41 protein-coding genes and 1 other RNA gene are annotated in these 40,650 nt (G+C 38.0%); 24 read left to right on the forward strand and 18 right to left on the reverse strand.

Annotated features, from left to right (window positions below):
* Positions 1-135 precede the first annotated feature (135 nt).
* Genes MNY27_RS07535 through MNY27_RS07545 form a run of 3 tightly spaced genes read right to left on the reverse strand, consistent with a single transcriptional unit; the run spans position 136 to position 2,718 of the window.
* Positions 136-1,140, reverse strand: a complete 1,005-nt coding sequence (locus tag MNY27_RS07535) for an efflux RND transporter periplasmic adaptor subunit (protein ID WP_152184064.1) — start codon at positions 1,138-1,140, stop codon at positions 136-138.
* A complete protein-coding gene (locus MNY27_RS07540) occupies positions 1,137-2,318 on the reverse strand; it encodes a TolC family protein (protein ID WP_152184063.1) in 1,182 nt (393 codons plus the stop codon). The genes MNY27_RS07535 and MNY27_RS07540 overlap by 4 nt, the downstream gene beginning before the upstream one ends.
* Before the next feature lie 13 nt (positions 2,319-2,331).
* The gene (locus MNY27_RS07545; protein WP_152184062.1) at positions 2,332-2,718 is read right to left on the reverse strand and encodes a FixH family protein; all 387 of its coding nucleotides are present in this window, start codon (positions 2,716-2,718) and stop codon (positions 2,332-2,334) included.
* A gap of 95 nt (positions 2,719-2,813) precedes the next feature.
* Here MNY27_RS07545 and MNY27_RS07550 point away from each other — a divergent pair, with 95 nt between their 5' ends.
* The gene (locus MNY27_RS07550; RefSeq protein WP_152184061.1) at positions 2,814-3,308 is read left to right on the forward strand and encodes a hypothetical protein; all 495 of its coding nucleotides are present in this window, start codon (positions 2,814-2,816) and stop codon (positions 3,306-3,308) included.
* A 98-nt stretch (positions 3,309-3,406) separates the two neighbouring features.
* Here MNY27_RS07550 and MNY27_RS07555 read toward each other — a convergent pair whose 3' ends face one another.
* On the reverse strand, positions 3,407-4,534 hold the full coding sequence (locus tag MNY27_RS07555; protein WP_346392062.1) for an HNH endonuclease domain-containing protein: 1,128 nt from the start codon (positions 4,532-4,534) through the stop codon (positions 3,407-3,409).
* Positions 4,527-5,120, reverse strand: coding sequence for a class I SAM-dependent methyltransferase (locus MNY27_RS07560; protein WP_346392063.1), 594 nt, complete (start codon positions 5,118-5,120; stop codon positions 4,527-4,529). The genes MNY27_RS07555 and MNY27_RS07560 overlap by 8 nt, the downstream gene beginning before the upstream one ends.
* A 95-nt stretch (positions 5,121-5,215) precedes the next feature.
* On the opposite strand from MNY27_RS07560, the gene MNY27_RS07565 reads away from it, so the two are divergent.
* A complete protein-coding gene (locus MNY27_RS07565) occupies positions 5,216-5,863 on the forward strand; it encodes a response regulator transcription factor (RefSeq protein WP_346392064.1) in 648 nt (215 codons plus the stop codon).
* Positions 5,856-6,968 carry a HAMP domain-containing sensor histidine kinase gene (locus MNY27_RS07570; RefSeq protein WP_152184055.1) on the forward strand — a complete coding sequence of 371 codons (1,113 nt, stop codon included), beginning with the start codon at positions 5,856-5,858 and terminating at the stop codon, positions 6,966-6,968. The genes MNY27_RS07565 and MNY27_RS07570 overlap by 8 nt, the downstream gene beginning before the upstream one ends.
* On the opposite strand, the gene MNY27_RS07575 is transcribed toward MNY27_RS07570, so the two are convergent.
* Positions 6,952-7,887 carry an A/G-specific adenine glycosylase gene (locus tag MNY27_RS07575; protein ID WP_346392065.1) on the reverse strand — a complete coding sequence of 312 codons (936 nt, stop codon included), beginning with the start codon at positions 7,885-7,887 and terminating at the stop codon, positions 6,952-6,954. The two genes, MNY27_RS07570 and MNY27_RS07575, sit on opposite strands and share 17 nt — an antisense overlap.
* Positions 7,887-9,659, reverse strand: coding sequence for an ABC transporter ATP-binding protein (locus MNY27_RS07580; RefSeq protein ID WP_152184053.1), 1,773 nt, complete (start codon positions 9,657-9,659; stop codon positions 7,887-7,889). Before MNY27_RS07580 ends, MNY27_RS07575 begins: the two co-directional genes overlap by 1 nt.
* 95 nt (positions 9,660-9,754) lie before the next feature.
* Between MNY27_RS07580 and MNY27_RS07585 the strand changes: the two genes are divergently transcribed.
* On the forward strand, positions 9,755-10,033 hold the full coding sequence (locus tag MNY27_RS07585) for a hypothetical protein (protein ID WP_152184052.1): 279 nt from the start codon (positions 9,755-9,757) through the stop codon (positions 10,031-10,033).
* Here the strand turns inward: MNY27_RS07585 and gltX are convergent.
* Positions 10,030-11,427, reverse strand: a complete 1,398-nt coding sequence (gene gltX, locus MNY27_RS07590) for a glutamate--tRNA ligase (protein ID WP_152184051.1) — start codon at positions 11,425-11,427, stop codon at positions 10,030-10,032. The two genes, MNY27_RS07585 and gltX, sit on opposite strands and share 4 nt — an antisense overlap.
* 89 nt (positions 11,428-11,516) lie before the next feature.
* Here gltX and MNY27_RS07595 point away from each other — a divergent pair, with 89 nt between their 5' ends.
* Both MNY27_RS07595 and MNY27_RS07600 read left to right on the forward strand, forming a co-directional pair.
* Complete coding sequence (locus MNY27_RS07595; protein WP_152184050.1) at positions 11,517-12,356, forward strand: peptidylprolyl isomerase; 840 nt, start codon at positions 11,517-11,519, stop codon at positions 12,354-12,356.
* Positions 12,356-12,793, forward strand: coding sequence for a deaminase (locus MNY27_RS07600; protein WP_152184049.1), 438 nt, complete (start codon positions 12,356-12,358; stop codon positions 12,791-12,793). Before MNY27_RS07595 ends, MNY27_RS07600 begins: the two co-directional genes overlap by 1 nt.
* On the opposite strand, the gene arsC is transcribed toward MNY27_RS07600, so the two are convergent.
* The gene (arsC, locus tag MNY27_RS07605) at positions 12,790-13,146 is read right to left on the reverse strand and encodes an arsenate reductase (glutaredoxin) (protein ID WP_152184048.1); all 357 of its coding nucleotides are present in this window, start codon (positions 13,144-13,146) and stop codon (positions 12,790-12,792) included. The two genes, MNY27_RS07600 and arsC, sit on opposite strands and share 4 nt — an antisense overlap.
* Positions 13,147-13,212: 66 nt before the next feature.
* Here arsC and MNY27_RS07610 point away from each other — a divergent pair, with 66 nt between their 5' ends.
* Together MNY27_RS07610 and MNY27_RS07615 are read left to right on the forward strand one after the other, a co-directional pair.
* Positions 13,213-13,722: a GAF domain-containing protein gene (locus MNY27_RS07610; protein ID WP_152184047.1), complete on the forward strand. Its 510-nt coding sequence runs from the start codon at positions 13,213-13,215 to the stop codon at positions 13,720-13,722.
* Positions 13,709-14,197, forward strand: a complete 489-nt coding sequence (locus MNY27_RS07615; protein WP_152184046.1) for a GAF domain-containing protein — start codon at positions 13,709-13,711, stop codon at positions 14,195-14,197. The genes MNY27_RS07610 and MNY27_RS07615 overlap by 14 nt, the downstream gene beginning before the upstream one ends.
* A 1-nt stretch (position 14,198) precedes the next feature.
* On the opposite strand, the gene MNY27_RS07620 is transcribed toward MNY27_RS07615, so the two are convergent.
* The 7 genes from MNY27_RS07620 to MNY27_RS07650 are packed head-to-tail and all read right to left on the reverse strand — an operon-like array spanning position 14,199 to position 21,528.
* The gene (locus tag MNY27_RS07620) at positions 14,199-15,182 is read right to left on the reverse strand and encodes a lytic murein transglycosylase (RefSeq protein ID WP_346392066.1); all 984 of its coding nucleotides are present in this window, start codon (positions 15,180-15,182) and stop codon (positions 14,199-14,201) included.
* A complete protein-coding gene (gene murU / locus MNY27_RS07625) occupies positions 15,169-15,828 on the reverse strand; it encodes an N-acetylmuramate alpha-1-phosphate uridylyltransferase MurU (protein WP_152184044.1) in 660 nt (219 codons plus the stop codon). Before murU ends, MNY27_RS07620 begins: the two co-directional genes overlap by 14 nt.
* The gene (locus MNY27_RS07630) at positions 15,825-16,766 is read right to left on the reverse strand and encodes a phosphotransferase (RefSeq protein ID WP_152184043.1); all 942 of its coding nucleotides are present in this window, start codon (positions 16,764-16,766) and stop codon (positions 15,825-15,827) included. Before MNY27_RS07630 ends, murU begins: the two co-directional genes overlap by 4 nt.
* Complete coding sequence (locus tag MNY27_RS07635) at positions 16,759-17,841, reverse strand: anhydro-N-acetylmuramic acid kinase (RefSeq protein WP_152184042.1); 1,083 nt, start codon at positions 17,839-17,841, stop codon at positions 16,759-16,761. Before MNY27_RS07635 ends, MNY27_RS07630 begins: the two co-directional genes overlap by 8 nt.
* A complete protein-coding gene (locus tag MNY27_RS07640) occupies positions 17,834-19,306 on the reverse strand; it encodes a sodium:solute symporter (protein WP_152184041.1) in 1,473 nt (490 codons plus the stop codon). The genes MNY27_RS07635 and MNY27_RS07640 overlap by 8 nt, the downstream gene beginning before the upstream one ends.
* Complete coding sequence (locus MNY27_RS07645) at positions 19,299-20,981, reverse strand: glycoside hydrolase family 3 N-terminal domain-containing protein (RefSeq protein WP_152184040.1); 1,683 nt, start codon at positions 20,979-20,981, stop codon at positions 19,299-19,301. The genes MNY27_RS07640 and MNY27_RS07645 overlap by 8 nt, the downstream gene beginning before the upstream one ends.
* Positions 20,982-20,988: 7 nt before the next feature.
* Positions 20,989-21,528, reverse strand: a complete 540-nt coding sequence (locus MNY27_RS07650; RefSeq protein WP_152184039.1) for a hypothetical protein — start codon at positions 21,526-21,528, stop codon at positions 20,989-20,991.
* A gap of 51 nt (positions 21,529-21,579) precedes the next feature.
* On the opposite strand from MNY27_RS07650, the gene ffs reads away from it, so the two are divergent.
* The 14 genes from ffs (at position 21,580) to MNY27_RS07720 (ending at position 38,860) form a co-directional block, all read left to right on the forward strand.
* Positions 21,580-21,677, forward strand: an RNA gene (ffs, locus tag MNY27_RS07655) — signal recognition particle sRNA small type.
* 244 nt (positions 21,678-21,921) lie between these two features.
* On the forward strand, positions 21,922-28,902 hold the full coding sequence (locus MNY27_RS07660; protein ID WP_346392067.1) for a tandem-95 repeat protein: 6,981 nt from the start codon (positions 21,922-21,924) through the stop codon (positions 28,900-28,902).
* A gap of 93 nt (positions 28,903-28,995) precedes the next feature.
* Positions 28,996-29,385: a type II secretion system major pseudopilin GspG gene (gene gspG / locus MNY27_RS07665; protein ID WP_152184037.1), complete on the forward strand. Its 390-nt coding sequence runs from the start codon at positions 28,996-28,998 to the stop codon at positions 29,383-29,385.
* Positions 29,386-29,390: 5 nt separating this feature from the next.
* Entirely contained in the window at positions 29,391-29,879 is a 489-nt protein-coding gene (locus tag MNY27_RS07670; RefSeq protein WP_152184036.1) for a prepilin-type N-terminal cleavage/methylation domain-containing protein, read from the forward strand.
* Positions 29,876-31,090, forward strand: a complete 1,215-nt coding sequence (locus MNY27_RS07675; RefSeq protein WP_152184035.1) for a type II secretion system F family protein — start codon at positions 29,876-29,878, stop codon at positions 31,088-31,090. Before MNY27_RS07670 ends, MNY27_RS07675 begins: the two co-directional genes overlap by 4 nt.
* Positions 31,091-31,996, forward strand: a complete 906-nt coding sequence (locus MNY27_RS07680; protein ID WP_152184034.1) for a hypothetical protein — start codon at positions 31,091-31,093, stop codon at positions 31,994-31,996.
* On the forward strand, positions 31,974-32,912 hold the full coding sequence (locus MNY27_RS07685; RefSeq protein WP_346392068.1) for a hypothetical protein: 939 nt from the start codon (positions 31,974-31,976) through the stop codon (positions 32,910-32,912). The genes MNY27_RS07680 and MNY27_RS07685 overlap by 23 nt, the downstream gene beginning before the upstream one ends.
* Entirely contained in the window at positions 32,909-33,298 is a 390-nt protein-coding gene (locus MNY27_RS07690) for a hypothetical protein (protein WP_152184032.1), read from the forward strand. The genes MNY27_RS07685 and MNY27_RS07690 overlap by 4 nt, the downstream gene beginning before the upstream one ends.
* Positions 33,292-33,822: a hypothetical protein gene (locus tag MNY27_RS07695; RefSeq protein ID WP_152184031.1), complete on the forward strand. Its 531-nt coding sequence runs from the start codon at positions 33,292-33,294 to the stop codon at positions 33,820-33,822. The genes MNY27_RS07690 and MNY27_RS07695 overlap by 7 nt, the downstream gene beginning before the upstream one ends.
* Positions 33,806-34,612: a PDZ domain-containing protein gene (locus MNY27_RS07700; protein ID WP_188109465.1), complete on the forward strand. Its 807-nt coding sequence runs from the start codon at positions 33,806-33,808 to the stop codon at positions 34,610-34,612. The genes MNY27_RS07695 and MNY27_RS07700 overlap by 17 nt, the downstream gene beginning before the upstream one ends.
* The gene (gspD, locus tag MNY27_RS07705) at positions 34,599-36,470 is read left to right on the forward strand and encodes a type II secretion system secretin GspD (protein ID WP_152184029.1); all 1,872 of its coding nucleotides are present in this window, start codon (positions 34,599-34,601) and stop codon (positions 36,468-36,470) included. Before MNY27_RS07700 ends, gspD begins: the two co-directional genes overlap by 14 nt.
* Positions 36,471-36,472: 2 nt before the next feature.
* Positions 36,473-37,972 carry a GspE/PulE family protein gene (locus MNY27_RS07710; protein ID WP_152184028.1) on the forward strand — a complete coding sequence of 500 codons (1,500 nt, stop codon included), beginning with the start codon at positions 36,473-36,475 and terminating at the stop codon, positions 37,970-37,972.
* Positions 37,947-38,354, forward strand: coding sequence for a type II secretion system protein (locus MNY27_RS07715; RefSeq protein ID WP_152184027.1), 408 nt, complete (start codon positions 37,947-37,949; stop codon positions 38,352-38,354). The genes MNY27_RS07710 and MNY27_RS07715 overlap by 26 nt, the downstream gene beginning before the upstream one ends.
* Positions 38,351-38,860 (forward strand): prepilin-type N-terminal cleavage/methylation domain-containing protein, encoded by a 510-nt coding sequence (locus MNY27_RS07720; RefSeq protein WP_152184026.1) that lies wholly within the window; start codon positions 38,351-38,353, stop codon positions 38,858-38,860. The genes MNY27_RS07715 and MNY27_RS07720 overlap by 4 nt, the downstream gene beginning before the upstream one ends.
* Here MNY27_RS07720 and MNY27_RS07725 read toward each other — a convergent pair.
* Positions 38,857-39,093 (reverse strand): hypothetical protein, encoded by a 237-nt coding sequence (locus MNY27_RS07725; protein WP_246153830.1) that lies wholly within the window; start codon positions 39,091-39,093, stop codon positions 38,857-38,859. The genes MNY27_RS07720 and MNY27_RS07725 overlap by 4 nt on opposite strands.
* Before the next feature lie 73 nt (positions 39,094-39,166).
* Between MNY27_RS07725 and rpmI the strand changes: the two genes are divergently transcribed.
* Together rpmI and rplT are read left to right on the forward strand one after the other, a co-directional pair.
* A complete protein-coding gene (rpmI, locus tag MNY27_RS07730) occupies positions 39,167-39,358 on the forward strand; it encodes a 50S ribosomal protein L35 (RefSeq protein ID WP_152184025.1) in 192 nt (63 codons plus the stop codon).
* A gap of 115 nt (positions 39,359-39,473) precedes the next feature.
* Entirely contained in the window at positions 39,474-39,833 is a 360-nt protein-coding gene (gene rplT, locus MNY27_RS07735) for a 50S ribosomal protein L20 (protein WP_152184024.1), read from the forward strand.
* A 416-nt stretch (positions 39,834-40,249) separates the two neighbouring features.
* Here rplT and MNY27_RS07740 read toward each other — a convergent pair whose 3' ends face one another.
* Positions 40,250-40,453, reverse strand: a complete 204-nt coding sequence (locus MNY27_RS07740) for a hypothetical protein (RefSeq protein WP_152184023.1) — start codon at positions 40,451-40,453, stop codon at positions 40,250-40,252.
* Positions 40,454-40,650: the final 197 nt, after the last annotated feature.

Raw genomic sequence — 40,650 nt, forward strand, 5'->3', positions numbered from 1 at the left:
AAAAATATGATTACTTTACATCGTGGGTTGAGCAAAAGTTTGAAGCTTAATTTAGTTGATTATTATTTGGTGAATTATAAGTAAAACTAAAAAATTAAGCACCCGTTTTTTTAATTAAGTCATAAATATTTTATCTCAATATAACCCATTTATTTGTGCATCACTGTCCATCATAAACAGAGCATTGTTAACCACTTCATCACCGGCACTCAGACCATCTAAAATGATGTAGGTCTGGTTGTTAAGCGGTTTTACTGATACTTCTACCGGTTCATACTCTCCTTCAAACTCTCCTATCATAAAGGCATAATATCTTCCGTCTTTACGAATCACTGCACTTTGTGGCAGAGTAAGGTATGTTCTTGCTTTATCTCTTGAGAGTACATCAGCATACATTCCTGGAAAGAGTCTGTGGTCTGGATTTTTGAGACGCAGGCGCATCGTCAAAGTTGCCTCTTTTGGATCTAAATTTGGATAGAGAAGCTTGTTACTGGTCTTATAAATTTTAGGGGTAGTTTTAAAACTTACCTCAAAAGTATTTGCATTTTTTATCCAGTTCACATCATCTTCAAAGATTTTTGTCTCAACCCATATCTCATCAAGATTTACTATCTCAAAGAGTCTGTTTTTTGCATTAAAAGCTGCACCATTAACAATGTTTTTTGTAAAGATGTAACCGGATGTCGGTGCATAGATAGTTGTATTTGGTGAGACATTTTTCTCTTTTAAAACAGCCGCTATCTCCCTTGCATCAACGCCTAAGAGCTCTAGTTTTCGTTTAGCACTTTTGAGCATTCCTTTGTTATTGCGAATTTTTGCATAGTTGTATGAGTTGAGGTAATCCTCTTTTGCCTTATAGACCTCAGGAGAATAAAGTGTCACTAAAGGCTCTCCCTTTTTTACATATTTATATATTTTATCTGCATAGAGTTTCTCCACAAAACCGCCAAAACGAGGGCTTACATCGTAGATGCGTGCTTCATCTGCAACAACATAGCCATAGTTTTTTTTAGAGTGAGAAGTATTCACCTTTTTTACTTTGACAGTTTGGACGGAGAAAAGCTGTTGTACTGTAGGTTTCTCTTTTGCAAATATTGCCAAGGGTAGCAGGAGTGCTAAAAATAGTGTTGATTTTTTCATTTTATTTCACCTCGTAGTTGTGATATCTGTGCCTCAGCACGTTTGTAATTGGCTACTGCTTTTATGCTTTTTTTCTCAAGATCGAGCTTTTGAAAAAGCACATCAATGTATTTAAAAAGGTCACTTCCAACTGAGATGGATGAGCTTGAGAGTTCAAACATATGAGCAACCTGCGGGAGAGCTTCATCTTGAATGATATGGTGTATTTTATAAGATGAGAGCATCTGCTCGTAGTAAAGTTCAAGTTGTGCAAGCACTGCTAGCTCTATATCACTTTGTTTGCTTTTTTTCTCAAGTAAAATCGCACGCTCTTTTTCCTCTTTTGCATCTTCTGTGCCATATATTGGGAGTGAGAGACCCACTCCAAAATTAAAATAGTTGTCAAACTTTTCTCTATAAGCATAACCGGCAATAAGGTTAATATCGGGATAGTTATTAATTTCTGCAAGTGCTACTGCATATGATTGCTTTTGTATCTCTTTTTGTGTGATTAAAAGATCAGGGTTACTCTCTTTAAGTGAATTTTGTAGCTGCTGTAAGTTTGGTTTTTTCTTTATGCTTAGATCAATCGTCAAGTCGGTCACTTTCAGAGCAGCAAGATAAGAGAGTCTTGCATAGGCTGCTGCTTTTTTTGCCTCCAAGGCACTTCTTTGGACTTTTAGGTCTGAGAGCGAGAGTTCTGCTTTCATAATACCCATATGTTGATTATTATCTACACTGGTATAGGATTCATAGAGACGAATGTTCTGTCTCGTTAGTATTATGTACTCATCAATGATTTGTATTTCCTCACGCAACTCCCAGATAGTATAGGCCTCATTTTTGATGCGCCCTACAAGTTTGACTTTTGCAGCATGGAGTTTTTCTTGAAGCAGTTTCTCCTCAGAGAGTGCAATATCTTCTCTTTTTTCTCTTTTAGAGTAGGTGGGAATCTTTTGTTTGAGTGTAAGCACGGTCTGACTCATCGCCTGAGAGCTGTCAATGGTGTTTTTTGTCAGTAGCAGCTCAGGATTTTCAAACTGATCTGCTATATCAATATTTTGCTTATTGGCAACAAGGCGTGCATTGATAATTTCAAGTGACGGAGCGCGTGATAGGGAACTCTCTATGAGCTCACTCAGAGTCATTGCACTGAGTGAGCTTGCAAGTAAAAGTGCACCAAGGAGTAAATTTTTCACCGTCTTTTCCTTTTTAGAAATTAAGTGTCGTTTTTATGCGAGACTTTTTCCCCGTTTTTGGAGTGATGAAAATATGCAGCTGCCATGTTCCGCTCATCGCAAGATTCAAAGTAGCTTCATATTTACCATTGCCTAAGTTTTTTGCCTCTACTTTTGAACTCATTGCAGGCATACCCGGCATTGCAGGCATAAAGGCTTTGAGTGTTACTTTTGCATTATCTATAGCTTTACCACCTTTTTTAAGCTCGACAACAAGAGTGTTTGCTCCTGTTGTAAGTGGTTTTTCAGCTGTGATGTGTGCTGTAGTAGTTCGAAACTTTGCATCTTTAGAGAATGCCGCTGCATGAGAGAGACTTACTCCAAGAAGAAGTGCTAAAAAGATTTTTGTTAAAGATTTCATTTTTTGTCCTTTTTTTATTTTGATAAGAGAAGTATACGAAAAGTTTGTGTTGGGTTTGTGTGGTATACTTTAAAATGTGAAGCAAAGGATAATCTATGGTTAGCAGTTCTAAACTTAAAGAAGTGAGTGGCGATAACTGTTGTAGTGTACAACCAAAAGGAAAAGTGGCATGTCCAGAATGTAGTAAGCTGGCAAAAGGCGTACTTGAAAAAACTTTTGATGCACTTGTAAAAGAAGAGGCAAAGAGTAAACTCTCTTGCATGAGCGATTTTTATTATTGTAAAACGCCGTCATGTAAAGTGATCTATTTTCGAGATGATACAATCCTCACGCAGCAAGATATGAAAGTAATAGTGGGGCTTAAAGATGGTGCTTCTCCAGCTACGGTGTGCTACTGTTTCGGATGGAGCAAAGAGAAGATAGTAGCAGAGATCGAAGCTACAGGAAAAACAATGGCACTTGAAGATATCAAAGCAAAAATGCAAGATCCCGGTTGTGCATGTGAGGTTTTAAATCCAAGTGGAGGATGTTGTCTAGGTGATGTTGGTAAGGCTATTAAGGAGATAGAATCTATAGGAAAATTATCGTAATAGCCATTACAGTAACTCATGTTATGGAAATAGGTAGAATTTAAAGAGTTAAGTTTGGATAAAGGTAATGTTAGTTTGTAATAGTTTGCTGATGTAGATTAAATTTCAAACTTTTCATGCCCTCTATCATAAATCAAATAATCACTTTTTTTGCATAAAGATTCAATAGCGAGTTCAAGATTATTCTCTTTTTTAGAATCTTGCCCAAGTAAAGCAACTGAAAGTTGCGAGTTAAAAAGTATCGGCATTGCTTTTTGGTAATCATGCCAATAATTTATAATAATATTTGCACGTTTTTCAATTAACTTGCGAGTAGGAATCTTATGTTTCTTTTGTTGTTGATTTAAACGTCTGTCTGTTGGTAGCATATTCCATAAGTCATTATTAAACCAGACAGAAAAAGGTAATACATGATCAACATCATAATTATCCCCTCTAAGCTCTTTACCAGACCATACACAAATTTTATTATCAGGTAGAAGATTTCTAATAGTATTGGTTTCTCTTATTTCGAGTGTATCACCTGAAAGTTTGTCAATAATATTTTTGGTAACTTCTTGATTAGCATTAAGTGAATCAGTTTTTTGTTTCCATTTGGAAATAATGGTAGAGGTACCATAAAGGGTTTGTCCTAAGTAACGAAAAATATTATAGTGTTGTTCAGAAATTGAGAAAGTATCAAAACTAACAATTAAAAAATTTGAATTAAAAATATCATTATGAGAAAATTTAATTTCTCCAAATTTGTATTTGTTCGGTGTAAAAAACTCATAGTCTGAGGTACCTGTATATCTCATAGGCATAGTAACAATTTTAGTGGCTATTTTTTTTGATAATTTGAAAAATTCTTTCGATAACTCTATAGATACATTTGGATTTTGCAATGCTTTGGAAAACTGGATATAAGCATATTCCCATTCAACTGATTTGTCTAAGTTTAATAGTTCAAAGATCTTGTCATAAATAGTTGTAATTGGTCTATCTAAAACACTTTTGTTATTTTGTTGAGCAATATTTTTAAACACAAACGGCATATAGTCTATAATCCATTGCTCAATAATTAGTCCTAATGGAATATTTGCTCTACCATTTTCTATGTTTATAAGATGATCATATTTTTGAGAAGCGTTGATTACGCTTTTTAAAAGAACATATTTATAGGTACTTGATGTTGAATCATACTCTATGATGTAGTTGATTTGTCGTAAAGCTTCTATGTTAATCATGTTTAAATACTACCGTAATCCATGTTAAAGTCTCTCTGTCTAAGCTGTCGTTATTTGAAATAGTGGTAATTAAACTAAAATTATATTGTTGAAAGAGTTTAATTATATATTCTAAATCAACATCCTCAAAATATCGTTCATCCTTAGTTCTTTTACCTTGTGAATAACTGATGATTACAGTAGCTTTATCTGTAGTTATTTCTGCTATATTTTTAATAACATTTTCATATGCTGCTTTTTTTAAATGCATCCACATAGCTATTGAAATAATGGCATCAAATTTTATTAAAAAGGGTAGAGTGTTTGCTGAAAAGGGTACACTTATTTGAATAAAATGATCTGAAATATCAGCAAACCGAACTTTTGCATTTTCTATAAACTTTGTTGATGAATCTATACCCCAAATTTCATAATTATTATTCTTTAAAAATGCTAAATCTCTTCCTGATCCAAAACCTATATCTAGAACCCTAGAATTTTTTGGAATATAGTGTAAAAATAATTGATGAAGTGACGACATATTGACATTTTCATATCTGTTAATGAGCTGTGATGCATTGATGTTGTAAAATTCAGTAGTTGTCATTTGATTGTGACCTTTTGTTTATTGCTCACATTCTATCATTGATTTGATAAAATAAATTGTAAAGTAAATCAATATATTTTTTGTTACAATGCATTATGAAAATTTTACTTTTAGAAGATGATACGGCACTGGCACATATATTGGTAGATTACTTAGAAGATGAGTATGAAGTGGTACAGACTTACAGTGTGAAAAAAGCGCTTACACTTACTGAAGAGCAGAAGTTCGATCTTTATATCTTTGACATTAATGTAGCTGATGGAGATGGTATCTCTCTTTTGCGTGAACTGCGTGAGTTTCATGATGAGACGCCTGCTATCTTTATCACAGCTTTTCATGATACAAAGTATCTTAAGTCTGCTTTTGGCGCAGGGGCAAATGACTTTATCAAAAAACCTTTTGATTTGGATGAGTTGGGTGTACGTATTGAAAATCTCAAACGGCATTTTGGATTGGCGAGTTTGGTAGAACTTGGGGAGGGGCTTGTTTTAGATACAAAAACACACAGCCTCACGCAGGAAGATAAAACAGTGCATCTCACACAAAAAGAGAGTGAATGTCTGCACTACTTTTACAAAAATCGTCATCGTATTATCAGCTCTGATGAACTGTTGCAGAATTTTTGGGAGTTTGATGAGATGCCGAGTGATGATGCCATTCGTACCATTGTCAAAAACCTTCGTAAACACATAGGTAAAGAGCATATTGTCAACATTCGTGGGGAGGGGTATAAGTTTGAATGAGTTAGAGAGACGCTCATATTACTCTTTTGTAGCCCTTTATCTTGGCTCATCACTGCTGTTTATTTTGCTGCTTGGGTATTGGTACTACAGTGCGCAGAAGAATGCGCTAGAGAGTGAGATCTACTATAAACTCGAACATATTGCAGACAGGCTCTCTACAAGCATTATCAACGCACAGATGAAAGGATCAACACTCGAGTTGCCAAATGAAAAAGGGTTTGAGTATAGTTTGATACCAATAGAAAAAGCACAAGAGTACAAGCCGGGTTACTATGAAAAAGAGGGTATGAAGGTCTTAGTCTCCGCATCGCCGCAGGAGCATCTCGATGTGAAGTATGTGGTCGTCAAAACAGATACATATTTCAAGAAGCTAGAAGATCTGCAGACTTTGGTACTGAGTGTAATGGTTCTTAGTTTTGGTCTTGTCGTTATTATCGCTTTTGTACTCTCCAAACTTTTTTTAAAACCGCTTCACAACAGAATGGTACAGATAGAGAGTTTCATTCAGGATGTCTCACATGAACTAAATACTCCCATCACAGCACTAAAGATGTCTGCAAGCAGGGCAATAAAAAAAGAGGTTTATGACAAAAAGATATTGACCAATATCTCAATAAGCACCAAGCAGTTAGAGAGTATCTATAAATCACTGACCTTTTTAAACTTCAAACAAAAACAAGAAGAGGCAGAGATGTTAAACTTTAAAAGAGTTGTGCAAAATGTACTTGCTTACTATAAAGAGCTCACCGATGCAAAAGGCATAAAGATTGAAGCTGAGCTTGAAGATATAGAGCTTGAGATGATTGAGAGCCGTGCAGAGTTGTTAGTATCGAACCTGCTTTCAAATGCCATCAAATACTCTATGCCAGAGACCACAATTTCGCTAAAGCTCACGCAGGAGTATTTTTTCATTCAAGACGAGGGTGTAGGTATTGAAGATAAAAAACTGCAGGAGATCTTTGAGATGTACAAACGAGACTCACAGATTGCCGGTGGCTTTGGTGTGGGTCTTAGCATTGTCAAGCAGATCTGTAACAGTTTTGGGATGAAGATCGAAGTTAAATCAGTACTTGGTAAAGGAAGTAGTTTTAAGGTAGTTTTTTAAGATTTAAAGCAGTAAGTGCTTTTGTAACAAGAGAAGAGATAGGTGCACTCTCTAGCTCTTCTAAAGATAGCCAAATAGCATCTTTTGGTGCTTCGTCAAGTCTGTAGAGGTGTACACTCAGACGATACTTTGTATAGGCATGTTTAAAACTGACAAGAAAATCATCTTCAAGTGGGTCAACACAGGGGAGTGAAAGCATTCCTTTATACATACTTCCCTCTGTTTTTACCAATGTGATTTTATCATCCTTTACGCAGACACCATAAAAGAGCTCCATCGCCTCATATTTTGTCTTTTTTGTCTGTGTATAGAGTTCTGGTTCTTCTTTTCCCTGGCACTCTGATGTAAGCGGACACTCTTGGCATTTTGGATTTTTTGGCAGGCAAACCAGGGAGCCTAAATCCATTAGTGCTAAGTTGTGTGCACGTGGCTCTTTGTCGTTAAGCACTTTTACAGCTTGACGTGTAAGCTCTTTTTCACTTGGATTTATCAGTGCGAAGAGGCGTTTAATGACCCTTTTGATGTTTGTATCAAGGACCGGAAGATTTTGATGGTATCCAAAAGCACAGATGGCACTGGCCGTATAGCTTCCGATTCCCGGAAGTTTCAGAAGCTCTTCATAGCTCTTAGGCAGTTCATTTTCGCAGAGTTTGGCTGTTTTGTGAAGATTGCGTGCACGTGAGTAGTAGCCAAGACCGCTCCAAGCAGCAAGCACTTCACTCTCTTGTGCATCAGCAAGTGTCTTGAGTGTCGGAAATTTTGCCAGAAATTGTGGATAGTACTCATCTCTTACACGATTGACCTGCGTTTGTTGCAGCATTATCTCACTGAGATAGATATGGTAGATATTTGTCGTGTTTCTCCAAGGAAGTTCGTGACGACCATTTTTTTCATACCACTGTAGAAGTCTTTTTTGCATCAGAGTAACTGCTCCTTGATAAACTCCTGGTAGTGCCCCTCTTGGTTCTCAAGCTCTTCATGTCTGCCACGCTGAACAATACTACCTTCATGTAAAACATAAATCATATCTGCATTTTTGACAGTACTGAGACGATGTGCGATGGTAATAACAGTTTTGTCTTTTAAAATCGGTTCTAGAGAAGTGAAGAGCTTGGCTTCGGTATGGACATCAAGTGCTGAGGTGGACTCATCAAAGATAACAACACTTGGGTTGGCTATGATCATGCGGGCGATGCTAAGCCTTTGACGCTGTCCTCCTGAGAGGCGGATTCCGTGATGCCCGACAACAGTATCTAGACCATCGGGTATATTCTCAAGCATCTCTGAGAGCTGGGCAATCTCAAGAGCCTTGCGAAGCGCAGCATCATCAATGCTTTCATCTCCCATAGTAATGTTAAAACGCAGCGTTGCATTAAAAAGTATGGGCATCTGCAGGACAAGAAATATCTTCTCACGCACAGAGTGACGATCCAACTCTTCTACGGCTATATTGTTATACAAAAGTGAGCCTGATTTTTTTTCATAAAACCCAGATATCAGTTGTGCAAGTGTTGTTTTTCCACTCCCACTTGCCCCGATAAGTGCGATCTTCGCACGGTAGGGAATGGAAAATGTAATATTTTTGAGTATCTCTTTATCACTGCTTTCATAAGCAAACGATACCGCTTCGAGTCTGATATCAAGCTCTTGTCTCTGCAGTTTTTTCTCTCCGCGTCTCTCAGTACTTAGTTCTAAGAGTTTGTTGATGCGTCCAAGTGCCGCTTTTGCTGAAGCATAACTGTACTGCATAGAGAGAATATCTTGAACCGGTGTCATGATAAACCAGATATAGCCAAACATCGCAAACATCATACCGATACTTAAATCGCTGTAGGCAACAAGAAGCAAACCGGTTGCGCGAATCAGTTCAAAAAGAGAGAGAAAGAGAGTGTAAGAGAGCCTCTCATAGGCAACGCTTTTAAAGCTAAAGGCATTGGCAGCTATTTGGATCTTTTTTGCCTGCTGCAAGGCTTTTGAGAAGAAGTACTCCTCTTTGTTACTGGCTTTTATCTGTCCAAAAAGCTCCAGAGTTTCGCCGACATTCTCTTGAAATGCTGAGATAGCACTGTTTTCTTGGGATTTTAACTCCCCGACACGTGCAGACATCTTTTTACTCATAAACATTATCAGGGGTTGTACAACAAGGATGAGTATGCCTAAAATCGGATCAATGGCTATCATCACGATGCCAACTACCACAAGTGTTAAAACAGAAGCGACAAATTTGCTTGCAGAGTTCATGATGAAAGTATCAAGGGTATCGACATCGGTGATGAGATTGGCAGTAATTGCTCCGCTTCCCAGTGTTTCATACTCATTCATCGCAGTATATTGCAGATGAGTAAGAAGACGTTTACGAATCATAAAAGTTACATATTTGGAAATACTGGTAAAGATTTTTGTTGTCACTACTCCTAAAAGATAGTACATAAAGCGTAAAAAAACAACCACAAAGGTAACAAGGGCAATGTAGTAAAATGCACTGCCACTGCCAAAGAGTTTATCGATTGCAGGGATGATATACTCAGGTTTGTGTAGGAGTACTTCATCGACCATTATTGGTAGCATCAAAGGAACAGGGATGCTGATAACAATAGCAATAAGTGTTATAACCTGTCCATAAACAAAGGCTCTTTTTTTATGTAGAGCGAGTTTAAAAAGGGACTTTATATCGATAGTTCTCTTTTTCATAAGAGAATTATATCTCATTTAAATAATGAGACTATTTTGTAAAAGAAGAAATTTTTAGATATAATTTAAAATTAGAAAAATAATAAGGACAGATTATGAATAAAATATTTTTACTTATGACAATTCTTGTAGTAACAACACTTTCATTGGAAGCAAAAAATGTTGATCCTAAAAAAGAGGAAGCTTTAAAAGAAAAACATGTTAAAGAGCAGATGGAGAGAGAAAAAAAGTTTGCTGAGGAACAAAAGTTCTATCAGGCTGATGAGTATGATTTTTCAGAACAAGAGGTAGACCCTAAGGACTTAGAGACGATTGAAGTTATTGAACCTGAGAATGATTTTGATATTACAGATGTTTACAGGGATGATATCTAGTCATCCACTGTATGTGTAAGAACTGCTTTTGCAATGCGTGAGAGTGTCTCATCACGGCCTAGAACTGCCATAACGACATCAAGCCCCGGTCCACCCATTTTACCAAGCAGTGCGACACGAAGTGGTTGACCGATTTTTCCAAAACCTATCTCCATCTCTTCGATTACCTTCTCCATTACATGGTGATAATCACTTGGAAGGTGTAGCTCATCTGCCTCTTCAAGGCGATTTGCAAAAACCTCTAGAATTTCAATAGCATTCCCTTTAAAGGCTTTTTTTACTGCTTTTTCATCATAGCTTGTCGGTGTCTGGATAATCTCTTCAACCATGAGTGCCAACTCTTTAAGCGTTTTTGCACGCTCTTTAAGAGCATCAAGAAGTATCTCTTTTTTATCATGTGAACTGAGGACTACTCCAAATTCTGTAAGAAGTTCTGTAAGCTTTTCATTTGAAGTGTTTTTGATATAGTGAGCATTGAGCCAGTCCAGTTTTTCTGTGTTGTAGATGGAAGCTGATTTGTTGATATCTTTTGGATCAAAAAGCTCTTTCATCTCTTCCATAGAGAAGATCTCCTGATCGCCATGGCTCCAACCAAGACGCACTAAAAAGTTCAGAAGTGCTTCTGGGAGATAGCCCATCTCTTTGTACGCCATAACATCTGTTGCACCGTCACGTTTTGAGAGTTTTTTACCCTGTTGGTTGTGAATCATCGGTACATGGTAAAACTTTGGAATATCAAAGCCCAGTGCCTCATAAACGACTATCTGTTTTGGAGTGTTTGAGAGGTGGTCATCTCCACGGATAACCTCATTGATACCCATCAGAGCATCATCAACAGCAACAACAAAGTTGTAAGTTGGGCTTCCATCAGCACGGGCAATGACAAAATCATCTAAGATATCTTCCGCTTGAAAGACTATATCTCCTTTTACACCATCATGTACCACTATCTCTCCGCTAAGCGGTGCTTTGATGCGGATAACGGGCTCAATTCCTTCTGGAGGCGTACCGTCAAAGTCACGGTATCTTCCGTCATACTTTGCACGCTCTTTGTTTGCCATCTGCTCCTCACGCAGGGCGTCAAGCTCTTCTTTTGACATATAGCACTTATAGGCTTTGCCTTCATCAAGAAGTTGTTGTATGTATTTTGCATAGATAGCATCGCGTTTGCTTTGGTATGTTATCTCACCGTCAGCTTCAAGACCAAGCCACTCAAATGCTTTTAAAATAGCCTCTGTAGCCTCTTCGGAGTTTCTTTTTTTATCTGTATCTTCGATACGCAGAACAAATTTCCCATTGTTTTTTCTAGCCCAAAGGTAAGAAAAAAGTGCTGTACGAAGTCCTCCGATATGAAGATATCCTGTAGGAGATGGAGCAAAACGAGTAACAACCATGATACGCCTTTATAATATAATTAGTGGAATTTTAGGCTATTGTTGGTTAAAGGTTGGTAAAATACAAAAAATAAACTAAGTGGATTAAGATGATAAAACTAATATTGGCACTTTTTGTAGTAGCCTCACTGCAGGCAAAAGTATATGATGGCGTGGCTGTAGTTGTAGAAGATAAAGCAATAACACTCTTAGATATTAAAAAAGAGATGCAAACAGAGCATATCGATGTAAAAAAAGCAACAGATATTTTGATTCGTAAAAAGCTTGAGAGTATTGAGATAAAAAAGAGAAATATCTCTGTAAGCTCTTCAGAAGTGTATGATGACATCAAAAAAATGGCACAAAGAAACAATATGAGTGTGAGTGATTTTTATGATGCTGTGCGTGAGGCTAACGGGCTGACATCAGAGCAACTCAAAGTCAAGATAAAACAGAAACTGCTTTCACAAAAACTCTATAGTGCTATTGCAATGTCTTCTATGAGTGAGCCAAGTGAAGAGGAGATAAAAGATTATTTTGAACTGCATAAGAATGACTTTAAGCATCCTGCCTCTTTTGCAGTTGTTATCTATGATGCAAAACAAAAAGATCTTCTTCAGGAAAAAGTAGACAATCCGATGTTTTACTCACCGCAAATTGCAAGTAACGAGCAGGTACTGCCATACAACAGAATCTCTCCTGAGCTTGCATCTCTGCTTTCAAAAACAGCAGTTGGACATTTCACGCCAGTTATTCCAAACGGAAAGGGCGGATTTATGAGCTTTTATATAAAATCTGTCGAGTCAGCAAAAGATATCACACTAGAGAGCATGAAGTCACAGGTTATCAATGCCATTATGGCAGAAAAACGTGAAGCGATTTTAAGTGACTACTTTGCAAGACTGCGTGACAATGCAGATATCAACATCATAAGAATGCCGGAAGCATAATGTTAAGTGATACAAACTTCATTAACATTGCCGCAGAGATTGCCTCAGCTTCGAAGTGTGTCTCCAAACAGGTCGGTGCCGTCATTGTAAAAGACGGACGCATCCTCTCCACTGGTTACAATGGTACTCCGGCAGGATATACGAACTGCTGTGAGCACTGGAATGATGAGTACACTCATGAGCATCATGACTGGAGTAAGACCTATGAGATTCATGCAGAGATGAATGCCATCATCTGGGCGGCACGTAAGGGAATCAGTATTGAAGGTGCGACAATCTATGTAACGCTTGAGCCTTGCAGTGAGTGTAGTAAGAATCTTATTGCTTCGGGTATCAAGCGCATAGTATTTTTAAAAGAGTACGAACATACCCACTCTGAGGTTGTCTCTACGTTTTTAAAAGACAATGGCGTGAGTATTGAGAAGTTAGAAGTTTAAGCTTCTAAAAACTCTTTTGCTTTCTCCGGTGGACGAGCAATGATTGCTTTGTCGCCTTTTATGATAACAGGACGCTCAATGAGTTTTGGATTTTCTACCATCGCTTCTATGAGCTTCTCTTCATCTACTTCATCTTTGAGACCTAGCTCTTTATAAACAGCCTCTTTTGTACGCATCAACTCTCTTGCAGAGCTAAACCCCAACATCTTTAAAAGTTCTTTTAACTGCTCTTTTGTTGGTGTTTCCTCAAGGTACTTAACAACATCTTTTTCAACACCTGTTTCATCTAAGAGTGCAAGTGCTTGACGTGATTTTGAGCAGCGTGGATTATGCCAGATTTGTATTTGTGACATTAGTTTTCCTTTTTTTTGTTGTAATTTTACACTATAATAATCATAATTGATTAATAAGGCTACCCTATGAAAGAGAATCGTTATAGCAAGTTGAGTGAATTTGCCAAAGAGTTGTTGACAAAACGTTCCCTAGAAGAGGGAATGCCTTTGATTGCCAAATATGTCAAAGATGTTATTGAGGCTGAGCGCTGTTCCATTTTTATTTATGACAATATCAAGCATGAGCTGTGGACAACCATCGCAGACGGTGTTGACAGAATAACATTGCCGGTAAATAAGGGCTTGGTTGGCTATACTATAAAAATTAAAAAACCTGTCATCGCTAATGATGCTTATGAACATGAAGAGTTCTTAGCCGAGGTGGATGAACGTACAGGATATAAAACGAAAAATATTGTTACTGCACCTATTTTTGATTCAGAACGAAAGATCATAGGTGTGTTGGAACTTTTAAATAAAAAAGATGATTTTGATACGGAAGATGTCAAGTTTATGATATTCTTTGCACACTATATCAGTGGTTTTTTAGAACTTTTAAATATATATATGAGAAAGGAAGTTGATGAAAAAATTTAATCAGATTGCCGAATTTGGAAAAAAACTGATGGCAATGGATGATATACAGAAAGTTTTAGAACTCATAGCTGATGAAGCAAAAAGTTTAGTAGATGCAGACCGATGCTCTATATTTATAGTAGATAATGAAGATAAGATTTTATGGACAAAACTGAGTGATGGGATAGGCAGAATAGTAATTGGACTTGACTCGGGGATCGTTGGTGTTACATACAAAACAAAAGAACCGCAAATTGTAAACAATCCTTACGAGGATGAGAGATTCTTACCAAATATTGATAAAAAGAGCGGTTATACGACTAAAAATATGATTACGGTACCGATCTTTGACTCCAAACGCAATGTAATGGGAGTGATGCAGCTTCTGAACAAAAAGCGTTTTGATTTTGAGAGAGCAGATTTGGAACTGCTGACATTTTTTGCAAACTATGTAAGCGGAAGTCTGGAGCTTGTCATTTTAAATGAGGACAGCTAATTTATTGAGTTTTCTCTAAAGCCTTGTGTGCATCATAAGCTAAGCGGATAACTCCAATAGCATAGTTAGAAGAGTTGTTGTAGCGCATTATCTTCGCAACATATATTTTTAAATAGTCAAGTTCAGGTCGATTCTTTGTGAAACATTTATATTTTTTACCTGTTTTTTTGTTCTTCTCATAGATAAAAGAGCAGTTTTTGTTTTTAAACTCAAATGCATACCATTCACTCTCTGTCTTTTTTATATCGGGCATCTTATCCCACGCTATCAGTTCTGTAAATTTTGCTTTTTTATGTAGAAATTTTGCAGCGGAAAGAATAGCGTCTTCCATCTTTGTAAGGTCTGCAACTTTACCATAGTAGCTGTCTGTATAGACAAAGGAGTTTGGCATAAACTGCGGTATTCCGACAGCTCCTGCATAAGAGCTTGGAAGATTACACTGCTCAGGCTCAACCCCCTCTTTGTAACAGTGCTCAATAATGGATGCCATATTCGTTTTACTCATATTCAGCAGCCATTTTTGGCGTGAAGTTTTTGGTTTTGTGCGGGTGAGAATTGTATTAAAGACGATGAAAGCATCATGTTTTGGTTTTATTTTACCAAGCTTGGTCTCTTTGAGCAGAATTGCTGCAATGATCTCACGATTGACACCATACTTTATCTCTGCCAAGTCATAAGCATGCTGATACTCGTTGAGGTTGGTAACCATCTTTGGAACATATTTGACAAGGACATTGTTGGCTTTTTTTTCTCGCTCTCGATGGTACTTTATCTTTGATGGCTGAATGTACTTCCATGTAATCTCATCGTACTTTTGTGTTTTAAAGTAAGAGAGTAAAAATCTGTTGGCATACTCATAAGAAACCCCATGTTTGACAACTTTTTTACAGATATCTGTGTAGTGCGGATTTTTAAAAGTACAGTTGTCATATTTTGCCCAGAGTGTGGATGTTAACAGTAAAAAAAGTATGCTAAAAATTTTCATTTATCTCTTTTAATCTCTCAGGTGTTCCGATATCATACCACAGACCTTCATAAAGCTCTCCGGAGAGTTCTTTTTGCTCTGCTATCTCACGCAAAAGAGGTGCCAGAGGGGCTTTTGAGGCTCTGATGTCTTGAAATATTTTTGGATTATAGTATCCTATACCTGAAAAAGTATACAGTTCATCACTTTTATTCAAAATCAAAGAGTCCTCTAAGCCAAAATCTCCCTCTTTGTTATGCGAGGGATTGGGAACTAAGATGAGGTGGGCAAGTTTTTCTTTTAAATCAAAGTTCGGATTGAATGAATAATCACAATATATGTCACCATTGACAACTAAAAAAGGCTCATTGCCTAAAATATCCAAAGCTTTTAGAATTCCACCAAGAGACTCCAAAGCTCCACTCTCCTGCTCATCAGAGTAGTAGATCTGAACTCCCCAGCGTGAGCCATCGCCTAAGGTTTTTGGGATAAGATGCCCCAAATGAGCAATATTGATAACAATCTCTTTAAAACCGTTTTTTGCCAGATTTTTAATATGCCACTCAATAAGTGGAGTACCACCGACAGGCAGAAGCGGTTTTGGAATCATATCTGTCAGTGGACGCATTCGCTCACCGCGACCGGCTGCTAGTATCATTGCTTTCATCGTGTCAGCCTTTTGAGCAGTTTTGAGAGCTCTTTTGTCTCATCATATCTTTGTGCGGCATCGAGTGTGTAGTGTAGGGTGAGTGGAATATCTTTAAGGTATCCATCCTTACCGTCACGCAGGTGGAGACGGGAGAAGATGCCAAGAACTTTGATATGACGCTGCATTCCCATAAAATCAAACCACTTTATAAACTCAGCATCACTTGTCTGTGGAGATGTTCTATCTCGAAAGTAAAGAACAAGTTGTAGTATTGACTCTCTGTCAAAGCTGATATAGCAATCTTTTAGCAGTGAGACAAGGTCATAGGTAAGTGCACCATTCATAGCATCTTGATAGTCGATGATACCAAGACTTCCATCCTCACGCAGCATAATATTACGTGAGTGATAGTCTCGATGAACAAAGATATTCTGTGGTTGTCTGAGTACTACATCGCTGATGCTATCAAGTGCCTTATTTAGAGTATGTACTTCTTTTTGCGTGAGAGAGTGCCCCAGTTTTTTCTCCAAGTACCACTCCTGCATCAGATCCATCTCAAAATGTAAAAAGGTTTTATCATAAAGAGGCAGACTATTTGCATCGGCTCTTTGCATCTTGAATATCTCATCTATTGCTTTTTTATAGAGCTCTTTAAAGTTTTGTTGTGTGAGACTTTGAAGTAGGTGCATATTGCCAAAATCTTCAATAATTAGATACCCTGATTCAAGGTTTTGCTCATATACTTTTGGTACATTAACCCCAGCTTGTGAGAGCCTTTTCGTAACATCTAAAAAAGGTGCAAGAGACTCTTTCTCAAGAGAAGAGTCCATCAAAAGATAGCTCTTATCTGCTTGCGTGAGACGGTAGTATTTTCTAAAACTTGCATCTGCTGAGGCTATAGTCAGAGAATAATTTGCATATTGTGTTGTTTGCAACCATGTTTTTATCTTATCCATAGATGGCTCCTAAAAGGGAATCTTTTTTTGCCCCTGTAATTGATGAAAGAGGGACTTTTTCATTATGTAAGCGTTTATAGGCAAGCCATGCAAAGAGCATTGCTTCTAAAAAGTCACTGTTCATGCCATAGTCATCACTTTTTCTAACTTCACAGCGACACAGCTTTTTAAGCCGCTCAACTAAGAAGCTGTTCTTTGCACCGCCTCCACAGAGGATAAGCTCATCAGATTGGAGTCTGTTGATTGCATTTGCAATGGATGAGGCTGTAAGTTCAAGCAGTGTTCTTTGAATATCAGCATCAGAAACAGTTACAAAATTTTTGAGATACTTCTCCAGCCACTCAAGATTAAAGTATTCACGTCCTGTGCTTTTTGGAGGCTCTTTTGCAAAGTAACTATCTTTTAACATCTTTTGAAGCAGATCCATATTGAGCCTGCCACTTTTTGCAAATGCACCATCTCTGTCATAGGGCTTTTTTTCTATTTTCTGTATAAAACTGTCCATTAAAACATTACCACAGCCTGTGTCCCAGCCCAAAAATTCTTTACCAAGGTAAGTGATATTTGCCATACCGCCGATGTTGACAACGGCAATATTTTTATCATCACGAGCAAAAATCTCCCTATGAAAAGCAGGAGCAAAAGGAGCGCCCTCTCCACCATTGGCAATATCAGCTCCACGAAAGTCTGCAACTGTTGAAATGTCTGTCTGTGCGACAACAACGTTGGCATTGCCAAGTTGCATTGAAAAAGGGTATGTCGATATTGGTTCATGCCAAAGTGTCTGCCCATGTAGCCCGATGGCACAAATCTCTTTGCGTGAGATAGCGGAATTTTGTAAGAGGGCATTGATAGCTTCAGCAAAAAGCTCTCCAAGTTTGACATCTAGTTCGCCGAGCTGTTTGAGAGATGTATCGTTTGCAATGGTGTGAAGAATCTCTTTTTTTAACGCTTTTGGAAAAGGGTGTTCATAAGCTTCAATGAGCTTGCAGGTATGAGTATCTATTCCACAAAGTGCTACATCCACTCCATCCAAACTTGTGCCGCTCATGACGCCAATGTAATACTCACACATACTTTTTTCCTCCTAACATTATGACAAAAGAAATAGCAGTTCCTATAACCAACTGCCAGGCAAAACCTATATGGATACCAAAGATATAGGGTTGTAGTGCTAAAATCGTAAAAAAGCCGCCAAGTAGAGCGGGTAGTACTGTTTTTGAACTGCCCCTGTTTGTAAAGATAGCAGCAAAATAGACTCCCAAAAGCCCTGCATAGGCAAAGCTCATGACTCCTAATGCAAAACCGATAAGAGAGAGTTCGCTCTCGCGCTGCCAAAAGTAACTCACAACTGCCATCAGTGTTAAAACAGCTGCAAAAAAGAGTACGGCATTGCGTGAGGCTTTTAGGAAGTGTGCTTCATTGGTGTTAGGTACATTTTTAAGTCTCCATGGTTTGTAGATATCTTCAACTGCTACACTTGCCATGGCACCAAGAACCGAGTTGGTGCTTGAGAGTGCTGCAGCAATGGCTCCAACGGTAACAAGTCCGCGCAGACCTTCTGGTATCTCATTTAAGATGTAGTACATAAAGATAGTGATACTTTCACCTTGAAAGCTCTGAGTGAGCGGCATATTCTGATAGTGTAGATAGAGTAGTGCTCCAATGCCTAAAAAAAGTAGGACTATGGGGATAGTGATAATGATGGAAAGAAGAAGTGACTTTGTAGCATCCTCTTTGTTTTTGCAGCTAAGAACACGTTGTGCCATATCCTGATCAAGTCCAAAAGCGGCAATGTTTAAAAGCAACCATCCGCCAAGCAAGGCAGGGATACTGAATTTTCCATCAAAAGAGGTGTCAAAAAAGTTAAGTTTGCCATGCTCACGCAGAGACTCTATAATATTTACATCACCTAAAGAGGTGTAGAGATACCATGCTACCAAAATGCCTGCTCCAACATAGGTGACAGCTTGAATGATATCGCTGTAGATGATGGACTTTATTCCTCCAAAGTAGGCATAAAGCAGTGCTCCTGTGATAAGAATAAGAATAGAGACAAGCATATGCCAAAAGCTGATATCTAAAAAGAGAATCATACTCACTGCTAGGGCTCCGATGTAAAGACGTGCTCCACTGGCAAGGATACGGCCAAGCAAAAACATCATACCCGCTTGTTTCTTTGCCTGTTCGCCGTAACGCTTCTCTAAAAGTTCATAAACCGTGACTGCTCCCATTGCATAAAACTTTTGGATAAGAAACTTTGCTATGAAAAAGACAGCTAAGAGTGTGGAGAAATAAAAGCCGATGAAGGTGAAATCATGGGCGTAAGAGAACTCCGGAACACCTAAAAAGGTGGCTGCTGATTGGCTGGTCGCAACGATGGAGATGGCAACACCAAGCAGCGGCATAGAGTTGGATGCTACAAAGTAGTCCCGTGCGTTTTTTATCTTAAATCTGCTAAAGAAATACGAACTTATTGCCAAGATGGCAAAGTAGCTGAAAAAGACAAGCCAGTCCACTCCTCCAAATGTACTACTCATCGGCACTCTTAAGTTTTAGCTCTTTTACGCCTTGACGCACGGCTTGCATAAATTTGACTCCGGGGTCTGCTTTTTTTGTTCTGTACCCTCTATCTTGTTCAAGCCAAAGTGGAGAGTTTTCCATTTTTCTATATTCGTGATGTCCTATAAGATATGCAATACTTGGGTATTTCGCTTTAAGGTATTTAACAAGAGCAATATTTGCTTGAACTTGAGCAGGTGTCAAGTCCTCTTTTTTATTATCTTCTCCGCCGACATTCTCTATACCTATACTTGAGTAGTTCAGTCCTATCACATGGCGTGCCATCCAGTTGTCTGGCATCAACTGATAGATAGTACCGTCACGGTCGATGAGGTAGTGGGCTGAGACATTTAGAGCTGAGGCAGCTGCTATCTCTTTTCTGTCAGTTAGGAGTTTTTGTGGATAGAGTCGTTTGAAACTATCTTCTAGATCCATTACTGCTGTCCAATGTAATACAATGACTTTTGGTGTGATGCTTATATCTTTTGCATTAATGCCGTAATGTTTTTTGATATAGGCCTTTGTCATTGCCTTTCGTTCATCTTCAAAGATGATGGGTTTTTGAATGATGCTTTGTTTTGTGTGTAGATTTGCGATGCGACCATTTGCCTCTTTGATGCGTGAGAGAGGAATTTTCCCTGCTTTTACCTGCTCTAGGATGGTATCAACTATCTCTTGTGTTGAGTTATGCGAGAGCTGATTGCCAAAAAGCAGGATATCTACACCTGCATTGATGGCAAGGGTGAGAGCCTCTTTGAGTGAGTAGTGCTTGCTGATGGCTTTCATCTGCATATCATCACTGATAATGACACCTCTAAAGCCAAGTTGTTCACGTAGAAGTTTTTGGTTTATCTTGCGTGAAAGGGTTGCTGGGTATTTGGTATCAAGATGTTTATTAAAGACGTGAGCTGTCATTATGGCATTTAGTTTTCCCTCACGCAGGAGTATCTTGTACGGCTCTAGTTCTTTTGTACTCCAGGTATTTGTGATATCGACAAAGCCTTTGTGAGAGTCTGTCAGTGAAGAACCGTGTCCAGGAAAGTGTTTGGCAACCGAGATAATATTATGTTTTGTTTGTGCACCAATGAGTAGGGAGGCTACTTTGGCTACTGTTTTTGGATCAGCTCCATAAGAGCGTTCAAGTTGATAGATAACTTGGTTACGTGGCTCGATTGCCAAGTCCAAAACAGGAGCAAAGTTTATATTTATTCCAACGTTTTGAAGCATTTTTGCCTCTTTGTTATAAAGCATCTTTATGAGTTGCTCATCATGAGAAGCGACTGCTTTTGCAGAAGGAATCTCTACAAATCCATACGCAGGTTTGAGTCGTGCTACACGTCCGCCTTCTTGGTCTATGGCTATAAAAAGAGGCTTCTCTGAGTAGCTTTGAAGTACTTGTGTGAGGTTTTGGAGTTGTTCGGGTGACTTGATGTTTTTTGTTTTTTCTCTTTTGTGAAAGTCTCTGTCAAATAAAATCACACCACCTAAATCATACTTTTGTATATCTTTTATAATTTGGGAGTCTTTATCTACAGTAGCTGTATCAAACCCTATAATAAGCATTTGTCCTATCATCTTCTGTAGAGTTGTATCATCTGACAGCGTTGCGTGAGCAAAGTTTAAAAAAAGTAAAAAAAGAAGTACAAGTTTCATAAAAATCCTAACTGTTTATAAGTTTATTTATAGCATCAATTTGATTAAAAAGAAGTGATTTTGCCTGCTCTTTTGTCACCTTTTGCGGCTCGAAGTGGTCACTGACAACTTTAAAGATATGAAACTTTTTGATGGCAGGATTGTGAATGACGGCATCATAAAAACCGTAACTTTCCATATCAACTCTATCATATACGGGGCAGGATATCTCTTTGGTCACACAGTTTATAGGAGGTTTTTGTGTATCAAAGATATATTCAATACCTTCATATAAAATAGCACCACACTCTATGAGAGTACCAATTTTATAGTTGTGTGAAGCTGCACATATACCAGCATTCATATATATATCTTCATTGCTAATGTCAAAATGGTTGATAAGTGTTTGTGTGGCAAGCCGGGCATTTTCTACACCTATCCCGGAGATGATAAGTTTTATCTGTTCATTTGAGAAGAGTGTATAGCTGTCTAGTTTGGATTTTGTAAGCTTGTAGTAATCTACAAAGGCTTGAGCTTCAGGTTTTAAGGCAGTTACTATGTAAGTCATGAAGAAGATTATACCATTTTTAAGAAAAAGCTGTTATAATTTCGTCGCTTCTCTTTAGACCTGTGCAATGGGTGTTTGAGACAATGTGTCAGGGTAGGAATACAGCAGCACACCTTAAACATTCATGTGCCGCAGCCATCTGGAGAGGGGCACCTTCATTTTTTTATTCTCTGCCTCTTTTTTTCATGTAACTAATTCTATTTAAGCAACAGATGTAATTTTATTTCGGAAAAATTATTAACAATTTACAACAATGTTAAATTTTATTAGTGTTACAAATTATCACATTCTTATTTATATCTAACAAAAATACATTACTTTTTGAAAATTAAGATATAAAAAGATATGAAAGAGTTATTATTAGTGTAGATTAATTTAAAAAAGGGGAAAATGATGAAAATACATTTTTTTAGAGCTTCTATGCTCTCTCTTACTACAGCTGTCGTCTTAGGACTTACAGCCTGTGGTGGAGGCGGTGGAGACGGCGGTTCAGTCACTTCAACAACAAGTAGCTCGGGAAGTTCGAGCAAAGGGCCTTTTAAAGAGGGTTCTACTGTTGTTGCGTATAAACTTAACAGTGACGGGACAAGAGATGTAAATCAGACAACACTCACAACAGACGGGAAGGGGACATTTAGTTTCTCTTCGCTAGGCTGGAGCGGTCCGACAGAGTTTGTGATATATGGAGACTACCTGAATGAAAATACAGGAACATATATGACACTTCCTCAGGCAAATGGTATCTCTGCCGTTGCAAACATTACAGCAGGTAGCAGTGCAAGTGTAAACATTAATGTCCTGACAAATATCGCTGCAAAAAGCATCATAGCAAAAATGGCAGCGGGTGCGGATATAAACACTGCAAAAACAGAAGCAGAGACAAGTGTTAAGGAGCTCTTTAACCTTAACCTCGATGCCGGTGTATCACTTGATGACTTGGATCCAACCGATGCAAGTCAAAATACGCAAGCAAATACACAGCTTCTTCTTGTATCTTCTGCAATTTTAAATACAAGCAATCCTGAGCAGGTTATGCAGACACTCGCTGATGATATGTCAGATGGTGAGGTTGATGACGCTGGTCTTGCAGCTCTCGATGAGGTAAAAGAAGAAGTGACAAATGTTGATTTGCAACAGGTTGCAGTAAATCTTGAAGAGGCCGATATTGGCGTGACTGAAGCTCCTTCTGCAGAAGATGTACTCAATGGAACGCTCTCTTTTGATCATAATATGAGTTTTGCATCAGCACTTGATGCCTATACCGATACAGACTATACATCAAATGCAGTGACAGTAAATGGCATTATTGGAGAAAGTGGTGCTATCTCTATAGAGAACGGTTCGTATTCGATTGATAACGGTCCCTTTGTTACAGAAGCAGGAACAATTGCCAACGGGCAAACATTAAAAGTAAGAGCACACTCTTCAAATGCTTATTCTACAAAAGTGACCGCAAATGTAATTATTGGCGGAGGGGTAATTCCATACACTGTTACAACAATGTCTGATCCATATGTAGCAGATACAACACCGGATGCTTTTGATTTTGGATTCAAAAGAGATCAGGCTAAGTTTACAAATCTGAAAAGTGATATTATAACAATTACCGGAATTAATCAAGCAACTCCAGTGTCAATTAGTGGTGGTGATGCAAAATTCAGTATTAACGGAGCAGCTTTTACAACAAATGGTAATGTTAATAACAATGATACTTTACAAGTTCAAGTAACATCCGGAGATGTTGGAACACAGACATCTGTAATAGTTACAGTCGGTGATGTTAATGGAACATTTAATGTATTTACAATTCCACTTGATACTACACCGGATGCATTTACATTTACAGATGTTGTAGATGTTAACAAAACGGCAACACCAACAGTGGATTCAAACACTATTACGATAACGGGTATAAACACAGATGTACCTATCTCTGTAGATGGCGGTGAGATGAATGTAAATGGAGTAGGGTTTACAACAACGGCAACAACTATAAATCCAAATGATACTTTGGTGTTGCGTGCTGTACCATCTGATGACTATGAAACAACGGCAACAGTTACAGTGACAGTTGGTAATGTTATCGGTACATTCAATGTAACAACGATGTCAGACCCTTTTGTAGCAGATACAACACCAAATGAGTTTTCGTTTACTACACTTTTAAATCAGCCGATTGATACAAATGTAGAAGCAAATATTACAGTCTCTGGCATCAACTCACCTACACCTGTTTCTATCACAAACGGTAGCTATGTTGTCAATGGTGGTAGTCAAGATGCAAATGTGTCCAATGGTGATGTAATCACTGTAACACAGCATACAGCAACATCATTTGATACAGAAACGGTGACAACACTAACTATCGGTGGGGTAAGTGGAACTTTCAAAACAAAAACACTGCAGGAAGACAAAATTCCTGATGATTTCAGTTTTGATGCCAATTTAAGTGTACCAGCAGGTTCTGAGGTAATTTCTAACTCAATTACTATTACAGGTATCACAACAGGTACTACGCTTCCAATATCTGTTGAAAATGGTTATTATGACATTAACGGGACTGGTTATACAGATGTAGCAGGCAGTGTTTCTCTTGGCGATGTTGTAACACTCAAACAGACAGCAGCAAGTACGCAAGGTACTTCAAAGTCAACAACACTGACAGTAGGTAGTACTATTCGCTCATTTACTACAAAAACTGTTGTAAATGCACCAGCTATTGCAGGAACACCGGCAACAACGGTTGCAGAGGATAGTTCATATATTTTTGAGCCTACGCTGGGTGCAGATAGTGGAGAGGTGGAGACATGGAGTATTACAAACAAACCTTCATGGGCTATTTTTAATACACTAAATGGTAGATTAGAAGGTACTCCTCATAATGCAGATGTCGGAACTTATACAGATATCAATATTACAGCAACAAATGCACAGGGTAGTTCAAGTATTGTTATTGCATCACTTGAAGTTACAAACACAAATGATGCACCGGTAGCAGAGGATATTAATGCGAGCACAAATGAAGATATAGCAGTTGATATCAACATAACAAGCTCTGTAACTGATGTGGATGTGGGAGATACATACTCCATAACTGCACTCTCTACACCTTCTTTTGGTAGTGTGACAAACAGTGGAAACATCATTACATATACACCGGCACTCAATGCGTTTGGTACAGACAGTTTTACATATACAGTAGCAGATGCAAACGGCTCAACAGCTACAGCAACTGTACATGTGACTGTGGTTCCTGTTGATGACCCTACGATTATTAGCGGTACAAGCACAATAGCGATTTCAGAAGATACTACTACTCTCATATCTCAAAGCTTAACAGTTACTGACGTTGATGCAAATGCTACACTTGTTCCGCAAACAGATGTAAATGCTACATATGGAAAATTTAATGTCAACAGCGATGGCTCTTGGAGCTATCTCCTTGATAGTACTCTGCCTGCGGTACAAGCGCTGAGTCAGGACGAACAAGTCAATGATATTCTTCATGTAAGTACTACAGATGGCGAAGCGAGTGTAGATTTGAATGTTACAATTATCGGTGCAAATGATGCACCAGTTGTACCTGTACCAACTACAATAGGAACAATTAAAAAAGGTTCAGATCTTAATATCACACTTACAGCAACAGATGTTGATAATGGTGCTATACTCACTCTACTTTCTGCAACAGCAACAGATGGGACAAATAGTGCAAATGTCACCATTACAGATGCTGCAAATGGCTTAATTACATTTAATGCTGCAGAAGCAGGAACTTATATTCTGAGCTATACATTTAGTGATGAGTATAATGCGACTGTTGATGGTACACATACCGTACTAGTAACACTGAGTGATGCTCCTGTTGCAACAGCAGATACTGTAACAATACCAGAGGATACAAATGCAACAATTGATGTACTGGCAAATGATACAGATGATAACAATGCAATTGCCTCTGTAGAGATTGTATCGGAAGCAACAAATGGTGTTACAGTTGTTGAAACAAACAATTCGGTAACATATAGACCAAACCCTAACTTTAATGGAACAGATTATTTTACATATAAAGTAACTGATGAAGATGGTGGTTTCGATGAGGCTAATGTCACTGTTACTATTACAGCTGTCAATGATGCTCCAGCAGCAGTAGATGATGTAAATACAACGCAAGAAGATACAAACATTACTTTTAATGTTGTAGCAAATGACAGTGATGCGGATGGTGATGACTTTAATATTACTGCAGTCTCTCAAGGAGAAAACGGTAGTGTAACATTTGATGTGGCTAGCGGAACAGTGACATACTCACCTGATGCAAACTTTAACGGAGTTGATACTTTTGCATATACTATCAGTGATGGAACACTCGAAGATAATGCAACAGTAACAATCACAGTAACACCTGTGAATGATAGACCTGTATTTGATGTGGCGCTAGCAGACATTACTGTTGATGAAGATAGTAATATTTCTTTGGTTGATATCAATGTTTCAGATCCTGATGATGATAATCTGACTCTAACAGCATATTCGGAAACACCTAATATTGCTACGGCAACTATTGAAAATGGTAAATTAAAAATTACTTTAGTTCCTAATGCATATGGTACTGCAACAATCGATGTAAATGTATCAGATGGTACGGTTGCAGAATTGGATGATTTAATATTGACGGTAAATCCTGTCAATGATGCTCCAACAGTAACAGATAAAACTTTCTCGACACTTCTTGATACATCTATCACTCTTTATGAATCTGATTTGATGAGTGAAAATAGTGATGTAGATAACAATATAAGTGAGTTATATATAAGCCAATGTGACACAAACACAACAGCAGGTGTGAGTATTAACTACAGTACAGATGCTGGCTTGACATATACACCAAACAGCGGATTTAGTGGTACAGACACTTTTGAATGTCTTGTGTCTGATGGTAACTTGTCAACTGCAGAGACTATTTCTATCGTTGTATCTGGAAATCATGCACCAACGATTCAGGCACCGGTGACACTTACTATGACTGTCGGAGAAACACTCTCTGGTCAAATAGTTGCAAATGATGTTGATGAGAATGACACATTAACATTTGAACTAGATTATGACAATTCTGATCTTGTTTATCTTCAAGGTTCATCTCTTAATGCCGATGGAACATACACTATTACAGCAAGTGCTGTTGGAGAAGGAACGCTAGCTATCATCGTCACTGACGATGGAGATCCTGCACGCAGTGCATCTACAACAGTAGACATAACAGTGGTTTATCCTAAAAATATTAGCGATGCTTACAATATTTGGAGTGATATAGATCAAAGTGCTTATGATGCTTATACTTCATTAGTGATGCCAAAAGATATAAAACTATACGGCATGGATGGTGTCAATACTGACTATAATGCTACAACTGGTACAAACACAGCCACTTTGGGAGCATGGTATCTTGAGTTTATGTCAGATGGTACATTCTCAGACTCTGAGAGTAATGGTACATGGAGTGAAACTAATAATATTGTAACTGTAAATATGGGAGGAGCAGATGTTGCTGAAGCAAAAATGCTAGACCTTAGTATGAGTAGCAGTGACATCGCAAGTGAACTTCCAACTATAGCAGCCCTACATATGCCTGCAGATGCAGTAGTGTATAAAGTAGCACTACATATGTTACAAGAAGAGTATGACCTTTGGGAACCAGCTAGAATCTGGATAGATGGTAATGAGGTGACATTTGCTTCTTTAAGTGATATGATAGATAATGGGGCTATGGGACCTGTAGATTTCAATAAGTACAACAGCAACAGAATGCTAATGTTCTCAGCAGACAGTAACCTTGCTGCCGGCAGTGGAACTGTTGTGGAAGTTGATATGACAGATGCATATCAAAATGGTGGTGAACCGACTATTATCAATCCAAATGCAGGTTCATGGAGTACAGCTACTCCATATGTAGATAATGCTGACAACAATATCACTATGGTAATGGTGACTCTCAACGCAGGCGTAGATGGATACGGGGCACATACCATTTTAGTAGATAGTGGGGCTGTTTTAGATGATGGAACATCAACTCTTGTAATGAAAGGCGAATACAGACCTGCAGGATATAGCATAGAGTACTACTTCAATGATATAGCAATGGCAGTTATTCAAAATGCTTTTAGTCCTGTTAAATTTAATGACTATGAGAATGGTTTTATAGATGCAAATCTTACAGAGCTTAATACAACAACATTTGATGCACTCGGAGGGCTAAATGTTGATTTGGCTACTGCTTCACCTGTTTATGATACGGAAGGGTGGATTTCACCGGAAGGAAATCTCTCTTTTAAAGCAGAAGCGTATGGATTTGACGGAAGTGGAGGAGTAACAAGTACACTTTACACAAACGGTGCGTTAGAAGAGAGTGAGAATTTAAGTTACACTACAAATGCTGATACAAACACAACAACTATAAGTATGGATACTCCTATTGGTCCTCTTGATGTAGTTGCTATGAAAGTTCTAGAAGAGGTCAATGCAACAGCACTAAGCAGTATGATGAACGGTTTGGTTTTACCAAGTGATGCTGTAGGATATAAAATTGCCTATTTAGATCTTGTTGATGCCGATCCGTATTTCCAAGAAGTTGCCATTATTGGTAGTCTGGATGGAACAGTAGAAAGTAACATCACATCGCTAGATAGTTTTATAACTACTGCACAGCCTCAAAATGACAAAGCCTTTATGGATATTTTTGGTAAAAATGTAGTTCTTGCATTTGCTGATGGTTCGACTGCTTCAAGCAGTGATGGAAACCTAACAGCGATAAATCTCGATGATAACACAACAAGCTATGGTGGAACATGGAAAATTGAGTCATTACTGGATGAAAATGATAATGCGATAGATGTACTTGTTATTACACCTGTAGATCCAGCAGCAGAACAAAAAGTCTGTTTTGCTCTTATTGATGGCATTGTTATGGCAGGAGAATTAGGACAAAAAGCAGGTACAGGCGGTATTTCATATATGCTTGGTAAAAAAGCATACGATACAGTTGAAGCAAACTTTTTAAATCAAATGTTGCTGCCTTTTAGTTACCCTGAGTTAGCTGGTAGAACATTTAGTGTAACAGATGATACAGGAGCGGAGGTAATGCAGCTTACATTTGGAGACTATTATAATAACTTTCTTGGCATTGCTTATCCGGATGGTAGTGGCGATGATACTACATACAGCATAATAGATGGAGATATTATGCTTAACAATGGTGGAAGCATCATAAGAACTGCAAATGGAGGTGAGAGTTTTAGTGTTTTATACAATGATTATCTTACTGGAAATTCAAGTTCATATAATGTTCGTTTAGTACCTGAAATTCCTGCTCCATAAAGGGTAAAAGTCTTGAATTCTTTCAAGACTTTTACTTTCCCTCAATATATTTTTTACTATAATAAGTACACATTAATCATATAAAGGTTAGCTATGAAAAGAAATGCATTCTCTCTTATTGAGCTCATGATAGTAATTGTTATCTTGGGACTTTTGGCAGCAATGGTTATGCCAAGCCTAACAGGTAAAGGCGAAGAGGCAAAGCGGGATCTGGTCTGTGTGCAGATGAAGTCTATCTATGATGGGGCTTTGGATATGTACAAGATAAAACACAGTGTTTACCCATCTACCCAAGAGGGTCTTGCCGTTCTAACCAAAGATGACAGCTACTTCAAAGACGGCAAAATGCCAAAAGATTCATGGGGCAGTGAGTTTATTTACATCAACAACGACGGTAAAGTCGAGCTTATCTCTTTGGGTGCTGACAAAAAAGAGGGTGGCAAAGGTGCTGCGGCTGACATTCGACTAAGTGAGTGTAAGTAGCATTTGTGAAACGGGGTGCTTTTTCGCTCATTGAGCTGATGATTGTTATTGTTATTATCGGGGTGGTTTATACTTTGGTTGTTACAAATATTCATCAAGCCCCACAGCAGCAAAAAGCACAACTCTCTTTGAAAAATCTCAAAGAGTATCTGCTTGCTTTTTCACATGACAACAAACCGGTACGACTGCTTTGTAAAGATTCCTGCCAAAAGTGCACACTCTACAGTGAAAAAGAAAAACTTCAAGAAGATATCAACTTTCTTCAGGATGCACCACAGTGCTATCGCTACGACTTTTTTTTAGGTCCTCTCTCAGTAGAAGATAACAACTGTTTTGATTTTTCTGTAGATAGTGATGGTGTCAGTACGCAGATTTTTGTTGCATACAAAGGAAAAGTTTATGATTACACTCCATACTTCTCAGAGACAAAAGTCTATGACTCACTCAGTGAAGCCGTTGATGCAAAAGAGCAACTCATAAGGGCTGTGCAGTGATATTTCAGTACAAGGGCATCACAGCAGAAGGCAAAAGAGTTCGTCAAAAGATAGAGGCTGCTTCGCTTGAAGAGGCAAAAGGCAAGCTTCGCTCCAAAGGCATTATCTATGAGCAGATAAAAGAGCAAAGCCCAAGTTTTTTTGAGCGTTTTGAGTTCTCACGCAGAGCCAAACTCTCACCACAGGAGCTCTCTTCTCTCTCGCGTGAGCTTGCCATTTACATTCGCTCAGGCATCAGTATTGTTGCTGCACTCAAGATTGTCCAAAAACATTACGAGCATAACAAAAAAATGACGCTTTTTTTGACGACACTCTCTACACTTTTGGATGAGGGAAAAAACTTCTACACAGCTCTTGATGAGCAGAGTGTTGTCGAGTTACCGCTCTTTTTCAAAGAGTCTATCCGTGTGAGTGAAGATGGGGGCATACTTGATGAAGTACTTTTGGAATTGTCACGCTTTTTAAAAGAACAGGACAGAATCCATAAAGAGATTCGCTCCGCTTTTGCCTACCCGTCATTTATGGTTGTGCTCTCTTTGGTGATGATAGCCTTTATGCTCACTTTTGTTGTGCCACAAATTACCGGAATTTTTGCAAGCATGGACCAAAAACTCCCAACACCTACCATCTTTGTTATTGCGATGGGAGATTTTTTCTCTAACAACTTCACACTCATACTCTTTGCAATCTTTATGCTCATTGTCTCTTTTGTCATTTTACGGAAAAACTCCTACAAATTTGCCTATATGGTGGACAGTCTGTTGCTCAAACTGCCTCTCTTTGGCAAGATAATACTCAAGAGTGAACTTGCCCGTTTTGCCTACATGGCCTCACTTCTGACTCGCTCAGGGGTTGTTTTTGTCCGAACGATTAATCTCAGTGCAAATATTTTAAACAACAGAGTCATCAAAAAGATTTTTGTCGATGCAAGCAAAGAGGTGGTCGAGGGTAAACTTCTCTCCGTCTCACTCAATGAGCACTATAAAAAACTTGACGCTGCTTTTATTCAGGCTGTGGCACTAGGTGAGGAGACCTCTGAAGTCGCAGCAGTGCTTGGCAATGTTTCTGAGCTCTACTTTGAAGAGAATCGTGACAAGATTGCGCTGCTTTTGACACTCCTTGAGCCTGCCTTGATGCTCTTTGTCGGTGGGAGCATCGGTTTTATCGTAGCGGCTATGCTGCTGCCTATCTTCTCTATGAGTATTCACTAGATGCGACTGCAAAAAAATGCCATAGCACTGCTCATTACCATCCTTTTTGTTATGCTTATCTCTCTCTCTATAGGTTATGGACTCATGCAGGTGCAAAAAGCATCAAAAACTCTGCAAGATGAGCAGATGCTTTATCAAAGCAGTATAATTCTTGAAGATGTATTGGAAATTTTACGTGGGTCAGTCGAGTTGCAAAATATAGCCAACAATGACTCCAGAGATGATCTTTTTCTCTTCTTGTCCAATGCCGCGTATATTCCATTGACGTTAAAAAACTTAAAGGTGATCGTCTCCATACGAAGTGCCGGAGAAAAACTCAATATCAATGCATTGAACAAAAAAAACAGTGCTCTCTTCTCCCACTACTTTCAAAAACAGATGATAGGAAGTGCTTATATAACAATATTGCAGGAGTGTATGAGGAAAAATCAAGCTCCAAATGAGTATAATAACTATGCAAGTGCACTCTTTGATCGCCATCCCAGGCTTTTTAGAGACTATATTGCATCAAAAAAGCATCTTGGCATTATCAATGATTTTTATCTGCAGGAATATGGAGATGAAAATATAAAAAATATCGATTTTGATGAGCTGTTTGTTTATGGAGAGGACAATAACAGTGTTATTGATTTAAACTATGCAAAGGCTGCTGTTTGGGAGTTGATGCTTGGGAGTTCAAAAGAGCGTGCTGAGGAGCTTTATCGGGGTAGAGGAAGTTATGCTTCACTCAAAGATTTGCATCTCAGCGAGAATGAAAAATTGAATCTTACAAAATTTCGGACTACTTTTTTTGCACCGCTGCTTGCTGTAGAGATAAAGATAGTGGCTCAAAAAAGTTTTGCAGAGGTGAGATTTTATTATGATATAAAATCAAAAAGGGGATATGATTTTGCTGTGGAGATTTAAAACACAAGCAACAGCACTGTTTTTAGATGTAAAAAGCAACTACTCACTAGATGCAGATAAACAATATGCCATTATCCTCTCTCCGGCTCTTTATTGGGTAAAAAGGGTCAGCCTTCCTGTAAAGCATATTCGTGATGCTAAAAAGTTGGCTCCTTCTGTTTTTGAGGAGACCTTACCTCAGGGAAACTATAGCTATGATGCTCAAAAAGAGGCAGAGGGAGTTTTTTTGCTCTTTGCCTATGAAGATAAAAAGATTCTTGATTTGTTGCTTGAAAAAAATATTGCCAACAACAGCGTAAGAAGTATATCTTTTGCGCAAGAGATTTTGGACGATGATGAGAAGTATCAGCTTGATAATGAACGCGTAATTGTTAAAAAAGAGGGTATTGTAACGATACTCCCTGCTGCATGGTTTGAAGGTTTACAAGCCCTTGATATGGCATCACTTAATATGCCAAAAAAGAGCATTAAGCTTGAGCAGTTTGGGCATATTGTAGAGACCAAAACACTCTACATGGGAGCTTTGCTTTTAGCCTGTTTTACCCTGCTTTTAGGTGTTGAGTATTTTGTCTACTCTGAGCAAAAAGCAACTCTTGAAGAAGAAAAAACAGCTCTCTTTTCAAAGTACAAACTGAAGCCAACCATGATGCAAAACAGAGCCATCCTTGCACACTATACAAAAATTGACAAAGAACAAGAACATTTACGCATGTATCTGAAATATCTTGAGAAGATTGTGCTCAAACTGGATGAACATATAGAACATATCCGCTATAAAAATCATATTTTAACATTAACACTGCAAGGAGTTACAAATCAAGAGAGCAGACGAGTGCTTGCAGTACTGGTAAAAAACAGCATACCTTTTACAAAAAAGTTTGAAAAAGAGAAACTCTTTGTGGAGATAAAACTGTGAATAGAGTTAATCCTTTACATCTCATAGCACTTCTTTTTGTTGTTACTCTCTTTGCCCTTTTTAAGCTTTCTGCATTAAAAAGTGAGATAGCAGAAGAAAAAGCAGCACTCAAAGAAGCTCAGAAGATTGCATACAATTTAGAACATTTCAAGCAAAAAAACAGGAGTAGAAAAACTTTAGAAATTGCACTCAAGAGAATCAAAATAAAGAGTATGGAATTAGCATACAGTAAAAATGCAGTCATCCTCACAGCAAAGTCTTTGAGTTTGCAGCAGCTCAATGACTTTATGTCAAAAGTTATAAACGGAGACTATATTATAAAAAGTTTGGATATAAAACGGCTCGATAGGCAGCATGCGGCATTGCGATTGGAGTTAGGATGGTAAGAGTAGCCAAAGCACTGTTTTATCTCTCTTTTTTCTTCTTGATGCTTATTCTCTTTTTCCCAAAAGAAAATCTCTACTATTTCGCACACAAGCAGCTTATTAGTGAAGGTGTGCTTGTCAGTGCTGATACTTTAAGAGAAAAACCTACCTCTTTGGAGCTTTCAAATACAAAAATCTATTTTGAAAAGATAGAACTTGCGAATATCTCAACAAGTGATATTTTGCTGCTGGGTTTTTATAATCATCTTGAGTTTGATGATATTGTACTCTCGACGCTCAGTAACGGATTTTTACCGCCTCATATCACTCACGCAGAGTTAAGTTATTCGCTACTACACCCTTTGGAGGTTTTTATCAAAGCAGATGGGGATTTTGGAAAAATAGAAGGTTCTTATAATCTGCAAACAAGAGAGATAAGTATTAGGCTGTACGCTTCAAAACGTATGTTACGTGAGTACAAAAATGGACTCAAAATATTTAAAAAACTACAAAAAGGGGAGTACCTTTATGAAAAAGCTCTCTAACAACAGTGTAGTAAAAATACTTTTAACACTCGGTCTACTTGTTGTTTTGGCAAAAGCCATTGCCTTGATAGCTTTATGGATGTTGCCTGCATCGGCTGTTCGTATGGACAACGAGGGTGTGAGTTCACACCCTTATTATCATATTAATTTTAATAAGCTTATAGGAGCAACAAGGAAGCAGGTAACCCAAGAGATAGCTTCTAAACAAGCCTTAAGTATGGACAACTTCATACTTCATGGTCTTTATGGTAATGAAAAAGAGGGCTATATTATCATATCTACAAAAAAAGAGCCAAAAAAGACCGATATAATTGGCATAGGTGAAAAATATAAAGGTTTTAGGCTTGAGAAGATTTTCTTGAATTATGTTGTTTTTACAAAGAACGACAAGCAGTATATCTTACATCTGCGTGCAAAGTTTGCAAAAAAAACCAAGAGAGTACCACAACCAACAATTTCTCAAGGTCAGGAAAGAGTATATGAAGTAAAACGCAGCGATATAGGCTACTACAGTAAAAATGTTGCGCAGATTTGGCGGGACATTTCCATTAAAGAGATTGGGAAAAACGGAAGTTTTGAAGGGTTTAAAGTGGCAAAAATCCGGCCACACTCCAAAATTGCTACGCTTGGTCTGCAAAGTGGAGATATTATTACAGAGGTAAATGGAAAAAAACTCAAGTCCTACAAGGATGTTTTGCAAATCTATCAAAACATAAATAAATTAGATGCAATAAGCTTACAAATCAAAAGAGGAAATACCCAAAAGGAAATCTATTATGAAATTCATTAAAACAGCTTTTTTTATACTTTTATTAGCCGTGATACTCTATGGACGCCAAGAGGTCAATGTTAATTTTTCCAACTTACAGATTAATGATTTTATCAAGCTTGTTTCCAAAATCACCCATAAAAATATACTGATAAGCAACAAAGTAAACGGAACTGTTAATTTTGTCAGTACAACACCTGTCTATGATGATGAGCTTTTGGGTATCTTGGTTTCCGTGCTAGAATCAAAAGGATATACCCTCATAAAAAAAGGTTCTATTTTAGAGGTGGTACGCTCAAGTGAAGCAGCAAAGCATAATGTTGAAGTCGTTGCTCCTTATAAAAAACTTAGTGGTGCTATGATGGTAACACAGGCCATAGCATTAAAAAACGAGAATGTAGATATTGTTGCTGCAAAAATCCGCTATCTCATCTCCAAATCGGCAAAATTGGTTACAATGAAAGAGAGTAATACACTACTCATAACCGATTATCCAAAAAATATTGAGACGATAAAAAAAGTGATAGCAGATCTGGATAAAAGTGCCAAATTTGTTGTGAAAATTTTTCCTGTTGAAAATACCGATGCCAAAAAACTTCAACAAAAACTATCAGACATCAGTAAGTCGATTTTTAAGTCCAATGTAGCGTCTCAGATTGTTAAAGTTATCTATGATGAAAATACAAACGGCCTTATCGTCGTTGGCACACAAAAAAATGTTGCCAAAATTATAACACTGGCAAAAAAACTAGATGTTGAGTCTCATGCAAACAAAAAAGTGGAGATTTATGAACTCAAAAATTCCGATGCCAAGGCTGTAGCAAAAACATTGGGAGAGATTATCGCCAAACAGACTTTCAGTGATCCTTTATTAAAACCAAATGTCTCTATGAATGAAGAGATTAATGCAATTATAGCCATTGGTGAACCGATGATTTTAAAAGGTTTAAAGCTTATTATTGATGAGCTTGACAAAGAAAAATACCAGGTCTATGTACAGGCAAAAATTGTAGAAATCAACAAAAACAAATCTTCAGATATCGGTGTGAAATATGGTTTTGCCGCAGGAGATGTCTCTGCTTCGGGGCTTTATGCTATGAGTGCCAATTTTGGCTCAGATGAACTTACAACATTAGCGACAACGAAAGTGCTTGATTATTTGGGAAATATTGGTTCGGGTGTGGGCAGTGCTTTGGCACTTGGTGCAACACTTGACTTTTTGCAAACACATGGAGCGTCCAAATCTATCTCAAACCCTTCCATCCTTTGTGTGAATAACAAAGAGTCATCCATTTATGTGGGTAAAACCATCTCTATCTCAACAGGAACGGTAACAACTACATCAGGACTCAATGGTGTGACAAGCAGCTTTAAGCGTGAAGATGTTGGTCTCACACTCAAAATTAAGCCGCGTGTCTCTTCTGTAGACAAAGTTACACTTGATGTTGAGGCTATTTTGGAAAATATCTTGGATGATGGAAGTAAAAATGCCACAGGACAGCCGGTAACCTCCAAGCAGGAGGTCAAAACACAGGCGATTTTGCGTAATGGTGAGAGCATCATCATCGGTGGGCTTGTAAAGAGCTATGAGCGAGATTCAAAAAATAAAGTTCCTTTGCTTGGGGATATTCCACTTATAGGGGAGTATCTTTTCTCTTCCACTTCACGTCTCACCGAACAGGATAATTTAGTGGTGATTTTGACACCGTATGTTATTGACAAAAGCGAGGAGCTCTCCAAGTTACAAAAAGCTTTGGGTATGATGGCTAAAATTCAAGAAGAGTACAACAAAAAAGCTTTTGAACTTGTAGAGAAAAAAAAGATGCATGATGAAGTAAAACCTCTGACAAACGATATATTTTCCCCAAAGGGTAGATAGCTATGATAGAAAGCATCCACTCTTTTGAACTTGAAGCCCTGGAAGTTGCAGGAGTTGAGACAGAAAAAGCAGTAAAAAACTACCTGCTTTTTGCACTCTATAATGATGAACTAACTGCCTTTACAAGTGAGCGCTATCTTGTGGAAGCCAGTAACTACTACTCAAAACTTCAAGAGCACTACCCTTTTATGCTTTTGGATGAAGACTCCTATGAAAGACTCTATAACAAATACCTCGAACTGCGTACTGACAGAGCGATAGAGACGATGCAAGAAGAGAGTGAGACAGAGGATGAAGAGGAGCTTTCACTAACAGATTTTCTACGCACATCCAATGATATTTTGACAAGCGAAGAGTCAGCACCCATCATCAAGTTTGTCAATGCACTTTTTTATCAGGCTATCAAGAAAAGAGCTTCAGATATCCACATTGAAGTTCAGGAGAAAAAGGGAGAGGTTCGTTTTAGAATTGACGGAATGCTCATCAAAAATGCCGATTTGGACAAAAAAATTGTCAATCTAATTATCAGTCGTATCAAGGTTATCTCAAACCTCGATATCTCAGAGAAACGAATCCCTCAAGATGGCCGTACACAAATCAAGATATCGGGAGAGATTTTAGATGTGCGTGTTTCAATACTACCGACTTTTTACGGAGAGCGTGTAGTTATGCGTCTGTTGATGCAAAGCTCGCAGATTCCACAGATAGAGGAGCTTGGATTTAAAAGCTCTTTGATAGATGATGTAAAAAAACTTCTGCGCTCTTCACATGGCATTATTCTCGTTACGGGACCAACGGGAAGCGGAAAAACAACATCACTGCACTCTTTCTTGCGTGAGGTGGAAGAACCACATAAAAATCTCATCACAGTAGAGGACCCGGTTGAGTATAAGTCAGATAAAATAGCACAGATTCAAGTCAATGAGAAAGTGGGACTTACTTTCGCATCGGCATTGCGTTCTATCTTACGACAAGACCCTGATATTATCATGATAGGAGAGATCCGTGATGAAGAGACGGCAGATATTGCAGTGCGTGCTGCTTTGACAGGACACCTGGTTTTTTCTACTTTGCACACTAACTCTGCGGCTGCAACTATCTCTCGTCTTGCAGATATGGGAGTGGAGCCCTTTTTAATCTCCTCATCCCTACTTGGCATACTGGCACAAAGACTTGTGAGAGTACTTTGTAGTGCCTGCAAAGAAGAAGATGTCTTGGCTGAAAATTTTGCGCGTGATTATCATCTGCCAAAAGATGCGACAATCTACAAAGCCACAGGCTGTAAAGCATGTAATTATTCAGGATATACGGGGCGAAAATCCATAGGAGAGCTTTTGGTGATGGACGACAGAGTGCGCGATTTACTCAAAAGTACAACAGATGAACATACCCTTAAAAATGCGCTGCAACAGGGGGACTTTGTAACGATATCTGAGCAGTTGCGTGCTATGTTGCTTGCGGGCGAGACTTCTTTGGATGAGGCGATTCGTATTGGTCTGTAAAAAGAGAGCTTTTACACTCATAGAGGTAATGGTTGCCGTGATGATCGTGAGTGTTGTCATCGCAGCACTCTTGAAACTCCGAGGTGATAGCAGTCATATGCTCACGCAGATACAGCAGCGACAACAAAAGAGTGATATTGCAAGTTTTTTACTGTGGAATCGTAAGTATACCCTTGATGACAGCCATATAACACTCTACAACCTTGTGGAAGACTTTGATTTGGACGATGATGTTCGCCGAAAACTAAAAACCGATAAAATTGATATTAGATACAATAAAATAGACAGCATCGAACTTGAAGGAATGGTTATTGAGATGGGTACAACAGAGCTTTTGCAAAAAGATTTTGATTTAGTCTTACAGAGGGTTCTAATCGAATGAGAAAAGCTTTTACTCTTGTAGAGTTGATGATATCCATCGTCATTTTATCTATTTTGATGCTTTTTCTCTATAAAAGCTATGTCGATATTAACAAAATGAATAAAGTCTATGCCGGCGCAGTTACTTCATTGGAGAAAAAAGAGCGTTTCAAAAGAGCAATCTATCTGGACTTTTTACTTGGGAGCAAGCGGGCTTTTTTCCTGCAAAGTGATGACAAGAAGTTTGACCTTGTCTCTTTTATGACAAAACACTCTTTATATAGAAGAGTACAGCCCTATGTTACCTATATGGTACGAGACAATATTCTATACCGTCTTGAATCACGCAGACAAATAAAGTCGCTTAATGTCGACAGGGATACAGAGTTTGACATTGAAGCCCTTGGTGAGCTTAAGAAGTTTAAAGTTTTTCCAACACGTAACAAAAGTGAGATGGGACTTTATCTTTTGGATATCGAGTTTGTTAAAAAAAGTCCAATACTATTGAAAGTCAAGCTCTTAAATTAGTCATCTCTATATTTTGAAATACCACAAGGCTGATTTGGTTTTGGTGGGTTGGCTTTGAGGTACTCTAAATCTTCAAGTGTCTGTGTGAGAACTCTTTTTTGTTGCAAAATAGGAAACATTAAATTATCTTTTTCATTAAGTGGAATACCCCAATCCAATAGGATTTTCTGGACTTCATCATCTAAATCTTTGAGTGCATTTTTTATATGTTTTATGGAATTATCTATCATCATAGTCAAAGTATAGCAAAAAATTAGAAAAGTTTGGGTATAATTGCGTTCCCAAATTTTACGAAAAGGATTATCGATGCCAAAAATGAAATCGGTAAAAGGCGCTGTAAAGCGTTTTAAAGTGAAGAAAAATGGTCAAATTAAACGTGGAACAGCGTTTAGAAGCCACATTCTTACAAAACAAGATGCAAAAACTCGTCGTAAGCAACATGCTCCAAAAGTAGTTGCAAAAGCAGATGAGAAAAACATTAAGGATATGATTAACTAAGAGATTAGTTTTTCATTTTATCTCCAGTTTTAGGTAACTGGGCAAGACCACCAAAGTAGTGGCACCTTGACTACCACAAAAGAGTAGCTGGGTAAAGAACAATTAAGGAAAGAAAATGCCAAGAGTTAAAACAGGTGTTGTTCGTAGAAGAAGACACAAAAGATTATTAAAGTTAGCAAAAGGTTTTTACAGCGGACGCCGTAAACACTTTAGAAAAGCTAAAGAGCAGTTAGAACGCTCAATGATGTATGCATTCCGTGACAGAAAGCAGAAAAAACGTGAATTCAGAAAACTTTGGATCATCCGTATCAATGCTGCATGTCGTCTAAACGGTATGAACTACTCAACTTTTATGAACGGTTTAAACAAAGCTGGTATCGAACTTGATCGTAAAATTCTTGCTGATATGGCAATGAACGACGCTGCAGCATTCGCTACAGTTGTTGAAGCTTCTAAAGCTGCATTAGCAAAATAATCTCTAAGCCCTTTTGGGTTTAGAAACCTTCCCCTTTTTCTTTAAAAATTCTCTACAAATAAAGCAAGCATATTTATTCTATATGTCAACACTTGGTGCTATTTTGTCAGTTTATCTCTCTTTTATGATTCCAATGCTTACACTGACAATGATTTAGCTGTTACTTCATACAGAAAAAATGAACTCTATATTTCTATCTGGTACAGATGATTTTAGATTCACTTGCACAATCAATCATTGAACTTTTTAGTACTCTCTTTATGTAACAACTCAAGCAGAAAGATTTTATCGATTTTGTGAAAAATCTGCTTATTGAGACAGAGCAGCAAAAAGAGTTTTTAATTCAAAACGGATGTTGTAATATTCAAGGTTATTATTACTTAAAAGCTGTTTCATAAGAGAAGTATGCAGAGAAGTTAATTACTTCTGGCTAATGCTACAAAGTCAATTTCTTCTTTTTTCTCTTCCTCTGCACGTTTTTTGTCTTCCTCATATGAGCCTGTTGTAAAGATATATTCGTGTTTTCCTTTGTTTAAAATACATCCTTTAATGCCGGGAGTACAAGTGACATTTAAAAGTTTACAGTAACCTTTGAAATCGTGTTGACAAGTCCAACCCATCTTTTTTCCTCAATAAAATATATTTTTATTATAACAAGCAAACGAATGGGAATGCAAATATAGTAATCTATAATTTTTGTTGGCAGAGGAGCAACCCCACTTGCTTTCTCTGCCCAAACCTTATAGTGGCATCCATCCAAAGGTTGTAATACAAAGTGTAGCAAAAAATAATCAAGAGTTCAATAAATTGCAAAAAA

The organism is Sulfurimonas sp. NWX79, from assembly GCF_039667035.1.
Lineage (GTDB): Bacteria > Campylobacterota > Campylobacteria > Campylobacterales > Sulfurimonadaceae > Sulfurimonas > Sulfurimonas indica.

Coding starts and splice junctions, on each gene's coding strand:
- MNY27_RS07535 (WP_152184064.1), bottom strand. CDS start 1,140: ATGAAAAAATCAACACTATTTTTAGCACTCCTGCTACCCTTGGCAATA.
- MNY27_RS07545 (WP_152184062.1), bottom strand. CDS start 2,718: ATGAAATCTTTAACAAAAATCTTTTTAGCACTTCTTCTTGGAGTAAGT.
- MNY27_RS07550 (WP_152184061.1), top strand. CDS start 2,814: ATGGTTAGCAGTTCTAAACTTAAAGAAGTGAGTGGCGATAACTGTTGT.
- MNY27_RS07555 (WP_346392062.1), bottom strand. CDS start 4,534: ATGATTAACATAGAAGCTTTACGACAAATCAACTACATCATAGAGTAT.
- MNY27_RS07560 (WP_346392063.1), bottom strand. CDS start 5,120: ATGACAACTACTGAATTTTACAACATCAATGCATCACAGCTCATTAAC.
- MNY27_RS07565 (WP_346392064.1), top strand. CDS start 5,216: ATGAAAATTTTACTTTTAGAAGATGATACGGCACTGGCACATATATTG.
- MNY27_RS07575 (WP_346392065.1), bottom strand. CDS start 7,887: ATGCAAAAAAGACTTCTACAGTGGTATGAAAAAAATGGTCGTCACGAA.
- MNY27_RS07580 (WP_152184053.1), bottom strand. CDS start 9,659: ATGAAAAAGAGAACTATCGATATAAAGTCCCTTTTTAAACTCGCTCTA.
- MNY27_RS07585 (WP_152184052.1), top strand. CDS start 9,755: ATGAATAAAATATTTTTACTTATGACAATTCTTGTAGTAACAACACTT.
- gltX (WP_152184051.1), bottom strand. CDS start 11,427: ATGGTTGTTACTCGTTTTGCTCCATCTCCTACAGGATATCTTCATATC.
- MNY27_RS07595 (WP_152184050.1), top strand. CDS start 11,517: ATGATAAAACTAATATTGGCACTTTTTGTAGTAGCCTCACTGCAGGCA.
- MNY27_RS07600 (WP_152184049.1), top strand. CDS start 12,356: ATGTTAAGTGATACAAACTTCATTAACATTGCCGCAGAGATTGCCTCA.
- arsC (WP_152184048.1), bottom strand. CDS start 13,146: ATGTCACAAATACAAATCTGGCATAATCCACGCTGCTCAAAATCACGT.
- MNY27_RS07610 (WP_152184047.1), top strand. CDS start 13,213: ATGAAAGAGAATCGTTATAGCAAGTTGAGTGAATTTGCCAAAGAGTTG.
- MNY27_RS07615 (WP_152184046.1), top strand. CDS start 13,709: ATGAAAAAATTTAATCAGATTGCCGAATTTGGAAAAAAACTGATGGCA.
- MNY27_RS07620 (WP_346392066.1), bottom strand. CDS start 15,182: ATGAAAATTTTTAGCATACTTTTTTTACTGTTAACATCCACACTCTGG.
- murU (WP_152184044.1), bottom strand. CDS start 15,828: ATGAAAGCAATGATACTAGCAGCCGGTCGCGGTGAGCGAATGCGTCCA.
- MNY27_RS07630 (WP_152184043.1), bottom strand. CDS start 16,766: ATGGATAAGATAAAAACATGGTTGCAAACAACACAATATGCAAATTAT.
- MNY27_RS07635 (WP_152184042.1), bottom strand. CDS start 17,841: ATGTGTGAGTATTACATTGGCGTCATGAGCGGCACAAGTTTGGATGGA.
- MNY27_RS07640 (WP_152184041.1), bottom strand. CDS start 19,306: ATGAGTAGTACATTTGGAGGAGTGGACTGGCTTGTCTTTTTCAGCTAC.
- MNY27_RS07645 (WP_152184040.1), bottom strand. CDS start 20,981: ATGAAACTTGTACTTCTTTTTTTACTTTTTTTAAACTTTGCTCACGCA.
- MNY27_RS07650 (WP_152184039.1), bottom strand. CDS start 21,528: ATGACTTACATAGTAACTGCCTTAAAACCTGAAGCTCAAGCCTTTGTA.
- MNY27_RS07660 (WP_346392067.1), top strand. CDS start 21,922: ATGAAAATACATTTTTTTAGAGCTTCTATGCTCTCTCTTACTACAGCT.
- gspG (WP_152184037.1), top strand. CDS start 28,996: ATGAAAAGAAATGCATTCTCTCTTATTGAGCTCATGATAGTAATTGTT.
- MNY27_RS07680 (WP_152184034.1), top strand. CDS start 31,091: ATGCGACTGCAAAAAAATGCCATAGCACTGCTCATTACCATCCTTTTT.
- MNY27_RS07685 (WP_346392068.1), top strand. CDS start 31,974: ATGATTTTGCTGTGGAGATTTAAAACACAAGCAACAGCACTGTTTTTA.
- MNY27_RS07695 (WP_152184031.1), top strand. CDS start 33,292: ATGGTAAGAGTAGCCAAAGCACTGTTTTATCTCTCTTTTTTCTTCTTG.
- MNY27_RS07700 (WP_188109465.1), top strand. CDS start 33,806: ATGAAAAAGCTCTCTAACAACAGTGTAGTAAAAATACTTTTAACACTC.
- gspD (WP_152184029.1), top strand. CDS start 34,599: ATGAAATTCATTAAAACAGCTTTTTTTATACTTTTATTAGCCGTGATA.
- MNY27_RS07710 (WP_152184028.1), top strand. CDS start 36,473: ATGATAGAAAGCATCCACTCTTTTGAACTTGAAGCCCTGGAAGTTGCA.
- MNY27_RS07715 (WP_152184027.1), top strand. CDS start 37,947: ATGAGGCGATTCGTATTGGTCTGTAAAAAGAGAGCTTTTACACTCATA.
- MNY27_RS07720 (WP_152184026.1), top strand. CDS start 38,351: ATGAGAAAAGCTTTTACTCTTGTAGAGTTGATGATATCCATCGTCATT.
- MNY27_RS07725 (WP_246153830.1), bottom strand. CDS start 39,093: ATGATGATAGATAATTCCATAAAACATATAAAAAATGCACTCAAAGAT.
- rpmI (WP_152184025.1), top strand. CDS start 39,167: ATGCCAAAAATGAAATCGGTAAAAGGCGCTGTAAAGCGTTTTAAAGTG.
- rplT (WP_152184024.1), top strand. CDS start 39,474: ATGCCAAGAGTTAAAACAGGTGTTGTTCGTAGAAGAAGACACAAAAGA.
- MNY27_RS07740 (WP_152184023.1), bottom strand. CDS start 40,453: ATGGGTTGGACTTGTCAACACGATTTCAAAGGTTACTGTAAACTTTTA.